The 57,074-nt window shown below is 59.8% G+C and carries 50 protein-coding genes and 2 pseudogenes; 20 read left to right on the top strand and 32 right to left on the bottom strand.

Annotated elements, in window-relative coordinates; translation table 11 throughout:
• Window positions 1-66 precede the first annotated feature (66 nt).
• Window positions 67-1,080, top strand: coding sequence for a hypothetical protein (locus ACO9S2_RS00260; RefSeq protein WP_423719752.1), 1,014 nt, complete (start codon window positions 67-69; stop codon window positions 1,078-1,080).
• 119 nt (window positions 1,081-1,199) lie between these two features.
• On the top strand, window positions 1,200-1,841 hold the full coding sequence (locus tag ACO9S2_RS00255; RefSeq protein ID WP_423719751.1) for a cysteine rich repeat-containing protein: 642 nt from the start codon (window positions 1,200-1,202) through the stop codon (window positions 1,839-1,841).
• 12 nt (window positions 1,842-1,853) lie between these two features.
• Here the strand turns inward: ACO9S2_RS00255 and ACO9S2_RS00250 are convergent, their stop codons facing one another.
• The 5 genes from ACO9S2_RS00250 to folB all read right to left on the bottom strand — a co-directional run bounded on the left by ACO9S2_RS00250 (window position 1,854) and on the right by folB (window position 6,688).
• Window positions 1,854-2,561, bottom strand: coding sequence for an FHA domain-containing protein (locus ACO9S2_RS00250; RefSeq protein ID WP_423719750.1), 708 nt, complete (start codon window positions 2,559-2,561; stop codon window positions 1,854-1,856).
• Between the two features lie 34 nt (window positions 2,562-2,595).
• Window positions 2,596-3,411 carry a Stp1/IreP family PP2C-type Ser/Thr phosphatase gene (locus ACO9S2_RS00245; RefSeq protein WP_423719749.1) on the bottom strand — a complete coding sequence of 272 codons (816 nt, stop codon included), beginning with the start codon at window positions 3,409-3,411 and terminating at the stop codon, window positions 2,596-2,598.
• 12 nt (window positions 3,412-3,423) lie between these two features.
• Complete coding sequence (locus ACO9S2_RS00240) at window positions 3,424-4,824, bottom strand: serine/threonine-protein kinase (protein ID WP_423719748.1); 1,401 nt, start codon at window positions 4,822-4,824, stop codon at window positions 3,424-3,426.
• 77 nt (window positions 4,825-4,901) lie between these two features.
• Window positions 4,902-5,750, bottom strand: coding sequence for a PHP domain-containing protein (locus ACO9S2_RS00235; RefSeq protein WP_423719747.1), 849 nt, complete (start codon window positions 5,748-5,750; stop codon window positions 4,902-4,904).
• Window positions 5,747-6,688 (bottom strand): dihydroneopterin aldolase, encoded by a 942-nt coding sequence (gene folB / locus ACO9S2_RS00230; protein WP_423719746.1) that lies wholly within the window; start codon window positions 6,686-6,688, stop codon window positions 5,747-5,749. Before folB ends, ACO9S2_RS00235 begins: the two co-directional genes overlap by 4 nt.
• A 372-nt stretch (window positions 6,689-7,060) precedes the next feature.
• Between folB and ACO9S2_RS00225 the strand changes: the two genes are divergently transcribed.
• Window positions 7,061-8,998: a PAS domain S-box protein gene (locus ACO9S2_RS00225; protein WP_423719745.1), complete on the top strand. Its 1,938-nt coding sequence runs from the start codon at window positions 7,061-7,063 to the stop codon at window positions 8,996-8,998.
• 248 nt (window positions 8,999-9,246) lie between these two features.
• On the opposite strand, the gene ACO9S2_RS00220 is transcribed toward ACO9S2_RS00225, so the two are convergent.
• From ACO9S2_RS00220 to ACO9S2_RS00190, 7 genes are all read right to left on the bottom strand, one after another.
• On the bottom strand, window positions 9,247-9,642 hold the full coding sequence (locus tag ACO9S2_RS00220; protein ID WP_423719744.1) for a translation initiation factor: 396 nt from the start codon (window positions 9,640-9,642) through the stop codon (window positions 9,247-9,249).
• A gap of 12 nt (window positions 9,643-9,654) precedes the next feature.
• Window positions 9,655-10,215, bottom strand: coding sequence for a YaeQ family protein (locus tag ACO9S2_RS00215; protein WP_423719743.1), 561 nt, complete (start codon window positions 10,213-10,215; stop codon window positions 9,655-9,657).
• Between the two features lie 15 nt (window positions 10,216-10,230).
• Window positions 10,231-10,461 (bottom strand): VF530 family DNA-binding protein, encoded by a 231-nt coding sequence (locus ACO9S2_RS00210; RefSeq protein ID WP_423719742.1) that lies wholly within the window; start codon window positions 10,459-10,461, stop codon window positions 10,231-10,233.
• Window positions 10,462-10,551: 90 nt separating this feature from the next.
• Window positions 10,552-11,568, bottom strand: coding sequence for a hypothetical protein (locus ACO9S2_RS00205; protein WP_423719741.1), 1,017 nt, complete (start codon window positions 11,566-11,568; stop codon window positions 10,552-10,554).
• 90 nt (window positions 11,569-11,658) lie between these two features.
• Window positions 11,659-12,750, bottom strand: a complete 1,092-nt coding sequence (gene ychF / locus ACO9S2_RS00200) for a redox-regulated ATPase YchF (protein ID WP_423719740.1) — start codon at window positions 12,748-12,750, stop codon at window positions 11,659-11,661.
• Window positions 12,751-13,329: 579 nt separating this feature from the next.
• Entirely contained in the window at window positions 13,330-15,402 is a 2,073-nt protein-coding gene (locus ACO9S2_RS00195; protein WP_423719739.1) for a hypothetical protein, read from the bottom strand.
• A gap of 271 nt (window positions 15,403-15,673) precedes the next feature.
• Window positions 15,674-15,859 (bottom strand): hypothetical protein, encoded by a 186-nt coding sequence (locus ACO9S2_RS00190; RefSeq protein ID WP_423719738.1) that lies wholly within the window; start codon window positions 15,857-15,859, stop codon window positions 15,674-15,676.
• 239 nt (window positions 15,860-16,098) lie between these two features.
• On the opposite strand from ACO9S2_RS00190, the gene ACO9S2_RS00185 reads away from it, so the two are divergent.
• Entirely contained in the window at window positions 16,099-16,692 is a 594-nt protein-coding gene (locus tag ACO9S2_RS00185) for a nucleoside deaminase (protein WP_423719737.1), read from the top strand.
• 91 nt (window positions 16,693-16,783) lie between these two features.
• On the opposite strand, the gene ACO9S2_RS00180 is transcribed toward ACO9S2_RS00185, so the two are convergent.
• Window positions 16,784-17,557 (bottom strand): slipin family protein, encoded by a 774-nt coding sequence (locus ACO9S2_RS00180; RefSeq protein ID WP_423719736.1) that lies wholly within the window; start codon window positions 17,555-17,557, stop codon window positions 16,784-16,786.
• 1 nt (window position 17,558) lies between these two features.
• The gene (locus ACO9S2_RS00175) at window positions 17,559-18,893 is read right to left on the bottom strand and encodes an NfeD family protein (protein WP_423719735.1); all 1,335 of its coding nucleotides are present in this window, start codon (window positions 18,891-18,893) and stop codon (window positions 17,559-17,561) included.
• A 600-nt stretch (window positions 18,894-19,493) separates the two neighbouring features.
• Between ACO9S2_RS00175 and ACO9S2_RS00170 the strand changes: the two are divergent.
• A pseudogene (locus tag ACO9S2_RS00170) lies at window positions 19,494-19,814 on the top strand (hypothetical protein); the annotation flags it as partial.
• A 23-nt stretch (window positions 19,815-19,837) separates the two neighbouring features.
• Here the strand turns inward: ACO9S2_RS00170 and ACO9S2_RS00165 are convergent.
• On the bottom strand, window positions 19,838-20,071 hold the full coding sequence (locus ACO9S2_RS00165) for a hypothetical protein (RefSeq protein ID WP_423720710.1): 234 nt from the start codon (window positions 20,069-20,071) through the stop codon (window positions 19,838-19,840).
• Here ACO9S2_RS00165 and ACO9S2_RS00160 point away from each other — a divergent pair.
• Window positions 20,061-20,306 (top strand): fibronectin type III domain-containing protein, encoded by a 246-nt coding sequence (locus ACO9S2_RS00160; RefSeq protein WP_423720709.1) that lies wholly within the window; start codon window positions 20,061-20,063, stop codon window positions 20,304-20,306. The genes ACO9S2_RS00165 and ACO9S2_RS00160 overlap by 11 nt on opposite strands.
• A 569-nt stretch (window positions 20,307-20,875) precedes the next feature.
• Here ACO9S2_RS00160 and ACO9S2_RS00155 read toward each other — a convergent pair.
• Complete coding sequence (locus ACO9S2_RS00155) at window positions 20,876-22,159, bottom strand: DUF4382 domain-containing protein (RefSeq protein ID WP_423719734.1); 1,284 nt, start codon at window positions 22,157-22,159, stop codon at window positions 20,876-20,878.
• A gap of 778 nt (window positions 22,160-22,937) precedes the next feature.
• On the opposite strand from ACO9S2_RS00155, the gene ACO9S2_RS00150 reads away from it, so the two are divergent.
• The 3 genes from ACO9S2_RS00150 to ACO9S2_RS00140 all read left to right on the top strand — a co-directional run bounded on the left by ACO9S2_RS00150 (window position 22,938) and on the right by ACO9S2_RS00140 (window position 26,401).
• Window positions 22,938-23,819 (top strand): acyl-CoA desaturase, encoded by an 882-nt coding sequence (locus ACO9S2_RS00150; RefSeq protein ID WP_423719733.1) that lies wholly within the window; start codon window positions 22,938-22,940, stop codon window positions 23,817-23,819.
• Window positions 23,820-23,942: 123 nt separating this feature from the next.
• The gene (cfa, locus tag ACO9S2_RS00145; RefSeq protein ID WP_423719732.1) at window positions 23,943-25,052 is read left to right on the top strand and encodes a cyclopropane fatty acyl phospholipid synthase; all 1,110 of its coding nucleotides are present in this window, start codon (window positions 23,943-23,945) and stop codon (window positions 25,050-25,052) included.
• A 5-nt stretch (window positions 25,053-25,057) separates the two neighbouring features.
• A complete protein-coding gene (locus ACO9S2_RS00140; RefSeq protein WP_423719731.1) occupies window positions 25,058-26,401 on the top strand; it encodes an FAD-binding oxidoreductase in 1,344 nt (447 codons plus the stop codon).
• A gap of 85 nt (window positions 26,402-26,486) precedes the next feature.
• On the opposite strand, the gene ACO9S2_RS00135 is transcribed toward ACO9S2_RS00140, so the two are convergent.
• From ACO9S2_RS00135 to ACO9S2_RS00125, 3 genes are all read right to left on the bottom strand, one after another.
• Window positions 26,487-27,950, bottom strand: a complete 1,464-nt coding sequence (locus ACO9S2_RS00135; protein ID WP_423719730.1) for an RNB domain-containing ribonuclease — start codon at window positions 27,948-27,950, stop codon at window positions 26,487-26,489.
• A gap of 210 nt (window positions 27,951-28,160) precedes the next feature.
• Window positions 28,161-30,794 (bottom strand): magnesium-translocating P-type ATPase, encoded by a 2,634-nt coding sequence (gene mgtA / locus ACO9S2_RS00130; protein WP_423719729.1) that lies wholly within the window; start codon window positions 30,792-30,794, stop codon window positions 28,161-28,163.
• Between the two features lie 136 nt (window positions 30,795-30,930).
• Entirely contained in the window at window positions 30,931-31,620 is a 690-nt protein-coding gene (locus ACO9S2_RS00125) for a VIT1/CCC1 transporter family protein (RefSeq protein ID WP_423720684.1), read from the bottom strand.
• Between the two features lie 245 nt (window positions 31,621-31,865).
• On the opposite strand from ACO9S2_RS00125, the gene ACO9S2_RS00120 reads away from it, so the two are divergent.
• Window positions 31,866-32,981, top strand: a complete 1,116-nt coding sequence (locus ACO9S2_RS00120; RefSeq protein WP_423719728.1) for an AI-2E family transporter — start codon at window positions 31,866-31,868, stop codon at window positions 32,979-32,981.
• A 114-nt stretch (window positions 32,982-33,095) separates the two neighbouring features.
• Here the strand turns inward: ACO9S2_RS00120 and ACO9S2_RS00115 are convergent, their stop codons facing one another.
• Window positions 33,096-33,242 (bottom strand): lmo0937 family membrane protein, encoded by a 147-nt coding sequence (locus ACO9S2_RS00115; RefSeq protein ID WP_423719727.1) that lies wholly within the window; start codon window positions 33,240-33,242, stop codon window positions 33,096-33,098.
• Window positions 33,243-33,519: 277 nt separating this feature from the next.
• On the opposite strand from ACO9S2_RS00115, the gene ACO9S2_RS00110 reads away from it, so the two are divergent.
• From ACO9S2_RS00110 to ACO9S2_RS00100, 3 genes are all read left to right on the top strand, one after another.
• Window positions 33,520-34,725: a potassium/proton antiporter gene (locus ACO9S2_RS00110; RefSeq protein WP_423719726.1), complete on the top strand. Its 1,206-nt coding sequence runs from the start codon at window positions 33,520-33,522 to the stop codon at window positions 34,723-34,725.
• Window positions 34,726-34,948: 223 nt separating this feature from the next.
• A complete protein-coding gene (locus tag ACO9S2_RS00105) occupies window positions 34,949-35,494 on the top strand; it encodes a hypothetical protein (RefSeq protein WP_423719725.1) in 546 nt (181 codons plus the stop codon).
• 680 nt (window positions 35,495-36,174) lie between these two features.
• Window positions 36,175-36,531, top strand: a complete 357-nt coding sequence (locus tag ACO9S2_RS00100; protein WP_423719724.1) for a hypothetical protein — start codon at window positions 36,175-36,177, stop codon at window positions 36,529-36,531.
• A gap of 444 nt (window positions 36,532-36,975) precedes the next feature.
• Here ACO9S2_RS00100 and ACO9S2_RS00095 read toward each other — a convergent pair whose 3' ends face one another.
• The 5 genes and pseudogenes from ACO9S2_RS00095 to ACO9S2_RS00075 all read right to left on the bottom strand — a co-directional run bounded on the left by ACO9S2_RS00095 (window position 36,976) and on the right by ACO9S2_RS00075 (window position 40,806).
• Window positions 36,976-37,458, bottom strand: a complete 483-nt coding sequence (locus tag ACO9S2_RS00095; protein WP_423720683.1) for a sensor histidine kinase — start codon at window positions 37,456-37,458, stop codon at window positions 36,976-36,978.
• 561 nt (window positions 37,459-38,019) lie between these two features.
• Window positions 38,020-38,298: pseudogene (locus ACO9S2_RS00090) on the bottom strand (antibiotic biosynthesis monooxygenase); the annotation flags it as partial.
• A gap of 228 nt (window positions 38,299-38,526) precedes the next feature.
• The gene (locus ACO9S2_RS00085; protein WP_423719723.1) at window positions 38,527-38,913 is read right to left on the bottom strand and encodes a hypothetical protein; all 387 of its coding nucleotides are present in this window, start codon (window positions 38,911-38,913) and stop codon (window positions 38,527-38,529) included.
• Window positions 38,914-39,090: 177 nt separating this feature from the next.
• On the bottom strand, window positions 39,091-39,600 hold the full coding sequence (locus ACO9S2_RS00080; RefSeq protein ID WP_423719722.1) for a monooxygenase family protein: 510 nt from the start codon (window positions 39,598-39,600) through the stop codon (window positions 39,091-39,093).
• 213 nt (window positions 39,601-39,813) lie between these two features.
• Entirely contained in the window at window positions 39,814-40,806 is a 993-nt protein-coding gene (locus ACO9S2_RS00075) for an AraC family transcriptional regulator (protein ID WP_423719721.1), read from the bottom strand.
• Window positions 40,807-41,008: 202 nt separating this feature from the next.
• Between ACO9S2_RS00075 and ACO9S2_RS00070 the strand changes: the two genes are divergently transcribed.
• Window positions 41,009-41,830, top strand: a complete 822-nt coding sequence (locus ACO9S2_RS00070; RefSeq protein WP_423719720.1) for a class I SAM-dependent methyltransferase — start codon at window positions 41,009-41,011, stop codon at window positions 41,828-41,830.
• A 261-nt stretch (window positions 41,831-42,091) separates the two neighbouring features.
• On the opposite strand, the gene ACO9S2_RS00065 is transcribed toward ACO9S2_RS00070, so the two are convergent.
• Window positions 42,092-42,847, bottom strand: a complete 756-nt coding sequence (locus ACO9S2_RS00065; RefSeq protein WP_423719719.1) for an FRG domain-containing protein — start codon at window positions 42,845-42,847, stop codon at window positions 42,092-42,094.
• Between the two features lie 389 nt (window positions 42,848-43,236).
• Here ACO9S2_RS00065 and ACO9S2_RS00060 point away from each other — a divergent pair, with 389 nt between their 5' ends.
• Window positions 43,237-43,482: a DUF2630 family protein gene (locus ACO9S2_RS00060; RefSeq protein WP_423719718.1), complete on the top strand. Its 246-nt coding sequence runs from the start codon at window positions 43,237-43,239 to the stop codon at window positions 43,480-43,482.
• 81 nt (window positions 43,483-43,563) lie between these two features.
• On the opposite strand, the gene ACO9S2_RS00055 is transcribed toward ACO9S2_RS00060, so the two are convergent.
• Window positions 43,564-44,763, bottom strand: a complete 1,200-nt coding sequence (locus ACO9S2_RS00055; protein WP_423719717.1) for an MFS transporter — start codon at window positions 44,761-44,763, stop codon at window positions 43,564-43,566.
• Window positions 44,764-45,452: 689 nt separating this feature from the next.
• Window positions 45,453-45,791, bottom strand: a complete 339-nt coding sequence (locus ACO9S2_RS00050) for a YajD family HNH nuclease (RefSeq protein ID WP_423719716.1) — start codon at window positions 45,789-45,791, stop codon at window positions 45,453-45,455.
• Between the two features lie 208 nt (window positions 45,792-45,999).
• Here ACO9S2_RS00050 and ACO9S2_RS00045 point away from each other — a divergent pair, with 208 nt between their 5' ends.
• Window positions 46,000-46,596, top strand: a complete 597-nt coding sequence (locus ACO9S2_RS00045) for a Tll0287-like domain-containing protein (RefSeq protein WP_423719715.1) — start codon at window positions 46,000-46,002, stop codon at window positions 46,594-46,596.
• A 159-nt stretch (window positions 46,597-46,755) separates the two neighbouring features.
• Here the strand turns inward: ACO9S2_RS00045 and ACO9S2_RS00040 are convergent, their stop codons facing one another.
• Complete coding sequence (locus ACO9S2_RS00040) at window positions 46,756-47,055, bottom strand: hypothetical protein (protein ID WP_423719714.1); 300 nt, start codon at window positions 47,053-47,055, stop codon at window positions 46,756-46,758.
• Between the two features lie 599 nt (window positions 47,056-47,654).
• Between ACO9S2_RS00040 and ACO9S2_RS00035 the strand changes: the two genes are divergently transcribed.
• Both ACO9S2_RS00035 and ACO9S2_RS00030 read left to right on the top strand, forming a co-directional pair.
• Window positions 47,655-47,906, top strand: coding sequence for a hypothetical protein (locus ACO9S2_RS00035; protein ID WP_423719713.1), 252 nt, complete (start codon window positions 47,655-47,657; stop codon window positions 47,904-47,906).
• Window positions 47,907-48,338: 432 nt separating this feature from the next.
• Window positions 48,339-50,444 carry a PQQ-dependent sugar dehydrogenase gene (locus ACO9S2_RS00030; protein WP_423719712.1) on the top strand — a complete coding sequence of 702 codons (2,106 nt, stop codon included), beginning with the start codon at window positions 48,339-48,341 and terminating at the stop codon, window positions 50,442-50,444.
• Between the two features lie 335 nt (window positions 50,445-50,779).
• Here the strand turns inward: ACO9S2_RS00030 and ACO9S2_RS00025 are convergent, their stop codons facing one another.
• Window positions 50,780-51,745: an alpha/beta fold hydrolase gene (locus tag ACO9S2_RS00025; protein ID WP_423719711.1), complete on the bottom strand. Its 966-nt coding sequence runs from the start codon at window positions 51,743-51,745 to the stop codon at window positions 50,780-50,782.
• A 255-nt stretch (window positions 51,746-52,000) separates the two neighbouring features.
• On the opposite strand from ACO9S2_RS00025, the gene ACO9S2_RS00020 reads away from it, so the two are divergent.
• The gene (locus tag ACO9S2_RS00020; RefSeq protein ID WP_423719710.1) at window positions 52,001-52,477 is read left to right on the top strand and encodes a DUF5069 domain-containing protein; all 477 of its coding nucleotides are present in this window, start codon (window positions 52,001-52,003) and stop codon (window positions 52,475-52,477) included.
• Window positions 52,478-52,590: 113 nt separating this feature from the next.
• On the opposite strand, the gene ACO9S2_RS00015 is transcribed toward ACO9S2_RS00020, so the two are convergent.
• Entirely contained in the window at window positions 52,591-53,088 is a 498-nt protein-coding gene (locus ACO9S2_RS00015; protein ID WP_423719709.1) for a hypothetical protein, read from the bottom strand.
• 131 nt (window positions 53,089-53,219) lie between these two features.
• Entirely contained in the window at window positions 53,220-54,041 is an 822-nt protein-coding gene (locus ACO9S2_RS00010) for a cyclase family protein (protein WP_423719708.1), read from the bottom strand.
• A 1,085-nt stretch (window positions 54,042-55,126) separates the two neighbouring features.
• On the opposite strand from ACO9S2_RS00010, the gene ACO9S2_RS00005 reads away from it, so the two are divergent.
• The coding region (locus ACO9S2_RS00005; protein ID WP_423719707.1) for a beta-propeller fold lactonase family protein at window positions 55,127-57,074 on the top strand (1,948 nt) is incomplete at its 3' end.

Genomic DNA, 57,074 nt, shown 5'->3' with positions numbered 1-57,074 from the left:
TTGGCAACATGGACACTGAATTCGGTCGACGCCGTTCCCCCCGGGTCGACTCTTTAGGAGAGCTTGATGTTAGCCTGGTCTCGTCCTGATCCACTCACGCGCGATCTCATCCATCTGATCAACGCCCGCCGCCACGACCATGGCGACACCGAGGCCGCCATTGACACGCTCCAGGCTTTCCTTGAGCAGGGCCGGGAAGCCGAACTCTTGACGGTTCTGGCGGCCCTGGATGAAGACATGGCGGAGTGGTTGTTCGATCTGCTGGCAGAGGCGAGTTGTACGCTCATGCTGGACGGGCCCGAGGATGAGAAGCCCGCCTATGCAACGATGGCGGCATTGGCGCTTCCGTTGCAGGCGAATCTGACGGCTCCGCTCAATCTCAAGATCGATCCCATCGCCACGGCGGATTTGCTGCACCGCCATCTTCGGCTCCCGGCCGGCACGGTGGTGCGGGTGGAGTCCCGCCTGTTGACGGACGCCACGCTGGAGTTGCTGGACTTGCAGGCGCTGCAGGATCATTTGGCCACGGTGGCCGATTCACAGCGGACGCAGTCGGTGGCGGCGCGGCTCTACCCGCCGGTCGAAAATACGGCGTTCCTGCTGTTTGAAATCATCGGCGCACCGGATCCCGGCCTGCCCGAGTCGTGGGAAGACCGTCATCGGCGGGCGATTCTCGAAGGCCTGGTCGACCAATGTCCGGAATTGGCGTTGGCCCCCGATACCATCGAGGCGCCGGTCTATGCCGCCTATGCGATGTTTGATGCTCAGAATGCCGTGCGGATTCACCGCCTGGCCGACGAAACCGCGGCGGTCTGGCGCGATCTCGATCCGCTCGTGCGGTCACGCACCATCGTGCATCTGCATACCCAATGCGGCAACGGGGTCTATATGCCGGTCTGGACGGATTTGTTCGATCCGGAGTTGCCGGAGGAGCATGGTCCGGTCTGGACGTCTCCCGATGTGTGGGTCTTTACCGCCGACCTGCCGATCGAGTGGCCGGGAGAAATGCTGACCAACCGGTTGCTGGCAGAGGGCTGTACCCGGTTCGAGAACCACATTATCGAGGCCCCTGACAATTAGCCGCTGTTCTGTGCTGCGTCCGTTCTGAACTGCGCTACTCCGGGCCAGTGCGGAGGCCTGCGCACAATTTCAGCTTTTCGTGATTTTTAACCATGACTGTCCTATCCTGGATAGACGTCATGGTTTCACAGCAACCTCCTCAGGTGTCCAGCCGAGTCATCACGATGGTGATTTCTGTCGCCGCCCTGGCCGTGGTGTGGGGTGTGGTTTGGGCGAATATGCCGACAATGGAGGAGATGCAGTCTTCCCGGGTTCCTGTGCAGGCGGCGGACACCGCTTTTCCTTCTCCCGTGCTTGACCTGACGATTCCCGGAGTGCCTGCTGCCGAAGGCAAGGGGAGTGTGCCTTCCGTTCCCGAGGTTGTGGTGAATGGGGCGGAAGGGCCCACGTACGAGACGGCGGCGTCGGACCGTTCAGCGCCGATTGACCATCGGACAAGGCAAATTGTCGAGATGAAATGTGATGCGGCGGTGGAGCCGATCTGCCCGCAGTCGATGCCGGGAGAGGATCGCCGGCAATGCATCGAACGCCGCGTGACACAATTCCCGCGGATGTGCCGGCAGATGCTCCAGCAGCGACTCGTGCGCTGGAAGGAGCGCTCGGGGCATGCGCTGGCCTGTGTCGAAGATGTACAGCGGTTGTGTCGCGAGGTTCAACCGGGTGAGGGGCGGGTCCTGCAATGCCTGCAGAATCATGCGCAGGATGTGTCCGACCAGTGCTATGCGACGCTTCCTAAGGGCTCCCTCACCTATCGGAACTAGCAGGGGCGCTCCCTACGCGGTTGTCTTCCCCTGCATGGTCCACAGCAGCGTCACCTCGGCGACCTCTATCCGGTCTCCTTCTTTGAGTGTCTGTTCGCCTGAGACGGTTTTCCCGTTCACGAGGACCGGTTTCCCGCTCCTGCCTGAACCGATGAGGTAGTGTGCGGTGCGGCGGGTAATCATGGCGGCGGTTTTGGGCGCAAACCAGCTGGTGAGCCGAATTGCGGCTTGCGAATCGGCACCGATGATCGTGACATGTTTGGTGACGGCATAGTCCTGCTGCGCCGTTTTCCCCGAGAGGACGCGCACGCGGGGAGGACGAAGTGGTGTGTCGGCGGGAGACGACAGTTTGGATATGACCATGGTGCGATCGAGACTCCCCGCGTTGTCGGGCGACGGGGCCAGATCCGGCGCGGTATCTCTGAAGATGATCCGGTGGCGTCCGATGGTAATGATGTCGGTGTCGCGCAGTTGATGCCGTTCGATGCGCCTGTCGTTCACCAGAGTGCCATTGGTGCTCTTGAGATCCTCAAGAAAGTACACGGCTTGTACGTGGACGATGCGGGCATGATGTCCCGAGACCGCCGCGTCGTCGATCACGAGATGATTATCGGCTTTCCGGCCGATCGTATACGTGTCTGCTGACAGGAGCCTCTCCTCCGATGCCTTGCCGTGGAGTTTCACCAGCAGTGCTGCCTGCTGTGTTGTCGTGACGTGCACTTGGTGACCTCCCTCTTAAGGGGCTACAGATCAGTTAAATGGCCAATCGCTGGCGTAAACGGTGCCAGAGGCTCTCGTCTCCCGCCTCGCGGACGGCCAGCGCAATCACCGTCGTGTTGTCTTCTCCTCCGGCCTCGTTGGCCATCGTGATCAACCCATCGGTGAGCGAGGACATGTCTTCGATACGGGTGAGCGCGGACAAGATCGCATCGGGCCGCACGCCTTTCGTTAACCCGTCCGAGCATAGCAGCACCCGATCCCCCGGTTGCAGCAGGGTTTCACCGATCGTGACCTCGACCTGCCAGCCTACTCCGAGCGCCCGGGTGACGATATTCCGGCGCGGGGACCGTTCGGCCTCCTCTTCCGTCATGGTTCCGGTTCGTACCTGCTCGGCAACCCAGGAGTGGTCCACGGTAAGTGATTGCAGGGTGTGGTGGCGGACCAGGTAGAGACGGCTGTCCCCGACATGGGCGAAGGACAACAACTCATCCGTGACCAGGGCGGCGACGACGGTGGTGCCCATGCCGGTCCATTCGGACTTCCTGAGGGACTCGCGGTAAATCACCTCGTTGGCCAGTCTGATGGCGCTGGCGAGTCGATTGGTGGCCAGGGAGACGGCGGGATCTGAAGGGCCGATCAGGGGCAGGTCTTGGTCTTGTGATGCGTCGTTGATGTGACGATGGATCATTTCGACCGCCAGTGCGCTGGCCACTTCACCGGCGTTGCTGCCTCCCATGCCGTCGCATACGAGATAGAGTCCCAGCGTGGCATCGAGGCAATATCGGTCTTCGTTATGCAGCCGCTTCCGGCCGATATCCGATTGGGCGGCATGGACAATCTCAAATGCCATAGGTGCCTCGGTCTAGGCGGCGAGTCCGCGGAGGCAGGCCCGAAGGGCCTGGGCGAAGTCCCCGGCCCGTCGAATGCGGAGCGCCGGATCTTTTTCCAGGGCGCGATCCAGGACCTCCAGCACAGCCGGAGGAAGGTCTGGCCTGATCGCGTTCATGGACGGATGCGGATGATGGACGATGGCAAACAGGAGTGCCGAGAGGTTGTCGGCGGTGAAGGGAGGTCTGCCGCTCAAGAGCTCGTAGAACACCACCCCCAATGAGAAAATATCGGATCGGCCGTCGACTGTTTTGCCTGCAATCTGTTCGGGCGACATGTAGGTCGGGGTTCCCAGGACCATGTCGGTTTGGGTTTTCGATGACGACGCCATCTTGGCAATACCGAAATCCATGACCTTCACCATCTGGTCTTTGGTGACCATGATGTTGGCCGGTTTGATATCGCGGTGCACGACCCCCTGTTGATGGGCGTAATCCAGAGCCTCGGCCACAGTCGCCAGGATCAAAATCAGTTTGTCGAGCGGCAACAGGTGCGGTTTGCGCGACCAGTCTTTGAGCGTCCTGCCTTCGAGCACTTCCATGGCAATGTAGCCCAGGTCATGTTCTTCACCGGCATCGTAAATTGTAACGATATTGGGGTGGGACAGGCGGCCGGTCGATTCGGCCTCACGGAAAAACCGTGATTTGACCTCCTGCAGCTTCCCCGCATCGTCGATGTGATCCAGGCGCATGGTCTTGATGGCGACGAACCGTTGAATCGTCGGGTCTTTACCAAGATAGACCACTCCCATGGCACCGCGACCCAGTTCCTTGAGCACCTTGTACCGGCCAAGCGTCGCCGGTGGCGAGCCGTCGCTGTTCACTGTTTGTGCTGTCGATAAGGAGGGGACGGGAGGGTCTGCCTCGTCATCTATCTGAGCTTGTTCGTCGCATGAGGGGTCCGGCTTCTTCCGGCCGGCGGAGCCGGCGGGAGGGCAAAAACACCGGTGCAGCGTCTCAAGATTCAGCAGCCACGTGGCAGTCAACCAGAGCGAGGCGACAAGAAGCGTCGCCGCATAGCCCGCGTAATAGCGGTGAGAGCCGATCCAGTCGATCAGCGACGGTCCGCCGATCCGGAGCGTCTTATCACCCAGCATGATGACGGCGATGGTCACGAGCGGAACGATGACACGCCGGACGAAGGAAAAGCCGCGTCCATTGTCCGGCATGTGCCGGAAGGCATGTATGGACAGGATCCAGAGGGTCAGCAGGCCGGTGGCTTCAACCACGAGGCGGATAGTCTGCGGTCCCGTTAACCCGAAGAGTGTCAGGGGAAAGGTGTGCGCGAAGGGGAGCTTGCTCAGCAGCGGTCCCGCAAACAGGGCCACCAGCGAGACAACGGCGAATTGAATGAGCCAGCCTGATGCGTTTGACATGGATGAGTGTCGGGCACAACTGGTCAAAGTCTAATGGATAGGCGGAGGGAGTCAACGAATAGCGGGAAACACGCAGGCTAGAGGCGGGCTGCGGCGTCCTTGAGTTTCACGAGCAGATGGTCGGGGACGTGGAGTGTGCCTTTGCCGATTCCGACCTCGATGTCCGGCTTGGTCACGCCGTGAAAATCGCTGCCGCCGGTGACGAGCAAGTCAACCTGTTTTGCCAGGCTCAGATATTCACGGGTCTGCCGGGGCGTATGGGTGCTGTAGTGGACTTCGACGCCGTCGAGTCCCGCGGCTTTGAGCCGGCGAACGAGGTCGGTCAATGTGCCTTCCGTCGCTTTCACCCAGGTCGGGTGAGCCAGAACGGCGAGTCCTTTCGCTGCCTTGATCCATTGGATGGCGTCGGCGGGATCCGGCAAATCGCGGGGGACATAGGCGGGTTTGCCGTTGGCGAGGAAGCGGTCGAAGGCTTCTCTGGCAGAGGCGACGACGTTCTTGTCCATCAGCACCCGGGCGATGTGGGGTCTGCCCACCGAGTCGCTGCCGGCGACCGCGCGGACTTCGTCATAGGTGATGTCGATGCCGAGAGATTGCAGTCGCTCGATGATTTGCGGGTTACGGCGGTGACGGCTTTCTCTCAGCGTTGTGAGGCGTGCATTCAGTTCGGGATCGTGCCAGTCGAGAAAGTAGCCCAGGACATGCAATTCCGAGTCGCCGTAGCGGGAGCTGATTTCAATGCCGGGGATGATTTCAATGCCGAGTTCCTGGCCGGCCGCGGTGGCTTCCGGAATGCCCGTGGTAATGTCGTGATCCGTGATGGCAAGCGCCGTCACGCCGGCCTCGCGGGCAAGCCGCACGACCTCAGCCGGCTGGAGGCTGCCGTCGGAATGGGTCGTGTGCAGGTGGAGATCGATGCGGCTCATGCGGGAGTCGCCGATCGTGCGGGCTTTTGCGCTACCAGTTGAGCCGTGTAGGTCGAGCCGGAGCCGTGCACCCCGTCATGGGCCCCTTCATCGTAGTGCAAGACCTGCAGGGGCGAGGTCAGTCTGAGCAGCTCGTTCCGGGTGAGGCAGAATTCCTGTCTCCGCGGATGGCCGTGACGGAGGTGGTTGTCGATCGAGAAGGTTTCGTAGACCACGACGCCGCCCGGCTTCAGTGCTTCGATGAGGAAGGGAAAGAGCGGACGATGGAGATAGAAAAAGACCACGATGCCATCGTAGCGTTCATGGCCGAAGTCCGGATCAAACGGTGCGGGTTGTTCAAGGTCCATGGTTCGGGTCGTGATCGATGACAGGCGCCGCCCAGCCGCCGATTGTGACAATTGGGTCAGGGCCGCGCCGTCGCGGTCGAGGGCATCGACTTGATAGCCGTGAGCTGCGAGAAACAGCGCGTGCCGACCGCCGCCTGCGGCGACATCCAGCACGCGGCCTTTCGGCAGGCGATGCAGTTGTTGCATGAGAAACGGCGCCGGCGCCGGCTCGCTCTGTTGAAGCTGGTGTTGCAGCCTGGTGCGGGTCAGGGAGACGCCGACGGACGTTGTGACCTGCCTGATCGGGGGGTGGAGTTTCCGCAGCCAGAGCGTGGCGCTGTCGATAGGGAATTCGGCAAAGAGCATGGAGAGGAAACGATCGGCCAGGGCCTCCAGCAGACAGGCGTCTTGTGTGGTGCCGATGTCCGCGATGCGCCGGGCGACGGCGGCATAGTCGATGGTTTCTGCCAGATTGTCCGAACGCCCGGCCTGGCCTGTGCGACAGTCCAACTTCAGATCGACAGCCAGCGGTTGCGGTTTGGCCCGCTCCTCCTCCGTGACCCCGCAGCGTCCGCGAAACTCCAGGCGCTCGATGACGATATGCTCCGGCATGGCGGCATTGTGAGGATCGGATATCGGGGTGTCAAGCAATGGTTCAGGAGTACAGAGTCGGGTGTGCCGCCTGGCCGTCTTCGGACAGCTGCGCAGCCCGAGACACACAAGTCTCCTCGATGTGTAGCACGGTTAAATCGGAAGCGGCATACCTTGAATCTGTGTGCGATCTCACCGGAGATCCATGCCCGCCGGGCTCGCTCCGGTCCCCTCCGTGCCCTCAGTATATAAGGCGCACCAATAGCGACGGTATTACGGCTCTCGATCACGGGTTTTCAGGCCGGGCCTATTTCTCATTTACTTTTGTAGGTGTCCGGCGCAAAGTACACAGGCAGCAACTGCTTCTTCTCCTCAACGGGATCCGGTGGTTCCATGGATTCCATCTCGCAACCAGCTCCGCTCTTTTCTGCACTCATCGTGGATGATGAGCCTGATATCTGTGAGGCCTTGAGCGATCTGCTTCAGCATGATGGATTCACGGTCCGGACGGCGCACACGGGTCGCGACGCCCTCCGCGAAGTTGAAGGTGGAGAAATCGGGGCAGTGATCCTGGATCTGGGCCTGCCCGATATGAGCGGCCTGGACGTCCTGCGAGAGGTCAAGGCCATAAAGCCGTCTCTCCCGGTCATTGTCCTGACGGCCTCTACCCTGGAGAAACATACGATTGCGGCACTCCAGGGCGGAGCCTTCACCTACATCGGCAAACCATACAGCCGCCACGAACTCCGGTTCGCGCTCCGTCAAATCATCGATGCGCAACGGTTGGCATCCAAGGCGGCACGAGCCGAAGACGAACTGAGCGTCAGCGAAGAACGGTTCCGGACCGTCATCGGGACCACACCCGATGCGGTGGTATTGGCCGACCGCAATGGAAACATTCTCTTATGGAACCAGGCCGCCACGCGGCTGTTTGGTTATACCGAGGCGGATGTGCTTGGACAATCGCTGACCATGCTGATGCCGCAACGCTATCGTGAGGCCCATCAAACAGGCATGACCCGGGTAGGAGCAACCGGTGAAGCGCATGTCGTAGGCAGGACGGTCGAACTCCACGGATTGAGGAACGATGGCACCGAATTTCCACTGGAACTGTCCCTGGGCGTCGGGCAGAGCCCCCTGGGGACGTTTTACAGCGGGATCATTCGTGACATCACGAGGCGAAAGCAGGTCGAGGAGGCACGACGGCAGGCCGAAGCGCGATACCGGAGCGTCGTCGAAAATACGGTGGAGGGCATCTTCCAGACGACACCTGACGGACGGTTTTTGATGGCCAATCCCAGCCTTGCGCGGATGCTGCGCTATGACTCCACTGAAGCGCTGGTTTCGACCGTTACGGATCTCGCCCGCCAACTCTATGCCGATCCTCAGAAGCGAGCGGAGTTCCAACGGTTGTTGCGCCAGCGTGGGGTTGTTCGGGAGTTTGAAACCGAAGTGCTGTGCCGGGACGGGAGTGTGATCTCGGTCTCGGTGAATGCGCGGGAGGTGCGCGACGAGCGAGGGGCCCTGCTGCACTATGAAGGGACGGTCGAGGATGTGACGGAGCGGAAGCGATTGGCGGCAGAACTTCTTGAGGAAATCAAAGTGGCGGAGGTGACCCGTGCGCTGGGTGATATCGGCCATGACGTGAAGAACATGCTGATGCCGGTCCTTGGCGGAGTCGATCTATTGCGGGAGGAAATCCATGAAATTCTCGTCCGTATGGCTGGCACGGGGGCGCGCGCGCAGGTCGAGGCCCATCGGAATATGAGCGATGAACTGATCGAGATGATCGTCAACAATGCCCGGCGCATCCAGGATCGCGTGAGGGAACTGGCCGATGCCGTGAAGGGGGTGACAACGGCGCCGGAGTTTCAACCCTGCCGGATTGCGGCCTGTGTGGCGGACGTGACGAGGTCCCTCCGCCGGTATGCCGCAGAAAAAGGGGTCGCGCTGCATGCGGAGGGGCTTGAATCGCTCCCGGTCATTCAGGCGGATGAGCGCCGCCTGTTCAATGCGTTCTATAACCTGATCGATAATGCGATTCCAGAAGTCCCGGCCGGCGGTTCCGTCACGGTGCGCGGAACGGTCGATGTCGGCGCGGCCATGCTGGAGATCGCCGTTGCCGACACAGGGAGAGGGATGCCGCCGGAGGTGCGGGACCGGTTGTTCATCACCGGTGCGCCCAGCAAGAAATCAGGCGGAACGGGACTGGGCACGAAAATCGTGAAAGACGTCGTGGCGGCGCACAAGGGCGCCATCACAGTCGAGAGCGAAGTCGGAGTCGGGACCACGGTCCACATTCGCCTGCCTCTAAATCCCCTCCAAACATAAGGAACAAGACCTACCGGGGGATGGTTTGCCCGGAGGGCTGCCTCTTTGCCGTACCATCCCCCCTGCGATATCCATCAGCAGGGTCCTGTGTTGGGGGCTGTGACCGGGTTCCTCGCGTCGCCTTGCCTAGCGTCTCAGTACGGTAAGGCCTGGATCTGTGAAACGACCGGGCGCAGCCGTGCGAATGAATGGCGGCTGCTCCCAGGCGGATGGCAGCGTGCGCAAACCGGGGCGGGCCGATAGCGTTGTCAGCCTCCGGCAAACACCGGGCGAAAACCGGCCTCGGTGAGAATACGCGCGACTGTTTCGCGTTGCTCTCCCTGAATTTCGATCCGTCCTTCTTTCACCGTGCCCCCTGCGCCGCAGGCCTTCTGCATTGCCTTGGCCAGCTGTTCTTTTTCGGCCTGTCCGATCCCGACAAAACCTGTGACCACCGTGACGGTCTTGCCGCCTCGATGCGCGGTTGAGCGGATGATGTCCACCCGTCCGCGGTTGTTCTTGCGCGCGTCCGGTGAAGGGGCGGGTCGGGCGCCAACAGGCCGTTCGGTGTGAGCCGGCGGGAGCGCCGCGTGTTTGAGCGCCGCGAACGGGCTTGTCCAAGCAGCCGGTTCGCCATCTGTGGGGAGACGTGGTTTCCTGCTCATCTCATCCCTCGGTCAGGGTCTGAACCGGGCCGAAGAAACTTTGAGTGGCATCAACTCCAAATGCGCGGTGGAGGCTTCTTTCCCTATCCAAACCTGTCTTTCCTGAATGGTGCAGGACAGCTGCATGCCGGGTTGTGCCAGTTGAGCCAGGGCGCGGCTCCCCTCGAGCGGGAGATTCACCACGGTGAGATTGTGCAACCGTTCGAGGGTGATCCGGTTCTTTTCCCACCACAGATCGGCCCCTCGACCGCCGTAGGAGTAGACGACGACCTGCGTGGCACGGCCGCAGGCCTGGCGAAGGGATTTCTCATCCGGCTGTCCCACTTCGATCCAGAGATTGATGGCGCCCGTGAGATCTTTCTGCCAGAGCGCCGGTTCATCCTCCGTGCTCAGCCCGCGGCCGAAGGACAGGGCCTCGTCCGCGTGCAGGGCGAAGGCCAGCAGCCGCACCATCATGCGCTCGTCGGTTTCAGAGGGATGGCGAGCCAGCGTGATGGCATGGCCCTGATAATAGTGGCGGTCCATGTCGGAGATCTGCAGGGCCGCTTTGTATATTGTCGCGTTTGAAGCCATAGGGTCATTGTTCCGTCATGGAAGTTCTGCGATGTACATGCCTTCCACCCGTTCGCGCGCCCAGGGCGTTTTGCGGAGGAAGGTGAGGCTGGATTTGACACTGGGATTATGAAGAAAACAGCGGACGGGGAGGCGGCGTCCCAACTCGGCCCAACCGTGCCGCTCAACCAGCTCCGTGATGATAGTCTCTAATGTGATGCCGTGCAGCGGATCGCGGGGATGGAGAATGGGTGGCGGCTGGTTCATGTGTGCGGTATGCCTTCAGGCGGAAGAGTACTCGTTGCGGACGGTTTCTACAAGGTGCTTGAAGGAGGGGCGCTGCGGGCGTGACCCGGTCTATCTTCCTTTAAATGAACGGATGAATTGCGTCAACAGCGCCTCTTGGTCGGACTCGAACTGCTGCATTGGAACCGGCGGGACGATCTGGATGCGCTCACGGACCCAGGTGTCGGTCCAGGTGCGGATCTGCCGGTTGCGGACGAGCCTGACCGGCTCGACGAGAAACAAGCCCGATTCGTACAAGACCTTACCCGGACAATCCTCGCCGATGGTCCGCTGGGATATTTCCAGGGACAGCGTCGGTGCGTCCGGTCCATGTGATTCGAGAGAAACGGGAAGGCCGGCGGTCGTGAGTCGGCGAAGCGCTCGGGTTTCGAGCGGGGAGGTCGATCGGCCCGCCAGGACGGAAAGCTGCACCCTGGTGATGTCGAGGCCCTGCAGGCTGACGCCGGCGCGTGTGTTCTGCTCCTCCAATGAGGCTGTGCTTCCTGACGCATTATCAACGGGAGGAAGTGCTGATGCTTTCCCTTCGTTGCCTGTCTCCCGCGCGGGCCGTACAGTCTGTGTCAGTTGGTAGGCTTCGATGAATCGCGAGACGAGCCGGTCCATGTCATGTTCAAGGTCCTCAATGGTGAGCGGCGCTCGCACTCGGAGGGAGGTTTCTGCCGCCCACGTGGTGTCCTGCATGACCTCCCCGTTTCTTGGAACAATGACGGATTCGATGAGGGCAACCGAGGGGGCATATAAGACCTTGCCCGGGCAGGTGTCACCGAGCAGCGTGGCATTCAGGGTGAGCGTCAGCCTGGCGACGGGTGGTGAATGGAGCGCATCCGGAGAAGTCAGGTGAAGGCCGGCTTTTGCAAGAAGGCTCTTGGTCCGCTGGTGGAGCCGCTCTTTGCTCTCCGGTGCCGACTCCACCACGAGTTGCACCTGACGCAAATCGAGATCGTGCATGACCGGCAGATCAAGGTCAGGCGGATTTGCCGTTCCACGGACAGGCAGTGAGAGGACCGACAGCACCGCGAGGAGGCATATCCGGGGGAACGTCGGGATCATCGTGACGAGGCTCACCATGCCCCAGGCGCCCCGCTCATGAGCCACCTGGACGGGAGAAAGACGGTATGTGTGGCGGCAGAGGCCGGGTGCGTAGGTACAGGCATCCTGCTAGACGTTGAAGCGGAAGTGCATCACGTCTCCGTTCTGGACGACGTACTCCTTGCCTTCCAACCGCATTTTTCCTTTTTCCTTGGCGCCGGCTTCGCCCTTGCAGGCGATGAAATCGTCGTAGCTGATGACTTCCGCGCGGATGAAGCCCTTCTCAAAATCGCCATGGATGACACCCGCGGCCTGCGGGGCCGTGTCGCCGACATGAATGGTCCACGCCCGGACTTCTTTGACGCCTGCCGTAAAGTAGGTTTGCAGGCCCAACAGTTGGTACGCGGCGCGAATCAGGCGGTTGAGTCCCGGCTCAGTCATGCCGGTGTCGGCGAGGAATTCTTTCTTTTCTTCATCGGACAGCACCGAGATTTCCGACTCCAGCGCAGCGCAAATCGCCACGACCGGCGCCCCTTCCTGTTTGGCGAACTCTTCCACGCGGGTCAGCAACGGATTATTCGTGAATCCCTTTTCCGATACGTTAGCCACGTACATGACGGGCTTGAGGGTCAGTAGGCAGAGCGGTTTCAGCAAGGCCAGCTGCGCCGCATCCAGTTTCATGGTACGGGCCGGTTTGCCCTGGTTCAAACAGGCGGCGACTTGATCCAGAAGTTCGCCCAGCTTTGCGGCGTCCTTATTACCGGCGCGCACGAGCTTGACGTTCTTCTCCTGTGCTTTTTCCACTGTCGTCAGGTCCGCCAGCGCCAGTTCGGTGACGATGGTGGCGATGTCGGAGAGGGGATCGACCTTGCCCGCGACGTGAATCACGTTGTCGTCTTCGAAGCAGCGCACCACATTCACAATGCCGTCGGTCTCACGAATGTTTGCGAGAAACTGATTGCCCAGGCCTTCGCCCTTGGAAGCCCCGGCGACCAGTCCCGCAATGTCCACAAATTCAGTCGTCGCATACTGAATGCGTTGCGGATTGACGATCTCGGCGAGTGCCTGTAGGCGTGAATCCGGCACTTCGACGATGCCGACATTCGGCTCGATCGTGCAGAAAGGGTAGTTCTCCGCCGCGATGCCTGACTTGGTGAGCGCATTGAATAGGGTAGACTTGCCCACATTGGGCAACCCGACGATTCCACATTTCAAACTCATGACGATCCCTTCATCTAATTAGAACTGCTGGTTGAGAAGTGCTGTTTCCAACGCGCCTTCGCGGAGGCTGAGAGGGGGCAGGAAAAGCAATCCCTCATTCTACGTGGTCAGGGGGGCTCCGGTCCATCCCCGGACGTTCATGTGGCAAGAAGAGCGAATCACTCCTCGGCGCGGGCGGCGATCATGGATCAGCCACGGGGCCGGTGACCTATTCGGCGATCCAGATGCATGTAAGGAGAGGTTGAGTCGAATCCCGCTCACCGGTTCTTTCCTCCTATCCGTAAAGGGGTGAGGGTTTACTGCGCGGGTTTTAGTGAGAATCGCTCTGTGGATTCCATGGCCACGGAAGGCTGGATCGGTGAGCGTGGCAATGATGCCGGCGCCGTGCGGGCCTTCAAGCTCGCACCAGCCGAGCCCGTTCGTAGCGAGGAGGGTTTGCGCTTGTGGAACTTGCGACAGGAATGTGGCGGACCGGGTAAGCCGGAAGCCGCCACGCAGCCTGCGTGGCGGCGTCTTGCTTGTGAGCGAACCGGCGATGTCGCGCTTGCGCCGGCCTTCCGGGTGCCGGGCGCCGTTCGCCTATTGTTGCCAGGGAAATGCAGCAGGACGTTCCAATGCATCCGGGCTATCCGGACGCTCCAGGTCTTCCCGGAAGGCGGTCGCAAATTCGTTGCGGAGATAGTTGTCGTAGACGAGACGGTCGGTGAATGAGAGCCGCAATGGCGTTTGATGGCGGCTCGAAGGCTTGCGGGCGACCTCCACGATTGTGGCATTGGTAAAGCCGATGCGGTCGAAGGCTTGATAGATCTCGTCGCGTTTCCAGAACACCAGATTTCCGACTATGTATTTCAGGGGCACAATCGTGGTGTAGTCGAGGAGCGTCGAGAAGGCCCCGGCGACAAGGCCGACTTTGGAGACGACATCTTCATTGGCCCCCGATCCGGTGTTGAGATAGATCTTGAACGCCTCGGGATATCGAGGGTCAACAAGAGCCTGTCCGATGCTCGGTCCTGCAAGGCCGACGGCTTTGACGACACGGTACTTATGGTGCGTGAGAATTTTCGAGGCGGCGGCGCTTCGCTGCACGCCGCCGCTATGCCCTGCCAGATACAGGCGGTCTTCACGACGGGCATGATCAATCACATACCGGGCTTCACTATACGCCGGGCCATGAGACAGGTTGAACATCGACCAGGTGACATCAATGACGGTGCCATGGCGATAGGGGGGGCTATAAATGTCATAGGCAGGATAACTCTGCTTCGCAAAGAGGGCCCAGAGTCCTGTGTCCTGGCCCCACTTATTCCCGCCGTAAATCCCGCGGGACAGGAACAGCTTACGGGGAGTCTCCGGCGAGGGGACATCCTTCTCCGAGCGGTCGAAGCTGAAGTTATATTGGAAGACTTGTCCGACGAGCGGTATCTCGGTCAGGAGGCGGTAGAGCCCCCATTCGGCGCCTCCGCGGGTTTGGGTGGTGGCTTCAACATACAGTGCGTTATAGGCGGTTTCGAGGTTTTCCAGCGGATAGTTGTACGCGTCACGTCCAAAGGCGAGTCCAGCGATGGTGCTGAATGGTAATTTTGCGATCTCAAACGCGGCGTTCTTCAGCCCGATCACGAGCGAGAAGGGGTATCCGGTGATGGCCCAGGGGTTATCCTGCCATGGCGAGAGGGTCGCCTCCGGACGTGTGGAGGGCGCACCCGCAACAAGTCCGGTCAAGGGCGCCGGGGTTGCTTCATTAGCATAGGCGAGGTCATAGCCTATCAGTTGGACCGGGCTGGTGCTGTCGGATGCCGGTGATCCGTCCTCCGGTGCCGTTTGCCTGAAGTAAAACGTGACCCCATAGCGGACCAGCGTTCGGTCCTTGTCCCAGGGAATCTCATAGCCGAGGACAAAGTAGCGCTGGTTCCGTTGTGTGCCTTTCGCCTCCGCTTGAGTGATTTCTGAGAGGAGTTGTTCATATAGATCAGCCGGAGTGGAGGTGACGTGGTAGAGCGATCTCGCCTTGAGGCAGGAGGGCTCTTCCGCTGATTTCTTTGCGGTTGTTTCCGTGCCTCCCGGAGCCGTCGTTTGCGGGGGCTGTTCCGTTTGCGTGGCGGGCGAGAGGAAGGGCAGCGCGAGCGGTTTCGGGATGAGGGGGGTCAGAGTGCCGCACCACTGGGATTGGCGCATCGAAGTCTGTTCGACGAGGTCGTAGGTGTTGAGCGGATCTTCGTCCGGTAAGAGTTGTCGGTTAGCCAGCTGCTGCACGAGCCGGGCGGAGCGCACGTACTCGCGGAAACGGTCCAGCTCCTGATCAGGGTCGGTTGCATCCAGGGCATAGGAGGTCAACCATTTCTTGGCAACCTCTTCGATGGGAGGGGCGTCCTTGACTCGCACCGGTTGGCCGTTGCTGTCCGTGCAGCGCTCCAACGTCTGCGTGCTTTCGTGAAGCCTGTTCTCGAGATGAATCTGCAGGGAGCGAACCGTCCATTTGGATGAGGGGTACTCTTCGGCGACCTGCTGCACGATCTTGTCGAGTCGAAGGACGCAGTGTTCCCGGCCGACTCCGCTCCCGTCGTTTCTTGGATCACCGATCGCGATCGAGTAGGGCAGGTCGGACGCACAGCCGGTTACTGTGAGGATGCAGATCGTGGTGATGAGTAATTTCATAGAGCTCTCTTTCGTGTTTAACTGCCCGGGTATGACGCGCTCACGGTGTGCTTATGCCACAACTGAATCAATCGGGCAAGGAGGGTGTTCCACAAGATGTTGAATGTAAGCATTGCTACCCATGGATGCGGACTTGCGGTGTGCTGTTTCGCGAATGGAGCGGTCAAGCGTTGTGCCGCATCAATTATCGTTCCGTCGCAGGTCAGGCAGGGCTTCCCTTCTGTGGCGCGTTGTCTTCACATCGCGCCACAGGGCTTGAGCGGGGAACTCGCTATCCCATCGCGGCCCAAATCTTCTGGGCATTCTCGCCGGTGAAGGTCATGTCATCCTGTGCCGTGGAGCTGCGCTCGAAATAGAGGTGCAGCAACCCTCCTCCAAAGTGTGCCTCCCGGACGAGGTCGAGATTGATCGCCACGTCACCGGCACGTTCTTCGTCTTTTACTTTGATAAACCGCATAACTCCTGCCTCCTTGTATGGCTGAGAGAATTAGGTGTCCGGAGAGACCATCGGGTCTCATGTCCGTGAACACGTCGCCGTAAAAGTAGGCGGACTGAAGGATTGAGTCAAGACGGGAGGGAGGCGGTGCTCATGCCGCCCTTCGGCTCCTCTCACGCGTGAATGGAAAAACAATCCTTTGCCCCGGTGTCGGGAATCGCTAGAATGAGAGCGAGCATCATGATGAGGCGTACTCCACGATGACCTCTTTTCCGTCAGCCGCCTCTCCCTTTAATCTCCCCGGCGGGGTTGAACGGTTTCTGCGGGATCGGCAGACGCCGGCCGTGTCCTTGCGCGACCGGATGCAGTTGGTGATCCGGTTAGCTCTGTGGAATGTCGAGCAGGGGCCGGGAGGGCCGTTCGGTGCCGCCGTGTTCGAATCTGACACGGGGGCGCTGGTTTCCGTCGGGGTCAATCTGGTCACCGTCACTAATTGCTCCCATGCCCATGCGGAAATGGTTGCGCTGGCCAATGCGCAACAGCAGGTCCGGAGCTTCGATCTCGGAACCCCCGGCCTGCCGCCTTATGAGTTGGTAACCAGTTGCGAGCCCTGCGCCATGTGTTTCGGAGCGATTCCCCTGTCCGGGGTTCGAAGTCTGGTCTGTGGGGCGCGGTCCGAGGATGCCGAGGCATTCGGATTCGATGAGGGGGCTAAGGCGAAGAACTGGGTAACTGCGTTAGAGGAGCGAGGGATCGCTGTAGCTCGGGACGTGTGCCGGGACGAGGCCATGGTGGTCTTTGAAGAATACCGGAAGCGTGGAGGACTCATTTACAACCCTCGACGGGGAAGATGAGCGCGGCCATTCAGCAGACAAGGGCACCCGTTGGTGAGAGGTGCAGCCCGGATCAGGGGATCTGTATTGTTTCGCCGGTTTCAGGCGAGATCTAGGGTTCTGCCTTCTTGCTCCAGTTTGCGAGGAAGGGGGCAATCGTGTCGATGGGAATCGGGAAAATGGTCGTCGAATTCTTCTCGGCGGCAATTTCGACCAGGGTTTGCAGATAACGGAGCTGCAAGGCAGCCGGGTTGCGGCTGATCACATCGGCGGCGTCGGCCAGGCGCCGCGAGGCTTCGAATTCGCCTTCAGCGTGGATCACTTTCGCGCGCCGTTCGCGCTCCGCTTCCGCCTGACGCGCAATGGCCCGCTGCATTTCCTGCGGCAGGTCCACGTTCTTCACTTCCACAGCGGTGACTTTGACGCCCCAGGGCTCCGTCTGTTGATCGATGATCCGCTGGAGATCGGCGTTGATCTGTTCCCGTTTCGACAGCAGGTCGTCGAGCTGGCTCTGCCCCAGCACGCTCCGGAGCGTCGTCTGCGACATCATGGAGGTCGCATAGAGATAGTCTTCGACCTGAATGATGGCCCGTTCCTGGTCCACCACACGGAAATAGATGACCGCATTCACTTTGACGCTGACGTTGTCTTTGGTGATGACGTCCTGGGGCGGCACATCCATCGCCACGGTCCGCAAGCTGACGCGGACCAGCTTGTCGATGAACGGGATGATGATCACGACACCGGGGCCGTTTCCTCCGACGAGTCCACGGGCCAGCCGGCCCCATCGAAAGATCACGGCCCGTTCGTACTCGCGCAGGACATTAAACCCCATTAGGATGAGGATCACCAGGAGAATCAAGAGCGCAAAGGGACTGAAGAGCATGTCAGGCCTCTTTCTGTTTGGTGCGTGGGGTCACATGCAACCGTAAGCCATCCACCCGGGTCACTTCAGCTTCATCGCCCGGCTGGAGGGGTTTTTCACTGGTGGCCTCCCAGAGTTCGCCGTGGACGGCCAATTGCCCGTGGGGAGTCAGCGCCGTTTTGACAATGCCCACCAGGCCGACCATTTCCTCCCGGCCGGTCACCGGCCGTCGCCGCATCGCGCGTACACCCATGCTGACAATAAAGAGGGAGAACGCCGCGACAAGCGCGACCACCGGCAGGATAACCGACCAGGAAATCTGCAGGAACTCCACCTCGGTCTTGATCAGCATCACCGAGCCGAGAAGCATCGAGACCACCCCGCCGATGGCCAGCAAGCCGTAGCTGGTGACGCTGGCTTCCAGAATAAAGAAGACGATTCCGAGGAGGAACAACAGCACGCCTGCATAGTTTACCGGCAGCGACTGGAAGGAGTAAAAGGCCAGGATGAGGCTAATGGCTCCGACAATCCCCGGCAGAATCGCCCCGGGGTTATACAGCTCGGCAATCAGTCCGATGGTGCCGATGGTCATCAGCAGGTAGGCGATGTTCGGGTCGCTGAGCGTCTTCAGGAGTTCAAGCCGGAGCCCCATCGGGAATTCACGCACGGCGGCGCCCGCCGTATGCAGCACGGTCGGGCCGTTTTGGAGGGGGATCGTGCGGCCGTCCAGTTGCTTCAGCAACGCCGGCAGGTCCTCCACAACCAGATCGACGATCTTCAGCTTCACGGCTTCTCGTTCCGTCACGGACAGGCTCTTTCGGACAGCGTCTTCCGCCCAGGCGACGTTCCGGCCCCGCTGCTCGGCGATCGATTTGATGTAGGCCGCCGAATCGTTCTCGACTTTCTCCTTCATGGACCGGTCCATCTCGCCCCCGCCCATGGCCACGGGGTGGGCTGCGCCGATGCTCGTGCCGGGAGCCATCGCCGCGACGTGGGCGGCCATGGTGATAAACACTCCGGCGGAGGCGGCCCGTCCGCTGGACGGCGACACATAGACGACCACGGGAATGGCGGAGGCGGTCATGTCTTTAATGATGAGCCGCATCGACGTGTCGAGGCCGCCGGGCGTATTGAGGCGGATGATCAATGCCTGAGCCCCGCCCTCTTGCGCGGACAGGAGGGCATCGTGGAGGTATTCGGCGGAGACCGGGTTGATGACGCCATCATAGGTGGCGACCGTCACGAACGATTCGGCTCGAGCGGGAAGCGTTGTCGTAAGCACAGCGGCGATGAGCGCAGCAGTTAAGAGGAGCAGCTGAAGGAGCGGCAGACGGGGACGACTTCTCTGGAGATACATCGAGGTGTCCCTACCAAAATGCCTGAAGAAACGCCTGAAGAATAGTGAGGCAACAGTACTCCGCTCAGCATACGAGCCACCCCCTGCGCTGTCAAGGAACAGGAGAGTAGAGAAATACACTCAGTGCGGATGGGGTCACGGGTATGGCGCAGGGGCAAGACCTCATCGATTTGGGCGGAAACAACCAGCGGGAGACGAGCGATGAATGACAATGACATGTCAGGGGAGTGCGCTCCTTTGTGGGTTCGTGTCGGTTCTTTTCGGTTGGTGAACCCCGCAAGTCAGTTCTCTGTCTGTGCCCGCGAACTACGGTCCTGCACCTGGCGGCTGTGGCCTCACAGCCTCGGTTCCCGCAGGTGCGCAGTTATGTACGTATTAATGGGGGGCTCATACACAACAGTTCATTCCGGAACGCATTCGTCGCTCCGTTGCGCTGGGAAAGTATCCGCAATTCATTGTCATTCAGAGACATCTACCTAAGCCGTGCACCGGCATTGATATTGCTCATCGGGTAAATCGAATCGCAAGGAGGAAGGGCCGATGCCTGCTGCTCCGCAAACGCGGTTCGAGTAACAACTGTCACACAACGATGAGGTATCTATGCGTAACGCTCATCAAGATGTTCTAGCCCGACGAAGTCAGAAGTATGCGCGCTCTCTCCGATCCTGGTATGGCATTGGCCTGACATTGGCGATCGGTATCTGGGCATCCCCTGAAGCGTGGGCGGTGGACGTGAGTCCAACGGCTGTGTCGTTTTATGCGATTGAGGGCGCCCCCAGTCCTTCCAGCCAGGCAGTCTCTGTGTCGAAAGCGAATAAGCGCGAAGCCAGTTTGAGTGTCACGGACAACGCGGCGTGGCTCACGGTCTCCCCTGCGACAGCAACCATCACCAGCACCACTCAGGTCGCAGTGGCCGCAAATACCAGCGGGTTGAGGGCGGGGAGCTATGCCGCCACGGTCACGATCAAACTGTCTAAAGGGGGGAATACGGTGGTTCCCGTGTCGCTCACGGTGCTCCCGGCGACGACTCTGGACACGACCTCGACGACGAGTGCAACGACGACTTCGACGACGGATTCAACTGCCAGTTCAACCACGACTTCGACGACGACTTCGACATCGGATTCAAGTGCCAGTTCAACCACGACATCGACGACGACAACCTCGGTGAGCAGCACCAAGTCGGTGTCGGTCGCCTGGGACCCCGTTACCAGCACCGGTCTGGCCGGATATAAGGTCTATATGGGGACGGCTTCGGGAAACTATGGAACGCCCATTGACGTGGGGAACGTTACGTCTTCTTTGGTGGACAGTCTGTTAGTCGGGACGACCTATTACTTTGTCGTGACTGCCTATAACAGCAGTGGCCTCGAGAGCCCTCCCTCCACTGAGGTGAGCAAGACTATAAATTGATGGGGGGCTGTCCCGCATCCAGCGGGAGGGAAGTAACGTTCAGCTCGATACTAGAGGGTGCAACAGGTGCAGGCCTGCTGGTTGTACCAGCAGGCCTGTTCTTTTTGTCTGAACAGTAAGAGGCCTCACCGCTCTCCTGCACTCGCCGGTATATCCACCCGGAGCCTTGGTCAGTCCAGAAATTCCGGCCGGGTTTCCCGGCCGACCATCGGCAGGCCTGATGGTGGTCGAAACTACCATCAATATCTGTTCAGAAGGATCCATAGGGGCTTCCCTCGTTCGCTCTCTTTCGGAGGTGTGTTCGTGATTGGGAAGGCGAGTGGGGCGAGAACAGATGATTGCTAAAGCGGTTCTCGCGTATGGCGAGAGGTTGGGTCTACGAAAATTGACGGGAAGTAGCCAGCGAGAGATGAGCGAGGGAGAGGTGAACCAGAGGAGTTCTTTTCGTTCTTGATTACGTCCGGAGTGTTTCGTTGGCTGAATCAGGAGAAACCGGGTCTCCACCGGTTTCTCTAAACCGCTGGCTCCTGGCCAGCAGGCGATCGCCTGCTGGCCAGGAAGCCAGCGGTCTATGGGGCCAAGCTCAAGTTGAAGTTCTGTACTGTCCCCGTTGCAAGGTTTGGCACCGATCCAGTGATATAGCCGGTGGACGAAGCTTGAACTGTATAAGTATTTGCAGCTCCGGTCTGTAAAGTAAACACAATCGGCAATGGCGTCACGTAGGGACCAGCCGATGGCGCCTCTGTGGGCAACAAAGTCAAGGTGTACTCGTAGTCGCCGAGGTCCGGCGTGGCTGTTCGCACTGTCGCCACTCGCGATTTGACCGTCACAGTTCGCCCACCGCTCAACACTTGTTTCCCTGCAATAATGACCGATTCTTCATCCGTTCCCGACTGCAAGGTCACAAGACCACCAATGTCTCCGGTCGAGGAGGAAGCCAACGTGATAGGCGGAGCTGGTGGGGCATCGGTGCTTACCCACGTGATGCTGGTAGTGTCGTTGACTGGCACCCCTGTGATAACCCTGGTCCCACGGTTATCTGCTGTGATGACCACATCGAACGTTCCAGGAACCAGGCGTGCGAGGAGAAACCGTCCGGTCACTGGATCAGGCACCGTCGATCGAACAACCACCCCATCCACCTGCGCAGATACAGCCACATGGTTACTATTGACCTGATTGGGGAATACCGACGGACTAATATAACCTGCGATGCCGTTCAGGACATAGGGGATGACTTTGATCACCGGTTTAAGCGCGTACGTCCCATTCCCACGCTGGACAATGGAATGGCAGGCATCGAAGTCCAGCAACAGATCGACCCGTTGTCCGGAAGGCACGTCGAACTCATTGACCAGTTTGATCCCTGACTGGACAGCGCTCGGAGTATCAAGCTCTTGTTCCTGGGGCTGTCCCTCCAAGACAATCGAGTTGTTAAATGGCTGGTTGTTCCCTCTGTTTGGAACGAGCACCAGCCGCACTTGCGTATAGTGGCCTGCCGGAAGCGAAGTTTCTCCCAGGGAATAAAGCGCCAGATTCGGCTGGGTAGGGTCATTCAGATCGAGCAAATTGATCTTTTGGGGAGAGGAGAGGACAATCTCGCTCCAACCGGCGGCGTTGTCGTCCGCGGTTTGGCTTCGATGCACCCGCACTTTACTGACGGTGACATAAACTGCCTGATAGCCGCAGGCCGGCGCATCGGTGAGCGAAACAGCCAGTGTGCCCGGTGCCGAAGTACCGGTGGCGGCACCGCCACCCCCGTCACCGCCGCTGCATCCCGTAACAAGAACCGCCAGGAGGAGACCCATCAGGCAAGTGAGCTTTTTGACGTGGCCAGTAGGTTTGTTCATCATGTGCCACCCTCCTTTCGATTAAAGACGAGACCGAACCGGAAAAAAGATCTTGAGTCAACATAGCCTTAAATGAGCAAAATGATTGATGGATCAAGCGAAATTCATGCCATGGAGTACTTTTCAAATCGATTGCTGTTCCTTCCACGTCAACTGCAATCAATTGTTGCAAAATCCTCAAAAAACACCTGTCCTCATCGTATAAGAGATAGCCATCGCATTAGTTCACATTTCTCACTGTGTGTCGATTTTTCGCAATCCCGCTTTAGGTGGTGCCGCCCTGTAGGCTTTTTCATGCAGGCTCAAAATCATAACATGAGCCGAAATCCCAATAGCGTACCTGTGCAATTTGGGAAATGATCGAGCCGGAAACCATGGGCGATTGATTGGGCTGCTTAGCGGCTATTTGAGGCATCGTCAGATCCATCCTCCGGGGCTTCCAGCTTGTCCGAGGACGCTGGTCGCTCGCTGGGGCACCTGCTTGGACGAATGTTTGTCCGGATTCAATTTCGTGCATGGGAGCCAGTTCGGACATGCCTTCGGGCTTGAGAGTCACGAGTATGGCAGCGTCAGCATTCGAATGCGGCCAAGTTTGCCGGAAAGCCGGATCCGTGTCTGTGATACCTGAGGCATCCTGCCGGAAAGGGCCTCTCAAGCCTCTCTTCCTGTCCGCATGTTTTCCTCTTCTCAGACTCGTGCTGATAACGTAGAATAGCCCGGTTTTGTGTCCCGGTGTCTCTAACCTGCAAGTGCATACAAGGATGGCGGTGAAGGATGAGTCATGAGTATGTATAGTCAATCGTGCGAGACCATCGATCAGCATGTGGGAGCAAAGGCCATCTCATGGAAGGGCGCGATTCCCTTCCTGAGCGTCCATCTGATGTGTCTGTGGGCCTTTCAGACCGGGATCAGCTGGGAGTTGGTGGCATTAGCGGTCGGGAGCTATTACCTGCGGATGTTTGCCATCACGGCAGGGTACCACCGCTACTTTTCACACCGCTCCTATAAGACCAGCCGGGTCTTTCAGTTTCTCCTGGCGGTGCTCGCCATGACGTCCGCCCAGAAGGGCGTCTTATGGTGGGCCTCACACCATCGGCATCACCACAGGCACTCAGACCGGGAAGAAGACCGCCATTCCCCGGTGCAGCGGGGGTTCTGGTACTCCCATGTCGGATGGCTCTTGTCCGACGAGTATGTGCGGACCGAGTTCGCCCTGGTGAGGGACTTGGAGAAATATCCTGAACTGCGCGTCCTGAACCGGTTTCACTACATTCCGCCGTTCCTGTACGCGCTCCTGATATTCATGTTGTGGGGATTTCCCGGACTCATCTGGGGATTCTTCATTTCCACCAGCGTGCTCTATCACTGTACCTTCTTCATCAATTCTCTGACCCACATCATGGGCCGCGTGCGATACAACTCCCGCGACGGAAGCCGGAACAGCTTCATCCTGGCGGTGCTCTGTTGCGGAGAGGGCTGGCACAATAACCACCATTACTACCAGTCGTCCGTCAATCAAGGGTGGCGCTGGTGGGAGGTGGACTTGTCCTATTATGTTCTGACCGTGCTTTCCTGGCTCGGGATCGTGTGGGATCTGAGAACCCCTCCGGCCCACATTAAGGCGAAAGTGCTGGTTCCCGGACACACCGTCAACTTGTCGTGAGACACAGCCGGGCGGTTGCAGGGACGCTGTGTCGGCCATTGCGGCTCGGGCTGCCGGCACGGCACTCTCTTGTGATATGGACGGAACCTCTGTCGAGGCGGTGAGGGGAAAATGAGCATCGAGATGACTTCCCAGCAAACTGTTCAGGAATTGCTCGAGAGAGCCCGGGTGCATATCAACGGGTCTCAATCAGGGGACATCCTTGTACACAACGCGCAATTTTACGATCGGGTCCTGGCTGAGGGGTCGCTCGGGCTCGGCGAGTCCTATATGGATGGCTGGTGGGATGCCAATCAGCTGGACGACTTCTTTTTCAGGATTCATACGGTCGAACTCGACAAAGCGGTGCGGGATAAGGGGCTCATCTGGAATGCGTTCAAGGCGCGCCTGTTCAATATGCAGACGCAGAGCCGCTCAAAACGCGTGGCGCAACTCCACTATGACCTGAACAACGAGTTTTACGAACAGATGCTCGGTCCCCACATGCAATATACCTGCGCCTATTGGAAGCGGGCAAAGACTCTGGCGGAGGCGCAGGAGCAGAAGCTGGATTTGATCTGCCGGAAACTGCAACTCCAGAAAGGCGAACGCGTGCTGGAGCTGGGGTGCGGGTGGGGAGGATTTGCTCATTTCGCTGCCGCCAACTACGGGTGTTCGGTGGTCGCCCACAACATTTCCGAGCGGCAGGTGGCCTACGCGCGTCGCTGGTGTGCCGGACTGCCCGTCGAAATCCGGCTTCAGGATTATCGTGAAGCGACCGGGGAGTTCGACAAGGTTGCCGCCATCGGCATTTGTGAGCACGTGGGGTTCAAGAACTACCGTACGCTCATGGAAGTGGCGCACCGCTCGCTCAAGCCGCATGGGCTGTTCTTGCTTCACAGTATCGGGAACAATGCCTCGGTGACCACCGGCGATCCCTGGTTTGATAAGTACATCTTCCCCGGCGGCATGCTGCCGTCAGTCGCGCAATTGAGCGCGGCGATGGACGGGCTCTTTGTGATGGAAGACTGGCATAATTTCGGGACCGACTATGACCGCACGCTCCTCGCGTGGCAGGAGAATGTCGACCGGCATCGGGCCCAATGGGACAAGACCTTCGACGAGCGTTTCTTCCGCATGTGGCGCTACTATCTGCTGTCTCTCGCGGGGGCCTTCCGCGCCAGAACCATCCATCTCTGGCAGATCGTCATGTCGAAGCATGGCCTGTTGGGCGGCTATGAAGCGGTACGCTGACGGCCATGATTTCCCCTGAAGACTATGCCCGTAAGAGGGCCGCGTTGGTCGCTGCCCTTCGTGCGTCGGGCACGGCCGGATCGCTGGCCCTTGAAAAAACGACGTCAAATCTCTTCCGTCAGCGGGTTCAGGAGCAGCGGCACAGGCTGGATGTCCGCCACTTCAACCATGTCATCCGCGTTGACCAGAACGAACGGTATGCCGAAGTCGAAGGGATGACGACCTACGAAGAGCTGGTTCGTGAAACGCTGTCGTTCCAGCTGATGCCCTGCGTGGTCCCTCAACTGAAGTCGATCACCATCGGCGGGGCGTTGGCGGGAGTGGGTATCGAGTCGTCCTCATTCAAGTACGGCTTCGTCCATGAGACGATCCTGGAAATTGAGATCCTCCTGCCTGACGGCACAGTCGTCGCAGCCACCAAAGACAACGAGCACAAAGATCTGTTCTTCGGCTTTGCGAATTCCTACGGCACGTTGGGCTATGCGCTCAAAGTCAAAGTTGCGCTCATCCCCGTCGGGAAATTTGTCCGCCTCCGGCACGAGCGGTATTCGGATCTGGAGACCTATTTTCATGCGCTGGGGCGCGTCTGCCGGGACCGGCAGGTGGAGTTCGTCGATGGCACGATGTTCGACGACCGGGAACTCTATATCACGACCGGCGAATGGGTCGATCAGGCCGAATGGCTCAGCGATTACACCTATCAGCACATCTATTATCGGTCGATCCGGCAGAAGACGGTCGACTACCTCACGGCGCACGACTATCTCTGGCGATGGGACACTGATTGGTTCTGGTGCTCGAAACATTTCTTCGTCCAGCATCCGCTCGTGCGATGGCTGTGGGGCAGGAAGCGGCTGTGCTCCACCGTGTATTGGCAACTGCGCAGCAAGTTCAATCGTTCGCCTACCGCGCAGCGGGTGGCCAGGGCGCTGGCCGGCCGGCAGGAGGCCGTGATTCAGGATGTCGAAATCCCGCTTGAGCATGCGGCGGAGTTTGCCAGGTTCTTCAATCGGGAGATCGGGATCACACCTGTGTGGATCTGTCCGGTCGCGTCCTATGATCCATCGGCCTCATATCCCTTGTACCCGATGACCCCAGGGACGCTCTATGTCAACTTTGGATTCTGGGACGCCGTCAAAACCGATCATGAGGACGGGTATTTCAACAAGAAAGTCGAAGCCAAAGTGAAGGAGTTGCACGGGAAGAAATCTCTCTATTCGGAGGCGTTCTACTCACGCGAAGAATTCTGGCAGTTATACAACGAACCAGCCTACCGCGCCCTCAAAACGCGATACGATCAGACGGCCAAGCTGAAAGACTTGTACGAAAAATGCGTCCTCAAGCAGTGATGCCCCCGGTCCTTCTGTTCTTGAACCTCCGCCGGTCGCGCCAGACATGTCCGCCACGAGTACACTGGATGGCCTGAGAATGCTCTCAGGCCCCGACTCTGGAAAAATCAATGTATCCGCGTTCGACGTTCGTGCTGATAAGTTCCACGTTCACCGTGTCCCCAACGTCAAGACCTCGTGTAATCCCGCCTAGTTTGCCTTCAACCGGCGGATCGAGGAGCCGCACCCACGTTCCTTTGTCCGAGGCGCCGGTCACGATTGCGTCGAATCGCTGCCCGATCCGTGATTCGAGCAGCAGGGCGGCGGCGGATTTTCGGAGCTGCCGCTCGACTCGTTCCGCATCGTCTTCTTTCTCGGTACAGTGGCCGGCCAGATACTTCAGTTCGTCGGGACGATACGGGGTGGACGTGCCGGCCAGCGCCGCTTTGACCAGTCGTTGGGTGATGAGATCGGGAAAGCGCCGATTGGGAGCCGTCGAGTGGGTATACCCCTTCACGGCCAGCCCGAAATGTTCGGGCGCGCGGTCCTTCGATTGATCCAGCACATATTCGCCCCGGCCGATGAGCTTCACAATCGCCAAGGACAGATCCGGAAATCTGACCGGGTCGGCCTGCCGCCGCTTCACGAGGAAGGTTTCGAGCGCCCGCGCGTCGGGCTCTCCCGGCAAGGGCTCGCCCCAGCGCGCCGCCACCTCGACAATCCGCTGCCAACGTTCGGGTGATCGGAGGATGCGACGAAAGGAAGGCACACCCTTTCCCTTGAGATAGGAGGCGGTGGCCTGATTGGCCGCGATCATAAAATCTTCGATCAGTTCTTTCGCGCGATTCTTCTGGTCGACCCTGACCGCGGTCAGCACCTCTCCATCAAAGACGGCGCGCGGCTCGAGGGTTTCGAGACTCAGGGCACCCTGCTGGTGTCGTCTCGCCTTGAGCCGTTGTGCGACCTGGTCCTGGAGGCGGAGTTGAGCCTCGAGACCGGAGACGGCCGAGATCCGTTCCGGCGCGGGTCCCGTTCCCGAGAGCCATGCTGCGACGCTGTTATAGGCCAGCTTTGCGTGGTTAAGCACCAGCGCCCGAAAGAGGGCGGATCTCAGCACCGCGCCATCTTCCGCAATCACCATCTCCACGACAACGGCGAGGCGGTCCTGCCCTTCCCCCAGTGACGTCAGGTCAGTTGAGAGCTGTTCCGGCAGCATAGGGAACAGCTCGCCGGCCGTATAGACCGACGTCGTATTGTGCCGGGCATGTGCGTCCAGCGCGGAATCTTTTGTGACCAGCGCGTCCACGTCGGCAATCGCAACCAGGATTTTCACGGACCGGTCCGGCTGCAGCTCGGCGACGGTGAGTTGGTCGAGGTCGCGCGAATCGTCGTTGTCGATCGAGGCCCAGAGCAGGCTTGTCAGGTCACGCAGGGGCGACTGCTGGTCCGTGGCGGCGCGTTGAATGTGAGCGAGTTCAGCCATCGCCGCAGCCGAAAAGTCCGGCAAGAGTCCGCGTTCGACCATGGCGCGACGGGCGATGCCTTTGAGATCTGAGCGATGACTGGTCATAGGTTCCTCAGTTTGGAATGAGACCGCAGCGGATCGTGGGTATGAGCGTACCGTATGAGGGCATAGCTACAGCACGAACGAGGAGCCGCTGGTCTATAGCTGATGGTACGAGCATATGGGGATCGGCTGGTTGGTCTTTGATGATCCACACGTGCTGGTCACGACAAGCAGGCCAACAAGGAAACGAGATGGATCACAGTCCCTCTATCATCATTCGCCAAACCGGCGAATAAACCAAGCCTTCACCACCTGTGTCAGTATCGCATAGCCGAGCAGCATGAGGGCCAGAAACAGCCAGTACTGCGGAGGGAGCGGGACAAACCCGAGCGTGTTTGCCAAGGGCGACACCGTCAGCCAGGCGCCGACCGCGACAATGATCATGGAAGTGGCGATGAGCGGCCAACTAGCCCGGCTTTGGATGAACGGGATCTTGTTGGTTCGAATGACATGGATGATCAACGTCTGGGTGAAGAGCGACTCCACAAACCAGCCCGTGTGGAAGAGCGCCGGATTGTCCCAGCAGTTGAACACGTACAGCAGCAAGAAGAACGTCAGGTAATCGAAGATCGAGCTGATTGGCCCGATACACAGAATAAAACGCAAGATCTTATCGATCGTCCACTGGCGCGGCTTGGTCAGCCATTCCGCATCCACCTCGTCGGTGGGGATAGTGGTCTGCGAGAAGTCGTACAGGAGGTTGTTGACCAGCACCTGGATCGGCAGCATGGGGAGGAACGGCAGGAACGCGCTGGCCCCCACGACACTGAACATGTTGCCGAAGTTCGAACTGGCCGCCATTTTGATGTATTTGATGATGTTCCCGAACACCCGCCGGCCTTCCAGCACGCCCTGCTCCAGCACCAGCAGGCTGTTTTTCAGCAGGATGATATCGGATGACTCTTTGGCGATGTCCACGGCGCTGTCCACCGAGATGCCCACATCGGCGGCCTTCAAGGCCGGGGCGTCGTTGATGCCGTCGCCGAGGAACCCCAAGACGTGGCCCTTGCTCTGGAGCGCACGGATGATGCGCTCCTTGTGAGCCGGGACCAGCCTGGCAAAGACGCTGGTGGCGCCGGCGGCTTCGGCCAGTTCCGATTCTGTCATCGTCTCGATCTGAGAGCCGAGCAGGAGATGTTCCACCGGCATGCCGACTTCCTTGCAGATGTGGGCGGTGATGATCTCGTTGTCGCCGGTTAGGACCTTGACGTCCACGTTCAAGCTGTGGAGCCGCTTTAACGCCTCTGTCGCGGTGTCCTTGGGCGGATCGAGGAAGGCGAGGAAACCCAGTAGGATCAGGTCGGATTCATCCTTGACCGAATAGACTGGTTCATCCGGGGCATTCGGCATGGTCTTATACGCCAGGGCGATGACCCGGAACCCCTGACCGTTCAGGTCGTCTGCAATCTGCCGGCGTTTCGCATCGTGCTCGGGCAGTACTTCAATGATCTCCCCTTGGACTTCCACTCGGGTGCAGAGTCCGAGCACTTCATCTACCGCGCCCTTGCAGATCAGCGTGTTCAACCCGGTTGTATCTTCCACCACCACTGACATTCGGCGCCGCACGAAGTCGAACGGGATCTCATCGATCTTGCGGTAGTGCTCTTTGGCTTTCAGGCGTTCCTCGAGCTCCTCATGGGCGAGGATCGCCTCATCGAGGAGGTTCTTCAGCCCGGTATGGTTGTAGCTGTTGAGGTAGCCGTAATGCAGCACTTTTTCGCTGGGATCGCCGTGCGCGTCTAGGTGCTTTTCGAGCACGATCTTGCCCTGGGTGAGGGTGCCGGTCTTGTCGGTGCACAGCACGTCCATCGCTCCGAAGTTCTGAATGGCGTTCAGGCGTTTGACGATCACTTTCTTGCGGGCCATGGCGAGAGCCCCTTTGGACAGGTTTACGGTCACGATCATCGGCAGCATCTCGGGGGTCAGCCCGACGGCCACGGCCATGGCAAACAGGAACGCGTCCAGCCAGTTGTGTTTGCTCAGTCCGTTGATGAGGAACACAGCCGGAACCATCACGGCGATAAAGTAGATCATCAGCCAGGTGAACTTGTTGATGCCCTTGTCGAAGCTGGTTAACTGGCGCCCTCCGACAATACTGGCGGCCAGCGAGCCAAAGTAGGTCCGGTCCCCGGTATGGACGACCACGGCGGTCGCGGCTCCGCTCTCCACGTTGGAGCCCAAGAAGCAGATGTTGGGAAGGTCCAGCGGGTTCTGAACGTCTGCCGATGCCGGGGGGGCCTTTTTTTCCACAGGCAGGGCTTCGCCGGTGAGGGCCGCTTGATTCACGAACAGGTCTTTGGCGGACAGCACCCGCACATCAGCCGGCACCATATCGCCGGCGGCTAGCCGGATGATATCGCCAGGCACGACCATCTTGAGCGAGACTTCTTCCTCCTTGTCGGCGCGCACGACTGTCGCGGTGTTGCTGACCATCGCTTGAAGCTTCTCGGCTGCATGATCGGCTCGCATTTCCTGGAAGAAGCGTAATACCACGCCCAGTACCACCATCACGAAAATGACCACCGTGGCCCGCAGGTCTCCAGTGAGAAAGGACAGCACGCCCAGGGCCAGGAGCAGAAGGACCAAGGGATTTGTGATGTTCCTGAAGAGTCTCATGAAGGCCGATTGAGACTGCTCTCTCGCGATCTCGTTTCTTCCGAACTGCTTCACGCGAGAAGCGGCGTCTGCTGTGCTCAATCCGCTGAGTTGGGAGGCAAGTCCCTTGAGGACGGTATCGGTGTCGGCATACGCCGCTTCCAAGAGTTGCGCGGAATCATGCGCCCCTGTTCCGCCGGAGACAGGATCGGGGGACTGAGCCGTACCCAGGGTTTTCTGGGAGATGGTCATTCGGCCTCTACCGAGTGAGAAGAAACGGCGACGGTGTACGCTCGAAGAAGCAATCTGGTCTATGCCGTTGTTGTCTATTGAACGACGACTGCGGTGTTCTGGGAACCTCGTGCGAGGTCGGGGCGGCGTAGGAATCTCACGCCGCAACCCCAAACAGCGCGCCCACCCCGGCGGTCAGGGCCATGGCGAGGGCACCCCAGAAAGTCACCCGTGCGGCAGCAGTCAGCACAGGTGCGCCGCCGGTACGCGCAGCTATGGCGCCGAGGAGCGCGAGAAAGACGAGCGAGCTGCCGGAAACAGCCCACATAAGGGCAGATACCGGCACCACCAGGACGATCAACAGCGGCAGGACTGCGCCAACTGAAAAGGTGACGGCCGATGCCAATGCGGCTTGAACCGGTCGCGCGGTGGACGTCTCGGATATTCCCAGCTCCTCACGCCCATGTGCGCCGAGGGCATCATGTGCCATCAACTGTGTGGCGACATCGGAGGCGAGTCCTGCATCGAGCCCGCGTCCAACATAGATGTCGGTCAATTCTGTATGCTCTTGCCTGGGGTGAGCCGCTAATTCTTTCCGCTCACGATCCAGATCGGCGCGCTCCGTGTCGGATTGCGAACTCACCGACACATACTCGCCGGCCGCCATCGACATCGCACCGGCCACCAGACCGGCCACGCCTGCGATCAGAATACTCTTTGCGTTCGCGCCAGCGGCTGCCACGCCTAAGATGAGGCTCGCGGTGGACACAATTCCGTCGTTGGCCCCAAGCACCGCCGCACGGAGCCATCCGATGCGGTCTGTTCTGTGGCGTTCCGTATGTCTCATCATGTCCGTTCCGTCTGAGCGATGTCCAAATCGCCGCCTTCCCATTCTGTCTCTTCCGGACAAGTCTACTGCAACCATGCCTCTTTATTCAGTACCTCAATGTTCCGTCTCCTCCTGCGGTTGTGGATTGACTGGTCATGACCAGGGGTGTCCAGTCCTTGGTGGCGTGATGGGGAGGAGAGCCGCCCTGCCATCCGCCACTTCATGTTGCTGAAGCGGCCAGGCTTCGCTATGATCCTTTACACATGCCACATCAACCAGAGCGTCAGACGGTCTCTCAGACCAATCGGTTTGCGCAGGTCGCATTGATGGTCGGGACGCTGGCCCTGGCGGCGCTGCTCTTCAGTCCGTTTTTCTCTCCCATCCTCTGGGCCGTGGTTCTGGTGTATGCGCTGTATCCACTGTATGGCCGAGTCCTCCGCGCCACCGGCGGACGGGAGGCGCTGAGCGCGGTGCTCATGTGCACGGTCACCACCATCGGACTCCTGCTCCCGCTGTTCTATCTGACGCTCCTCGTCGCGCAGGATCTCGCAGGGATGGTTTCCTCCCTGGTGACCTATCTGCAGCAGGGCGAACGGTCCGTAGGGGAGGGCTGGCGGCGGTACCCGGTGATTGCGGGGTTCGTCGCGCAATTTCAGAACCTTGAACGGTTGACGGGGAGCGATCTGCGATCGGGCCTGGTGACGGGAGTGGCCGATCTCGGGAAACTCTTGATTGAGCAATCGACCAACGTGGTCACGAATCTGGTGCAGAGGGGGATCGAGTTCGGAATCGTGCTCTTGTCCGCGTTTTACTTTTTTCGGGACGGGAAACACATCGTCGATTGGACGCAGGAGACTCTTCCGATCACGCCGGAGCGCCGCCTCTTGGTCCTGACACGATTTGACGAGGTGGTCAAAGGGGCCGTGTACGGCAATACGATCGTCGCCTTGCTGGAAGGGTTCATCGGCTGGCTGGCGTTTTGGTCGGTGGGATTACCGTCCCCGATCCTGTGGGGCGCCGTCATGGCCATCACAGCGTATATTCCGTTCGTGGGCGCCGCGCTGGTCTGGTTTCCCGCAGCGATCTATCTGGCGATCCAAGGGGCGTATATGCAGTCGGGAGCGCTCGTCGCGGCGGGGATTGTGTTGTCCGTGGTGATCGACGAACTGGTGCGAAACATGATCGTCGGGAAAGCGTCGAAATTGCACTCGTTGATCATGTTTTTCAGCGTGCTCGGGGGGCTTCGGTTCTTCGGCCTGGTCGGTATCGTGGCCGGTCCATTGGTGGTTGCGATGGCCGTGACGTTTCTGGAGGCATACCGGAATGACCAGGTCGCACCGGTTCAGACCGAGATGGAAAGGCCTGGAGAGAAGAGTTGATGCGTAGAGAACCTGCCGAGTAGCGAATGACGCGTCACGCAGGACAGAACGGGGAGGTCAGCTTGCCACGCGCCGCGACATTGATCCCCACCACCAGTTCGGTCCTCAGGGGCCTTACACGCGCCGACCTTGAATGACACGAATCAGAATGACCACGATCGCGAGTACCAAGAGGGTATGAATGAATCCGCCCATGGTGTACGAACTAACGAGACCCAGAAGCCAGAGGACAATCAAGACGATCGCAATAGTCTCGAGCATGGTGCGCCTCCTTTCGCCGTTACCTGGTCAATCGTAAATCTAGCGGCTCACTCCCGCCTCACTTATCGATCTGCTGCGGCCAGTCTATTCCAAAGCCTGGAGATGAATCTATCTATCCAGAGGCGATGGGGGGCGTGAGGGCCGTGCTGTATGACATGTGACGCGTCTCGCGCAAGCCCGGACCGCCGCGAGCCGGCGGTCCGTTCCTGGCGCGGTATTCTCCTCTTGTGCTATACAACAACTTGTTCGTTTCCCAAGACCGGTTGTACGGAGAGTGATGCCGACTTCGATTGAATTATTGTTCATCCTTTTTTCCGCCCTGGTCATTCTCAGCATTCTCACGATCAAGCTCTCGATCCGGTTCGGGATTCCCTCTCTGGTGCTGTTCATCGCCATCGGCATGCTGGCGGGGTCCGATGGTCCGGGGGGAATCTATTTTGACAATCCGGCTCTCGTGCAGAGCCTGGGTGTCATCGCGCTTGTCTTGATTCTGTTTGCAGGCGGACTGGATACGGAGTGGGAGGGCGTGCGGCCCGTGCTGTGGAACGGACTGGCGTTGTCCACCATCGGGGTCGTGGTCACCGCCGTTCTGGTCGGGCTGTTCGTGTCATGGCTACAGGGATTTTCGTTTCTGGAGGGGCTGCTGCTCGGCGCCATCGTCTCGTCCACCGATGCTGCCGCCGTCTTCATGGTTTTGCGAGCGCGGAACGCCCGGCTTCCTCGGTCACTCACCCAACTGCTCGAATTGGAATCCGGCAGCAACGATCCGATGGCGGTGGTGCTGACGGTCGCCCTCATCCAACTGCTGACCAATCCCGCCACCTCGTTCTGGGATCTCGCCGGATTCTTTCTGATGCAGATGACGGTTGGAGCAGTGCTCGGGATTGTGATGGGAGAGATCATGCGGCGGACGCTGAACGCTCTCAAGCTGGAATTGGAGGGGATCTATCCGGTGTTGTCGGTTGCCTTTGCGCTGCTGACCTACGGTCTCACGGCTGAATTGCAGGGCAGCGGGTTTCTGGCCGTCTACCTGGCGGGCCTCGTCATGCGGCGAAGGCCGTTCACGCATCAGCAGAACCTTTTGCAGTTTCACGATGGGCTGGCCTGGCTGATGCAGATTACGATGTTCTTGATCCTGGGATTGCAGGTCTTTCCGGCTCGCCTGGCCCCCATCGCCGGGGTTGGCCTGCTCACTGCGCTTTTTCTCATCCTCATCGCGCGCCCGATCAGCGTGTACGCAGCGCTCGCCTTGTCCCGCATGTCATGGCGAGAGCAAACCCTGGTGGCTTGGGTGGGACTGCGCGGAGCTGTGCCGATTGTCCTGGCCACCTTTCCGGTATTGGCCGGGGTCAAGCAGGCCGACACGATTTTCCATCTCGTATTTTTCATTGCGTTGACGTCCGTGCTGCTGCAGGGACCGCCGATTCCGTTGATCACCAGGATGTTAAAGCTCGATGTCTTGCCGGAGAAAGGCAGGGTCTGATTCAGTGCTCGATCCCCGGTGGACACTCACGAGATTGCTGTCATGACCACATTGGTGCCAGGTCCGGCGTGATCCGATTGCGAACCTTGTTCGAACTGACTACGATGGACGGGGCGTCGTTACCGGATGTGGCGGAGATTGACGCATCGAATTCTTGTGAGTTCGCATGTTGGCGGCAGGATTGCGAATTTTCTGTGTAGCGACGCAGAGAAGGGGGATAGCGATGCGTAGCCATGTGTGGGCGTGCTGTCTGGGGGGTATCTTGTCGGCCGGGGTCGGACTCGAGGGGGTGTCGTTCGCAGCCGAACCGGGAGCGGGGACGAGCACGACGTCATTCACCGAGCTGACGCAGATCAAGAAATTCGTGTCGGTTGAGGTGCAGACGCTGGGGACCGCTGAAAAGTTGAGACTCAAGGGCGATGAGCTGACGGATGCGATACGAGCGGCCTTTCTCAAGAATTTTCCCGGCATCGCACTCGAAATGTCCGGTGGTCCCGCTCCCGAAGGGACAGAACGATTGCGCGAAGTCGGGTTTTTCACCTGCGAAGTATGGACTGTCGGCGAAGCCTATACCGTGGCCTATCATCTGGACTGCAACGCAGGATCCTATGTGATGCCTCGAACCCCCGGTACGCTCTGGAACCGCGCCATTCTCGGATACGGACCGAAAGACGACATCTCCGAGACGATCCAGAAGGGCTTGCACAGCATGATCGAACAGTTCGCGACGACGTTTTTCACAATGCGAGGCGGGAATCTGCCTCAGTAGCGTAGGGCGGAGCTGAAGGGTGCGCGGTACGACCCGACCCCCCTTGTCAGACTCCCAGGGGACAGACCATGCCGGGATCCGGGGGGGCCGTGATTCTCCATCAACCAATCCGGTGCTCGTGATCTTTCCCGCCGGCTGACGCTTTTATTGTTCTGTGAGTCTCCTGTTTCAACTGAACGGGGAGCCGCCGCAGCCGTAAGGTGAGCAGATCAGGAGAATGGATGAGTGCAGGTCAGGCGATGATTCTTCCCGAGTCTCCCCATCGCCGCGCTGCGCAAGCCATCAGCGGCGGAAGCTGAAGAGGCCCGTTCGCATCGGGCAGTGGACGAGCCGTCTATGTCAAAGGAACGACGGCAGACCTGATGCCCCTGTGCGCGCCGCGAAGGTCTGATCGAACGATCTGCCGCTCGATCTCCATCCGGGGGCCCGGTCATTTCCGCACTGTGCGGATTGAGCGGAAACACTCGCTGAAATGAGGGGGCAGACTTCGTTTTTGCACAGGAGAAAAGAATCGGCGCGAGGCCCGTACGTGAGAATAACTCCACGAACCCTGCCATCCTTCCCCTCCTACGGGGCATAAGGTTTGCTGTGTTATGTAAAGGGGAGATCGATAGCCGGTTTGCAACCGGCGAGTGAGCCGGTAGGAGCGGGTGCGGGTTATGCCGTGGGGAGGGGGAAGAATGAAACTCAACGTGATGTTGCTGATCGTCACGATAATCCTGTTACCCTCGTGGAGCGACGCCCGTTGCCGGACCGTGGGTGAGAGTGCCAGTCTGGGTAGCGAATATGGCACCTTTCCGCTCTATCCGGCGGAGCGCATAGTCGAGGCTGGTCAGCAGCGCGAGAGTGTTGCGTTGCAATGGGTCGGTTACGGCATCGGAGTGCCGCTCTTTGTCGTGGCGATGCCGGTTGCCATGGTCGGGGCAGTTGCCGGCGCCGCGCTGCATCCGTGGACGAAGTGCACAGAGATGGAAGGACGATTACCGATGACGGAGGCCCAGCACGCACAGGCTCAGCGGCCAGCGCCTCAGGAGTAGCCCGGCCACTTGATCTCTTCTGTCGGTGACGTCGGACCGGTCTGATGAGCAGCATTCCCTCGCCGCCCTGCTGGAACTCGTATGAGAGACACTTGATCTCAATCCTGTTGCCGTTGCGTGCGAGGCTCTGGGCGACAATATTCACATGAGGCACAGGGGCCCCTTCCAGCGTCACCAAGGGAAAGATTCGCACTTCGCGAGCAACGCGCAACAATTCCTGCAGCGCCTGCAGGTGAAACTCAGCGGGCAAGTGGGCACTGCACAAGAATAGGAAATGCGAGGATGCCGCGAGGTCGAATTGCCTCTATGTAAACGGCCGCGAGGGTAACTGTCCCGCGATGTAGCGGCCCTGTTTCTTGCCGGCCGGTCCCCGGTGAAGGCGATGTGTCTTTATCGGTCCTGAGGCGAGGAGGGGAGGACTGTGTGCGGGGAGGCCAGGCGAGTTTATAGAGCCGGTTTTGGCAAGCGCTCAGCCGGCCCATGAACCTCTTCCTGGTAGCGGGGCAAGCGAAACAAGAAGCAGGCCCCCTTCCCCAAGACGCTTTCACACCAGATCATGCCCCCCACCCGTTCGATCAACTCCTTGGCCACCGCCAATCCGTACCCTGTGGAAAGCTCGCCGCCTGTGGGCTTGGGGGTGAGTCGCGCTCCGGGCCGGAACAGTTTGGCCTGATCTTCTTCGCTCAGGCCCGGGCCTTCATCGCGGACACCGCAGACTACCCCGTCCCGATCGGTGGATACCTGGACCCGGATTTGTGTTCCGGGTGGCGAGTATTTCACCGCGTTCGAGATCAGGTTATCCAACACCGCGGCGGTCGCCACCCGGTCCGTCCACGCCGGGGGAACATCGACGGCGGACTCGGAGAGAAAGCGAATCTGTTTCCGGGCCGCAATGCGCTCATAATACGCGCAGAAGCGTTTCACCATGACCGGCAGATCGACCTGTTCAAACCGCAGCTTCGCGTCCCGATCCGTCGAGGCATGCATCAGTTGGCTCACGGTGTGCGTCATTAAGTTGGTGGCCTGCTGCAGCGCCTCAAGCCCGATGTGAACTTGCGGGTCGGGATGGTTCGCCAGCGACAGCGAGAGAAGTTCGACTGTTCCGCCTGTCACGGTGAGAAAGTTGTTGAGCGCGTGAGCCGCAAAGAAGACGGAACTCTGGCTGATCGCCGGCAGCTTCTCGAGTTCAAACAGCGCGTCCTCCAGCTCCGCACGAGCTTTGACGATGGCTGCCACAATTTGATCCTTCGGTTCCGGCATTGCCCCCCCTTTTTGCGGCGTGACGGGTGAAACGCCCGGCGCCAATCGAGACCGCTTTCCGGACAATCCGGTTCCGTGGAAATTCCCGACTGTCTTGCGATGGCGGATATCCTGCCAGGATCGGCGACGAAGTCCAAGGGGTTTTTTGCGCACATTTGTCCGCCCCCTCCGCCCGGCGCAAAATGGTGTCAGGCCCGGCTGTATAGCACGGAGGTTTGGATCCGGCCAGAGCATGCCGCGCTCGATCTCTTCCAGGTAGATAAATTCAGGCGATTTCACGCCCGCACGTCTCCTGACCTCTACCAACTCCGGGGACTCGAAGAACCGACGGGCATTGTCGAGAGAGGACCATTCTGAGAAATGGACGATGGCGTTGGCACCGTGTTCGTCCCGCAGAAGCCGGTAGCTGATTTCTCCGGCAGTCTTTCTAATGCCCGCCGCGTGGCCGAACAGGGCTTTCCATGCCGGATAGGCCTCGACTTCATGAATGATCAACACGTGTGGCATGCGAACTCCGGTGCTGGTGTGCCGGATCAGGAGGAACGATTCAATTTTCTGCGGCGAGTCTACCGCACATCCGGATATGTATGCATCATTCTGCAAGCGCTGAGGACGCGGTGACGGAGGGGAAGGCAAGCGGGGCGTCCGGCGCCACGCGTCGGGACAGAATTCCTGGCATGCTGGTTCAACGCGGTGAGATGGATGCTTGGGGCCGTTCATGTCCCGGCTGTGGATTCAATGCCCGGCGGTTCGAGTCGATCGAAAGGCCAGGAGAAAGAGGGCGGCGAGCACGAGGTCGATGAGGCCGAACCCGACGACGATGAGCGCCACTCGCCCTTGCGCGTACAACACGAGCACGGCGATGCCGAAGGACAGCTTCTCCAGCAGGGCGGGCAGCATGAAAAGGCGATAGCGTTGCACATCGCGGGCAATCAGCAGAAATGCGATCTGCCAGGCCAGTGCCACACCGATGAATCCATAAAACTGCTCGGGATGATTGGGCGGCGGAGGAAAATCCCGGCCGAGTTGCCCTTCCATGAAGTATTGCGGAAGCAACAGGAGAAGGCCGTAGATCCCGGCGAGCAGGAAGACGCGTTTGGCAAAGGTGTGCTGCGTGGACATTTAACGAGCAAGTGTACAGCAAACGCGGAGGCGTCTTCATCACTTTTGAGGGGAATGGGAAGGGCCGATAGCTGATGGCTTGGAGTGTATCGGGGAAGACAGCAGAGCCAGGAATCTGACAAGCTGGAGCCCGGGTTCCACAGGCTCCCCCAGAGGGGCTGGCAAGTGGTCGCTTCCTCAAGAATAGAATTCCTCCTCGGAAACCGGAACCGGGGTCGATGGTTCCCCGGGCTGTCGTCCACGACTGCGAGCGGAGAACATTTTTCCCCGGGCCTGCTGTGCCGGGGCAAAGCGCAGAAAGCCGATGTCTTCGCCCATGTCGTCATAGACCGCTTCCATGCCCCCGCCCATGAAGTAGGCTTCGTGCCAGAAGCCGGTTCCCCCCGAGTCCCGCAAAAACCCCTGCCACCACGCACGGTGGGGCTCGGAGCGCGCCCAGGATTCCAGGGATTCGAAGTCGCGCCAATACTGGCGCATCCCGACGTGCGGAGGAAACAGCGACCACAACATACTCTCGTGCAGGAGCAATCCGTCGGGCTTGGCTTCAACCGATTGCGCGATCTGCGGGCCAAAGCCGAACAGGGTTTTCAATCCTGTCAGCCTGGTGACCCGCATGCCCAGATAAATGACCACTAAGTTCGGATAACCGGACAAATCGACTGTGCGGCGATCAACTGTTGGTTTCATGTTTCATGCCCTCCGGCGGCGGCTGTCAAATGGATCAGTCCGTTGAGAAAGCGTCTACTGTAAGGCGGCGTCGTATTCATTACGCCAGGGGGATGGGGGGCTAAATCCGCATCTCGTGAGTGTGGGTGAGCACTGGCACGAGCGACGCTTCACGAATTTGTGACCGCCCCGTCCCGCGAACAATCGTCCGGGAACCATCGCATCATCAAAAACTCAGAAAGTCCCCGGTTTGTCCTTGCCGCGGGCGGCTTTCGATTGACTGCGGAATCGGGCCGGGGGGAAGCCGAACTCCCGCTTGAAGGCTCGGTTGAAGGATGGCTCCGATTCATAGCCGACGTCGGCGGCGATCTCCGCCACGCTCTTGTTCGTGGTGGTGAGCCGTTGCGCGCCGAGGTGAAGCCGCCAGCGGGTGAGGTAGGCGATAGGAGTCTCCGAGAGGTAGTGGCGAAACCGTTCAGCCAGGACGGAGCGCGAAATGCCGACTTCGTTCGCAATCGCGGCAATCGTCCAGGGATCGGCCGGCTTCCGATGCAGCAGGGCCAAGGCTTGCCCGACTTCCGGATCGCGGACACCGGCCAGCCATCCAGTATGCTTCGGCGGGAGCAGGCCGATGTAGCGTCGCAGCGTTTCAATAAACAGGACTTCCGATAACTTGGCGCGCACGGCTTCAGCCCCGGGCCTGCAGGCATCCGCACGATCGACCGAATGACGGATGGACTGTTCCAGCCATTGGCCGGATTCGTCGTTGCGGATGTTGACCTTGAGAATGGGGGGCAATCCCCCGAGGAAGACCTGGCTGAGGTGCGGGTCGCAGGTCATATAGCCACAAATGATTCTGGTGAGCGCGCCCCCGCCGCCATGGCGCGAGACCGTGAGTCCCTCCGAGAGCACACGTTTCAATTCACTGGCGCCTTCCATGGGGGTAACCGGCGACCCGTTTCCCATGATGTGCGAATCGCCGCGGGGAAAGACCACGATGTCCCCGGCATTGAGCGGAACCGGCCGGTCGATTCCCTCCACCCGGGCGTAGCCGCATCCCTCGGTGATGAGGTGGAAAATAATCACGTGCTTGGAGTCGACTGATAGGCACGAAGCCATCGTGCGTGAGTCTGGTTCGCGCGCACACCAGGGCGCAGAGAACTCGCCGTTGTAGAACACGGCACCGTCGAGCGTGACGGCCTTGAGGACTTCGGACAGGACATCCATGCGGGTCACTCGCTGCAGAGACCGCGTGCCGGCAAAAGAAGCCGGACGCCTGATCAAGAGAAGCGCAGCCTAGCACGCTCCGGCTAAGAGAACCAGACTCCCGGATAAGGGCATTTTCGCCGTGTCGTACTACAGTGCGCCATGTGGTTCAGCGGCGTGCTGAATCGTACTGTAATCCGGGAACACACAAAGGAGGAGACCCATGTCTATTATCGGCCTCTCACCGGAAGTGGAGAGTTTGAAAACCCGTCTGAAAAAGATCTGGATGGCCGGCGACTACGATCGCTTTTCGCGATACATGGAAGGCGGCGCGCGAGAGTTCTATGAGCGCCTCCAGGTCGCTCCGGGATGCCGGTTGCTGGACGTGGGCTGTGGCTCCGGCCAGCTGGCGTTGATGGCCGCGAAGGATGGTCTGGAGGTGACCGGCGTGGACATTGCGAGCAATTGGTTGGAGCGGGCACGGGCGCGCGCACAGGCGGAAGGGGTACAGGCGCGCTTCGAAGAAGCCGACGCCGAGGCGCTCCCCTTTGAAGATGCGAGCTTCGATACGGTGGTGAGTTTGATCGGAGCGATGTTCGCACCACGGCCGGACCTTGTGGCCAAGGAACTGCTGCGAGTGTGCGTGCCCGGGGGAACCATTGCCATGGGAAATTGGACGCCACAGGGCTTCATCGGACAGATGTTTAAGACCGTCTCGAAATTCATTGCGCCGTCCGGGATGCCCTCGCCGGTTCTGTGGGGGGACGAAACTACGGTCCGTGAAAGGCTCGGCCGGGGGCTCTCCGATCTTTACCTGGTCAGGCGGCACTATACGTTCAGTTATCCCTTTCCTCCCTCGGAGGTCGTGGAGCTCTTCCGTCTCTACTACGGACCGACCAATCAGGCGTTCGCGTCCATTGATGTCGATGGTCAGGAACGTCTTCGCCGGGAACTCGAAGCGCTCTGGTCTTCTCACAATCGAGCGGGAACGGATTGTACGACAGTCCAAGCCGAATATCTGGAAGTGATTGGCCTGCGAGCGTGACCGATTCAGATTCAGGGACCGACCGTCCTGCTGGGACCGGCGGTACGATATGACAATCTGACCGAACTGAAGCGTCTACAAACTCAGGCCCCGGAGGCGATGGGGGAGCGGGTTGTCGGGGGATTGTGTCGGATATTCAGTGATGAATGTTGAGCGGTTCGGACGAGCGGGGAGAGACAGGGAGGCGGAAGGGTGCGGACTATGAAGTGTCCGGTTGGAACATTCTCCGCTCCCTTTGCCGGTCCTCTTTGTCTTTCAGGATCAGTATTGGGGAATTTCCATCGCCATATTGCAGAACCGGGACGAGCCATTGATGTCCGGGAAAAGGCTGGCGCTATTGATGTTCATTCGGTTCAGTGCCTTCAGGCAATGCACCCGATCAGAGTTGGGTACATGGATCTTGATGAAAATCGCCTCGTCTACGTTCTCGAACTGACGTTCGACCCACCACTGAATGTCCGTGAACGGTGGACTTTTCGTGAAAAGGCCGTTTTGATGAACGAGGCGCTGATTGAATCCGCTTGAGGGTCTGATGAACTCGATCTTCCCCGACTTCATCGACCGCGATTCAGCCGAAACAAATGATTCGTGCAGCGCATAGACCGCGCGGTAGGCGCTCTGCTTGGGATGATCCGGATGCTCATACGTGAAGAAGAGTGCGACGTAGGGTGAGGTCGTCCAATCTAGGAGCGGTGTGGCAAGACCATTGTGCTGACCGATGGCCAGAAGTTCGTTATCGTTTAACGTGGAGAGGAGATGATCATCCAGACGCCCCCGCAGCGATAGCCGAAACCGCGACAGATACTCTTTTCCAACCGTTTTCGTTCTCGATTTCGTCCCGAGCAAACGTGTAAGGCTTGGCTCGACCTGCCATTGGGCATCTTGCTGCCCCCGGAATATGTACTCCGGGTGGTTAAGAAGAGTTCCGACGACGTCGTGAAACTGATCCCATGATTTCAGGTACGTCTCCGACACTCCGTCCTCATGGTCAACCTTGGGAAAGTAGGGTTTTGCCATCGTGTCCTCTAGGAGCCTTACTAAGCCTGCAGCGGGTGGATCCGCGCAGCGGAGCAAGCGAAGCCCGGAAAGCTGAAACCTTTAAGGGGCCAGTGTACTGCAAAGTCAGAGGCGATTCCATTACTCCGGCGGCGAGGGGGGGGGAAGCTGGGAGCTGATGGCGTATCGCATATGGGGAGAAAGCGGAAGAGCGGGATCTGACGATCGCCTCGTGAGAAAGACATCCGGATGGCCCTACGACGGTAAATGGTTCCGGGCGTATGTGCTCTCTACTGGCAACCGCAGCCGGAGGCATCATGATGGCCAGAGCGTCGGTTGACCGGGGTTCCCGGTGGGCGTAGCATCAAAGCCTGACCGCTCCCATCACATCCTCGCCTGAGGAGGCTCCCGTGGAGAATCCTAACGAAGATCAGCCGGTCCTCAACTACATTCAGCGCCTGGTCGCAGAGGAACACCGATTACACGGGACAGGACTTCTCCACAAAGCCGACCGTAAGCGGCTCGCGCAAGTCCAGGTCGAACTGGATCAGTGCTGGGACCTCTTGCGCCAGCGACGTGCACTTCGCGACGTCGGTCTTGATCCGGATGAAGCGGAAGTGCGCCCGCCCCAGGTCGTCGAGAACTATGAGCAGTAGGGATTCAGGTGAGAGAGGAAGGTGCTGAACCGCCACGCGCCGCCCGAAGGATCCCGGCACCGTTGTTCTCTTGTCCGATGCTCATTCCTTGTTCTGTACTTGGTAAAGGGTGAGTCCCATGACAGCGATCCCGCAAAATACGGCCCCTGCGTAGAATGTAAATGATGGGCCAAGCTGATCCCACAGGAATCCTGCGAGCACGCTGGCAATGAGCATCGCCAGGCCGCTAGCGAGGTTGAAGAAGCCATAGGCCGTTCCGCGCAGATCGGCAGGTGCCGTGTCGGCGACCATGGTGGCGAGCAAACCTTGCGTCATGCCTATATGAAGCCCCCACAACCCGACGCCCAATACGACCACGCCCCAGTGATCGTTCACCGCCAAGACCATGTCGGCCGCAATCAGAACCAGAAGGCCAAGCGAGAGCAACCTCATGTGACTCATCCGGTCGGAAAGCTTGCCGAACGGATAGGCCGAGAGGGCATAGATCAGATTCATCGCGACCATGACGAGGGGGACCAGAACGATGGGAATTCCCCCACGCTGAGCGCGGAGAACCAAAAAAGCTTCGCTGAACCGGGCCAGTGTGAAAATGGCTCCGATCCCCACTACCCACCAATAGGCTGACCCTAAACGGGTCAGATTGTCCCACCGGATGGGATTCGTGTTGTTGGATGTCTGCCGATGTTCGGGCTCATGGATACCGAATAGCAAGAGCGCCACGGCCATCAGTCCAGGCAAGACCGCCACCCAAAACACGGCCCGAAAATCATTGGCCCAAATCCACATCAATCCGACCGCGAGCAAGGGGCCAAGGAACGCTCCAACCGTATCGAGAGACTGGCGTAAGCCGAAGGCGGCACCACGGAGCTGCGGCGGGGCAAGATCCGCAACCAAGGCATCTCGTGGTGCGCCCCGCACTCCTTTTCCCAGTCGATCCAGCAGACGAGCGCTCAAGACGAGGTCAATGCCGGAGGCGACGGCAAAGAGAGGCTTGGTGAAGGCACCCAAGGCATAGCCAAACAAGGCGAGCCCCTTCCGTTTGCCCAGGTAGTCACTCAGCGTGCCTGAAAAGACTTTGACGACCAGCGCCAGCGACTCGGCGAGGCCTTCAACCAGGCCGACCGCCATCGTGCTGGCTCCCAGGATCGTGACCATGAACAAGGGGAGCAGGCTATGGATCATTTCAGACGAGATATCCATCAGCAAGCTGACAAACCCTAACACCCAGATTCCCGAGGGAATGTCGCGCAGGGAGCGGTCCACTTGTGGCACACGCATCATCGTGCAGACCCTTTCTGAGGCCGCTGTGCAACCTAAGAGGCGACGCAGGCAAAGAAAGCGGGTTATTCTACTTGGTATGAGGCGCCCTGAGCATAGCACCCCCGTGTATTGAACGGCGAAGGTTGTGTTCGATCAACATGATACGGATGGAAGGGGAGGCGAGGGAAGGCACGCGTCGCTAAATAGTTCAGAGTCCTAGTGTTGTTCCACCGGTTCAGAAGAGCTGGAAGATCAAGCAACGGCTCCGTGCGGGGTTCCTGCAAGCTGGCTACGTTGCACTATCCGGTTGGCAGCAGCATCCACGGCATCAGGAGGGAGGGTTGCAGGTTCATAGTCTAGAACGTGTAGAAGTGTCTTGTCATTGTGAACCCGCACATCTCGCTTTTGTTTCGACGCCAGACTCTCTATCCACCATCCGGGAAAGAGCACAACGGGTTGAACGGTATATCTCGTTGTCCGGCCAAGATTTAGGAGATCTGGGAGCCAGTTGGCTTGCGCGCGCGCTTGAGCCGGATGTTCATTCATGCCCCTGCCGTCCTCTTCCGAAAGGTTCTCGCCGTCGTAGATGATTTTGGGATTGCGAGGTTGGGTATTATGCCGGGGCCTTGGAGGTGAACGGCGAATGACGCGTCACGAATGACGAGTGGGCTGCCGCACCGCCGCGCGCCGCGAAGGCGCCTGGCGCTGTTTCATGAGGCTGCCTGTTTGCGCTTGAGCAAGTCCGCGAGGTGGGCGAAGGGCGTGAAGGTCGAAGGTGGATCATGCTCGCGGCTCGGTGGCGCGTCACCAGAGGCGTCAGCCAGCAGATACCGCTGGTGCTCATTGTCATGACAGTAGAGACAGAGCAACTCCCAGTTGCTCCCGTCGGGCGGATTGTTGTGGTGGTTGTGGTCCTTGTGATGGACTGTGAGCTGGCTCAGCTTCCTGCCGTCAAATTCCCGTCCACAGTGCGCGCAAATCCATGGCAGTATTCTGAGCGCGCGCTCACGATACGTCTGTCCCCGCTGAGGCTGGTTGCTCCGTGCCATGCGAGCCTCCGTGAAGAGGGCGACTTCTTACTGACTGATTCTACAACAAGTCTGACACGAAATCCCGTTCCACGCCGCGGAATGGTTTCCGGCGGCGCTCATCGTTCAAAGCCCTCACCGCTCCTCTCGATTTATCAAGTTCTTCAGCGTATGGTTTTGAGGGGGGAGTGACGGAAATGACCAGTGAAAGGGGAAAGGAGAACCCATCATGAACGGTAAAGGGTTTTGGATAGGTCTCGCTGTTGGAATAATCGCGACGTCCCTGTTCGGCCAGTGGGTTCTCGCGGCCGCAGGTAGGGCGGCAGCGCCGTCCACGTGTATACCAGCCGAAACGGTCGCCGGTTATGTGCATAGTGTGATCCAGGCAGACCGAACGTTTTACACCACGGACATAGTGGAGCGGATGCAGATGCGGGGTATCGTCTTCGCCTCGGAAAACTGGAGAGAGACCGCCCGACTCCCGCTACCGGCCCAATTCTTGATCGAAACAGGGCGGCTTATGGCTGCAGAACGGGGTGGGCTGCGGTATCGGCTGATCAGCAATTGGCCGATCAACAAAAAGAATAGGCCATCCACCGATTTCGAGCGAGCCGGCTTGACGGAGATCCTCGTGAATTCTGATCAACCGTACACAGCCGTGACGACGGAGGGTGGAGCTCCGGTCTTCCAAGCACTCTATGCCGATAAAGCGGTATCGCAGTCGTGTGTGGGGTGTCACAATGCGCACCCTGACAGCCCGAAGAAGGATTTCAAGCCGCAAGATGTGATGGGCGGGATTCTGCTGACAATTCCACTCCCCCGATAGGCAAGGCCGAGTGTAGAGGGACCTACCCTCAGAAATCGTGAGAAGGGCGACTGAGAAGAGCGCAAGACCGTCATGCGACGGGAATCGGGTGCGTGCAAACCCTGACGCCTCCTGCTGCATTGTATGGAGCGGATCCGGATGTTCCTGCCCTCTTCCGCATCAATAGACGATAGGCGGCCGCTTGTCAGCGATGACCAGCATCAATCGGCGGTGTTTCAGCGGCCGGTCAGGATCCCGGGTGTAATGGGAGAGATCTTCCGAAACCTCAGTACGGCGCAGGGCCACGGAGATGCGTTGTTTGAAGTGCGGTACGCGGGTTTCGATTGAGAGGTCCACTAACTCGGCGTTGCAGCCGGTCACTTCCGCATTCAAGTCCGACTCGTCGAGGAAATGCACGGTCACCCGTTCTTCCGGGTTAATCCACGGACCGATCGCCTTCACCTTTTCTTCATTGGTCATACGTGCCTCCTTTCCGCTCCCAACGATTCCGACCGAGAACCATGCTTCCATCAAACGCCTGTTTGATGAGTTCGTCAATCGGGGGGCCGAGAGGGAAGGGTTTCAGCTGAGGGTCGGCCAGCTCGATCCCTGCGTGAAGGGAGGACGATTCAGAGGCGGTCTATCTGGTGCAAGGGTCGGTCTTGGCGCTTTCGTTCGGCGAACCACACACGACACAGACTGAAGAGGTTCGATAGGCCGGCTCCCCCCGCAGGCCGAGAAATTCAGAAGGCCTCCTTTGTATCCTCCTCTTGCCTTTGCAGGCACCCCAGCCAGACGCGAGCCCTGCGCCCTGGTCGGTCCTCTGCTCCTGTCTTTTTGTCGCACAAACCACGACATCAGAACCAAGCCAGTTCGATAGCCCAGCTTCCCCCTGTCGTGCAGAACTCGCACCTCATGAGGATGATATGGTGAGTGATCACGCTGCCCATGCGTGAAGATCCTGCAACGGGCACGAAGTATCACGCACAGACCATCAATCATTCCGGTCCGGACTCAGGACCGTTCGTGGAGGCCTAGGTGGGGAGACGGGGAGATTCAACCGCCGGATGGAGGCATGGGTGAAACCGATATTGCCCATTTGCTGCATCTGCGAGAAAGCCCGTGACGACGAAGGAACCGGGGCCGGCGAGGGGTTGTGGCAGGAGATGAAGCCCGACATGGTGTTGCGCGGGCTGAGGACGCAAACCACCATCTTTGCTTACGGCTGCTGTCCTGATTGCCTGACGGATGACCCCCAAGCGAGCGCCTTTCGGGCAAGAGGGAGCCAGTCAGGCTCATCCATCTGCGACAACCGGGAATTATCGAGATGATTGATGATCTCGTCTTCGAGCGGTCGCCGGCAAAGCGCTGGATAGAACAGGCAGAACACGGACAGGGATACGGACAAGTGACTTCCTGCTACCAAAGCAGCCGCGCTAAGAGGCTGCGATACACCGGAAGAGAAATCACTAACCGTATGAAGAGAGAGTATATCGGGGCGGTGTGAGGCGGTGGCGACGGAGGAGCCGCACCACCCTGCTATGGGGTTATAGCGCGACCTGTTGTAATAACGTACATTAATCGGAATTCTCACACAGGGAGCGGTAGCTATGGATTTGCGACTTGCGACCGGTACACTCGGACCTGCAGTCCTTCTGGCTTTTCTGCTCGCCTGTAGCGGCGGGGGAGGCGGCGACAGTCCCCCTCCACCGGTTTCGTTAGCCGGCTCGGGGCTGGATCAGCGTCCCAGTAACACGGCCTGCGTGGCGCCGGCACGCTCGACCGGCACATCGACGGTGTCGGTGGAGCGGGTCTTTCCCAACTTGAGCTTCACCAGGCCGGTGGCGATGCTGCAGGCGCCGGGGGACAACAGTCGCTGGTTCGTGCTCGAACAGGACGGCATCATCCGCGTGTTCCCCAACCGCCCCACCGTGACCATGGCGGAGATGCAAGTGTTCCTCGACATCCGGGATCTGGTGCTGCAGCTTGGCCAGTCCGAGGCGGGTCTGCTGGGCCTCGCGTTCCACCCGAATTTTGCCGGTAACAGGCGCACCTACGTCAACTACATCGACCGTTCCACCCCCTTGCGCTCGGTCACTTCCGAATTCACGAGTTCCGACGGGGGGCTCACGCTGGCGCCGAATTCCGAGCGAGCCCTGTTCACGGTCAACAAACCGGCCGACAACCACAACGGCGGCCAGCTCAATTTCGGCTCGGACGGGTTCCTTTACCTCGGGCTAGGCGACGGCGGCGGCGGTGGCGATCCGCAGGAAAACGCGGAGAACCCGATGCGGCTGCTCGGCAAGATGCTGCGCATCGACGTTAATTCGCAGCCCGGCGGACAGCCCTACGGGATTCCCGCCGATAATCCCTTCGCCGGGAATCCGCGCTGTAACGCCGACGGCACCGGCACCCAGAACTGCCCGGAGATCTACGCGCTCGGCCTGCGCAACCCCTGGCGCTGGAGCTTCGACCGCCAGACCGGGACGCAATGGGTCGCCGATGTAGGCCAGGGAGCGTGGGAAGAAATCGACATCCTCACGCGCGGCGGCAACTATGGCTGGGACCACCGCGAGGGCGCGCACTGCTACGAGCCGGCAACCGGCTGCCAGACCGCGGGGCTGATCGATCCCGTGGCCGAATACAGCCATACTTTGGGCGAAGCGATTACGGGCGGCTACGTCTACCGAGGCTCACAGACCACGGAACTGTTTGGTCGCTATATCTTCGCTGACTTTGGCAGCGGCATGATCGCGTCGCTGACACCGGGTGCCGGCGGTACGTACACGATGACGCAGCACGTCCAGCCGGGCACGGTGCCACCGGGCGCGCCGGGACCGCTTGCGATCTCGGCCTTCGGGGAGTCGAACGCTGGCGAGCTCTATGTCCTGGATTATGTCGGTGGGCGCATCTACCGGCTGGTTTTCACGGCGGGCGGCGGTGGTGGCGGCAACGACAATGTGCCGCAGCAACTCTCGGCCACCGGCTGCCTCAATACCTCATCCCCCGGCGCGCCGCCGCTGCTGTCGCTCATCCCCTACCGCCCGAACGCCGCCTTCTGGTCAGACGGCGTGAGCAAAGACCGCTGGATCGGCCTGCCGAACGGACGGAACATTGCAGTGCAGGCGAACGGCGACTGGAACCTGCCGAACGGCACTGTGCTGGTCAAGCATTTCCGGACCGGCAACCAGCTCATCGAGACGCGCCTCTTCATGCGCCACCCCGACGGCGTCTGGGTGGGATACACGTACCAATGGAACCAGGCCCAAACCGATGCCACGCGCGTGACGGGCGGCGGAGTGGTCAACATCGGCAACCAGACCTGGACTTTTCCGAGCGAAGCGCAGTGCATGCAGTGCCACACGCAGGCCGCGGGCTTCAGCCTCGGCCTCGAAACCGCGCAGCAGAACGGTGAGCACCTGTACCCGCAGACGGGCCGCACGGCGAACCAGATCACGACGCTGAACGCCGTGAACGTCCTGTCACCGCCGGTCGGGGCGAATCCGCCGGCCTATGCCGACCCCGCGGACACGAGCCGGAGTCAGACCGAACGCGCCCGCAGCTACCTGCACACCAACTGCGCGAACTGCCACCGGCCGCAAGGTGGCACGCCGGTCGCCATAGATTTGCGCTATAGCACGCCGCTGGCGCAGACCGGCGCCTGCAACGTCGCGCCGACGGCCGGAGACCTCGGCATCGTGGATGCGCGGATCATCGCGCCGGGAGCTTCCGCCCGCTCGGTGCTCCTTGCACGCATGGCGCGCCGCGGCGACGCGTACCAGATGCCGCCGATCGCGAGCACTGTCCGAGACGCGGCCGGCGAGCAGGTGATAGCCGCCTGGATCGACTCGCTGACGGCCTGCCAGTGAGCGGACGGAAAGAGGTCCCCGCTGGCGCGGCCCCTGGGCGGAGGACTTGTCAGACGCGGGTGGCGTCTAGGAGTCCCATTGCAGGTTGGCCGAGGAGGAGTCTACATACGCATCCGAACGTTCGAACAGCGTATGTTTGACCCTGATGGCGAACCGGTCACTGAAATCCACGCCGGAACTGGCGCCGCAGGTCGTATCGTCACCGCTATCCCCTTTTCCTGTCCTGCAAATTCGACGGTGTATCGATCACACCGGAGGATCTGGGGTAAATGGGTGAGGGGAGCGGAGCAGACCTGATCTCTTCCTCAGCCGGTTGAATCTGCCCTGGTAGTCGTCTACTTCTTCAAGAACCGCACGATCTCGTCCACCGCCTCGTGCTGGTGCCCGACCAACAGATGGCCCCCGGTGGGATAGCCGACAAAGCCGGCGCCCGGAACATGCTCGGCGGTGTACCGGGCGACGTCGTAGGTTCCAAATAAGTCGTCGGCACAGCTGATGGTCAGGGTTGGAACACGGATCCGTTCGAGTTCATAGCGCGGGATTCCTGGAATCACGGCGGCCTCATTCAGCAATCCGAGCCGTCGCTGAGAGATCGGCAGGAGGTGGTCTAGCATCTTCTGGACGCGGGCCTGTTCGTCGGCGGAGGCATTGAGTACCGCGTCCGGCGGCGTCGCCAGAATCGTGCGGATGGCTGTCTCACGGGCGAACGTACTCACAGCCCAAAGGAGAAAATCGGATCGCAGCGCTGTGTCGAGCAAAAACTGCGTACCTGATGGGGTGTGTACCGCCGGCGCACCCTCTGGACGAGGCACGTAGGCCGCCGGGACAAGCAACACGAGTGCGGTAATGCGTCCTGGATGCCGCAGGGCAAACTGCAACGAGGATGGCGCGCCAGCCGACGCTCCGACGATCGCGACGTGGTCGACCCCGAGTGTACCCAACAGACAGGCATGCGCCTCGGCCTGCGCGGCCGGTGAGGCATCGTGAGGCAGTGGCGTTCGGAGATACCCGAAGCGGGACATTGCGATCACGCGAAAGCCCCGCTCGACCAGGGGCGCGCCGAGATCCATACCCTGATCGAATCCTCCGCCGGCGCCATGGACCACCAGCACTGGTGGACCGTCGCCGGCAACCGCGTACTCAATCGGACCGCAGGATGTGTGGGCGATCCGGCTCCCGCCCGCTACGCGGTCGCGAGCTTGTTGAATAGCTCCCTGATAGGAGTACGTTACCGCCCCCAGCCCGGCAATGGCAGCGCCCAAAGCTACGAGTGCGGTAGCGCGAACCCCTGTCGTTATCATGTGAACCGCCCCTATCGGCTACTCTGGTGGCAAACTCCAAGCCCTCGATAATAGGCTCCGGCCTGGTATTCAAGCAAAAAACGAGGCTGGCTCATTTGACCTCGTATGTTGGCTTGGCCCTCGCGATCCCTTTTCTTTCCCCCCGGGCGTTTCTACAATCGTCCTGACCCGCGCTGAAGGCGTGGCAAGGCTGAACCACGGAGCGCCAAATCGCAACAAGGTCCTATCAGTTGGCTTTCAGGAGAGTGCGATCCTATGGGGACAGAGAACTGGATGCCGCGTTCGTGGAATGCGGAACTGATGGGATGCATCTGGTTGCCTCGCATGTTGGACAAAGGACGGCAAGCCCTGGAAAGCAAGCGCCAAGGCCGGAACCTGATGAATAGTTACCTCTTTGGTGACTTCGATTATGCCGATGGCAAGCTCCTGAAGTTCCTGCGCACGAACGATGGTCATGTTCTTGACCTCCTCCGCGGATTGGAGAATGACGAGGCGGTGGCAAAAACACTCATCCGCGAGAGCGGGCGGTCAGCCGATGAAATTCAGGCATGGGGCAAACGTTTTCGCAGATTCAATGCCCCGTTCATCGCCATGTGGAACGCGGATGAGGGACGAAGAGAGCCGGGTGTCGGAACCTCTTTGTTGAAGCTGTTCTATAACGGTCTGATGATGCCGCCTGTCTATCTGGGCTTTTGGATTGTGGAAAGGCTGCGGCAGCGCAAGCGCGGCTGAGCACCCAATCCGTTCATCAAGCCACACAATCCCCTTACGCCAGATGAACCGGAGTGACCAAATGAGCGAGGTCCCCGCTACATGCCGGGAAATGGTTCCCGGATTTGTTCTGCCTACTGTTTCGATCTACAGGGTTGCGATAAGTACCAAGCATAGAGAACCGACAGCAGCACAAAGTTGGGAATGAGAATGTGCGGTGTTGTCCATTGCCAGCCGTTGAACTTCCAATCGAAGAGGGGCCACAGGACGGGCGTCGGGAAGAAGGCATACGAATGAGTGGGGACGTCAACCAGCACATGCAGACCCCAGGCGGAAAGTTCCCACACCGCTCGTTTCAGGAGAAACCACATCAGGAGAAACATGGCGAGGAACACGATGAAGCTATGGGTGAAATTGTACAAATGGTGCACATAGTGAGGGATCGAAGATTCCGGGGGTGGTCCGAAACTGAAATCCGGTTCCTCTGCAAGACCGAGCAGGACTGCCATCCACAGAACCCCGAACGAGAGGAGATCCGGAGCTAGGCCGATCACGAACGCCAGCCAAAAACTCGATCGACTCTTGCGACCGAAGGCAATCGCGCCCCAGAGCCCGTGGGAAACAATATCCAATCTGCCTCTCCTTAATCGGATGGCTTCGCTAGCCTGCAGCCATTAACATAACAAATTGCGTCTATGGCCACTTCACCATTTTTGCGAAACAAGGCTCCCGCCGCGAAATGTTGGTTTGCAAGGCATGATGTTTACTGCGCAGGAGGGAGCACCGCGATGATCCGGAGCGGGCCGCCGGTTCCGCCGGCAATCTTCATCGGCAGGGCGATCACCTCGAATCCCAGAGCCGGAAGATCGCGGAGGTCCCCGAGATTTTCGAACACCGGAACATTTCGGGAGAGCAGCGCGACATGCGTCTCAAAGCCGGTGGATTGACCATAGTCGATTGACGCGGTATCGATCCCGATGGCCTTGATCTGTCGTTCCCGAACCAGCCACGCGGCTGCCTCGGGATGTACACCGGGGAAATGGAGCGCACGCACACCCTCCGGCCCGTTCAGCTCCGTGCCCAGATAGTCCTGCCGCGACGGCCAGAACCGGGCGAACCCCGTGTCGAGCAACACGATCGTCCCGTTCGGAATGCGTCCATGCGCCGCCTCCCATCCTTCAAAATCCCGGATCGTGACGCGGTAATCCCGATCGCGGGCGCATTGAGCCGAGACGTCAATGCGGACGCCGGCTCCCAGCAGGCGTTCGACCGGAATCTCATCCAGCTTCTGCCCGCCTCTGGCAAAATGAACGGGGGCATCGATATGGGTCCCGCCGTGTTCGGGCATCTCCAGGCGGTTTGACGCGTAGTAGTAGCCGGTAGGCGTCTCCCCCTCCTGCTGGACGACGAGCCGGAAGTCATGTTCAGTCGGCCACACAATCGTGTCTGCTCCGAATGCATGAGTGAGATCGATGAGCCGCGATTGCTCCAAGGCAAGGGGATCGAATCGAGGATGACCGGCGAGGCATCCCGCACCAGCCAGCAGCCCCAGCACCACGAGCCCATTTATCAACCCCTTCACCATGGCATTGTCCCTCGTTGCTCAGATCTCTGGCGGCAGTCTCATCAAGCGAGTTGCCGCGAGTGTACTGCAAGAGCGGAGGCGGATTCATTACTCCGGAGACGATGGTCCCTCGACTAAGCTCGGAGCAGGGGAGCGGGGTGTGAGGCGAAGGGGGGAAGAGCCCTTCGACCGGGCTCAGGCCAGGGGGACGGCGAGGAATTCCTCGGCAAGCCAGCCTGCGGTGAACTCAGTCGAACCGACCGCCACGCGGTGCGCAATGGCTCTTCACACATTATTCTTCTCCTAAAGTGCTGCCCATCATCCTGACCCTGAATTTCCGCTGTTCTTCTTGTCGTACAAACCACGACAGCAGAATCGACGCTTTACCGATAGCACGGCTCAGGCCGGTCGGATAGAACTCGCTCTGAAGTGGCTGAAAGTGCGTGGGTACACCGCTCATGCGCGGAGATTTCGCCGTAAGCCGGAACTATCACGCGCGGGGCATCAATCCTTCCTGTCCGAATGCATGACCCTTCGCGGATACTTAAGGAGGACACGGGGAAATTCACCAATGAACTGCAGGATGGAGGTGTAGATGAAAGAGATACTGCCGATTTGCTGCTTCTGCGAGAAGGTCCGTCAGGATGAAGGGACCGGGGTTGGCGAGGGACTGTGGCAGGAGATGACGAGCCACATGGTTTCGCGCGGGCTGAGGCCGCTGGACACCGTCTTCGCCTACAGCTGCTGTCCTGACTGTCTGACGGAAGACCCCCGTGCGAGCGCCTTCCGAACAAGAATGAGCCATTCAAGCTTACCCATCCGTCACAACCGGGAATTATCGAGATGATCGATGATCTCGTTTGGGGTCGGTCGCCGTCAAATTGCCGCGATAAGACAACTGAGCCGGTTGAAGGGAATCGTTGCAGGAGGGGTTTGCACCATCACTTCCTGCTTCCAACGCATCCGCGCTGTGAGATTGCGATATGCCGGGACAGAGGGTTGCTCAATGTCACCGGCTTATTCGCTGCGTAGTGCAGAGGGACCTGCTGAAGGAGGGCTCCATGGAGGCCAGGGAGTGTTTGTTCCTAAGGTATCATGACCGTACTATGCATCGGCTGGTCTGGTACGGCGTCGTGTCATGCCTGATGCTCGCGGCGGTGGGCATCCTGTGTCTTTCACTGGCAGCTTGTGTGCCCGGTGCAACGGACGGGACCAGTGGGGCAGGCGGAGGCCCCGGCAGCCCTACTGCGGAGTCGGAGATCGGCACGGAGCCGCGGTTTGCGTATGCCCTGAACGAAGGCGACAACACGATTTCGATTTATGCCGTCGAGGCTTCCAGCGGGCAATTGCGCTCGATGGGGTACAGCCTGGGGCCCACGTCCCCCACCTTCGTGACGGTAGATCCGAGGGGGCGGTTTGCCTATGTAACGGCCGGCAACGGCGTCTCGGCCTACACAATTGATAGCACGACGGGAGCGCTGACGGCGGTGGGCAGTCCAGTGGGGGCTGGCGCTCTCACCACCTCCGTGACCGTGGGTCCGGGGGGGCGGTTCGTGTATGTGACCGCTGGCAACGGGGTCTCTGCCTACACGATTGATAGCACCACGGGAGCGCTGGCGGTGGTGAACGGGAGTCCGTTTGCGACCGGGGCAAGCCCAACGTTCATCACGGTGGAGCCGAGAGGGCGGTTCGCCTATGTGACGACTGGCAATGGGGTCTCGGCCTACACGATTAATGGTACGACGGGAGCGCTGACGGCGGTGAACGGGAGTCCGTTTGCGAGCGGGACAAATCCTACCGTTATTGCGATGGACTCGAAGGGCCAGTTCGCCTATGCGGCGAACAGCGGTTCCAACAACGTGTCGATGTTTGCGATCAATGGAACCACGGGGGCGCTCACGGCCATCGGAACTGGAACTGTGTCGGCGGGGAGTGATCCGCGGGGGGTGACGGTGCATCCGAGCGGGCACTTCGCGTATGTGGTGAACTATGGCGACAATACTGTGTCGGTGTTTCCGATCGCCAGTCCCACCGGGATTTTGAGGGAGGTCGCGAGCAGCACGGTGGCGACGGGCACGAACCCCCTCTTTGTCAGCGTGGACCGCGGTGGGGCGTTTGCGTATGTGGTGAACCATGGCGCCAACACCCTGTCGGCATACTCGATCAATCGGGACACGGGGGCACTCACCCCCCTGGCGAGTTTGGCAACGGTTGCGACGCGGAGTCGTCCCGGCGGGCTTGCGATCGTGCACGGTACGGCACCGGTGCAGTTCACATCAACGTTTGCCTATGTGGCGAATCAGAACACCAACAACATCTCAGCGTATACGATCAACGGCACGACGGGGGCGCTGTCCGCCGTGGCGGGCAGTCCGTTTGCAGCGGGGACGATTCCCCTGAGTGTGACGGTGGATCTGAAGGGGCGGTTTGCCTATGTGGCGAATGCCGGCGACGACAGCGTGTCGGCATACACGATCGACGGCACGACGGGAGCGCTGACGGCTGTGGGCAGTCAGGTGGCGGCGGGGACGACGCCGCGGAGTGTCACGGTGGACCCAAGCGGACGGTTTGTCTTTGTGACCGCTGGCAATGCCGTGTCGGCGTACACGATCAATAGTGCGACGGGAGCGCTGACGGCAATGGGTAGTCCGGTGGCGGCGGGGACAACGCCGCGGAGTGTCACGGTGGACCCGAGCGGACGGTTTGCCTATGTGGCGAATGAGCTCTCCAACAATGTGTCGGTCTTTAGCATTAATCCGATCAATGGGGCGTTGACGGCGGTGGGCAGTCCGGTGGCGGCGGGGACGGCGCCGAGTTCGGTCACGGTGGACCCCACCGGGCGGTGGGCCTATGTGGCAAACCAAAGCTCCAACGACGTTTTGGCGTACACGATCAATAGTACGACGGGGGTGTTGACGGCGGTGGGTAGTCCGGTGGCGGCGGGGACGGCGCCGAGTTCGGTCACGGTGGACCCCACCGGGCGGTGGGCCTATGTGGCGAACCAAAGCTCCAACGACGTTTCGGCGTACACGATCAATAGCGCAACGGGGGCGC

Source organism: Nitrospira sp. NS4, assembly GCF_049546785.1.
GTDB lineage: Bacteria > Nitrospirota > Nitrospiria > Nitrospirales > Nitrospiraceae > Nitrospira_D.
Note: the sequence above shows the minus strand (reverse complement) of the source record. Positions and strands in the feature narration are given on the sequence as shown.

Coding starts and splice junctions, on each gene's coding strand:
- ACO9S2_RS00260 (WP_423719752.1), top strand. CDS start 67: ATGTTAGCCTGGTCTCGTCCTGATCCACTCACGCGCGATCTCATCCAT.
- ACO9S2_RS00255 (WP_423719751.1), top strand. CDS start 1,200: ATGGTTTCACAGCAACCTCCTCAGGTGTCCAGCCGAGTCATCACGATG.
- ACO9S2_RS00245 (WP_423719749.1), bottom strand. CDS start 3,411: ATGGCATTTGAGATTGTCCATGCCGCCCAATCGGATATCGGCCGGAAG.
- ACO9S2_RS00240 (WP_423719748.1), bottom strand. CDS start 4,824: ATGTCAAACGCATCAGGCTGGCTCATTCAATTCGCCGTTGTCTCGCTG.
- ACO9S2_RS00235 (WP_423719747.1), bottom strand. CDS start 5,750: ATGAGCCGCATCGATCTCCACCTGCACACGACCCATTCCGACGGCAGC.
- folB (WP_423719746.1), bottom strand. CDS start 6,688: ATGCCGGAGCATATCGTCATCGAGCGCCTGGAGTTTCGCGGACGCTGC.
- ACO9S2_RS00225 (WP_423719745.1), top strand. CDS start 7,061: ATGGATTCCATCTCGCAACCAGCTCCGCTCTTTTCTGCACTCATCGTG.
- ACO9S2_RS00220 (WP_423719744.1), bottom strand. CDS start 9,642: ATGAGCAGGAAACCACGTCTCCCCACAGATGGCGAACCGGCTGCTTGG.
- ACO9S2_RS00215 (WP_423719743.1), bottom strand. CDS start 10,215: ATGGCTTCAAACGCGACAATATACAAAGCGGCCCTGCAGATCTCCGAC.
- ACO9S2_RS00210 (WP_423719742.1), bottom strand. CDS start 10,461: ATGAACCAGCCGCCACCCATTCTCCATCCCCGCGATCCGCTGCACGGC.
- ACO9S2_RS00205 (WP_423719741.1), bottom strand. CDS start 11,568: ATGGTGAGCCTCGTCACGATGATCCCGACGTTCCCCCGGATATGCCTC.
- ychF (WP_423719740.1), bottom strand. CDS start 12,750: ATGAGTTTGAAATGTGGAATCGTCGGGTTGCCCAATGTGGGCAAGTCT.
- ACO9S2_RS00195 (WP_423719739.1), bottom strand. CDS start 15,402: ATGAAATTACTCATCACCACGATCTGCATCCTCACAGTAACCGGCTGT.
- ACO9S2_RS00190 (WP_423719738.1), bottom strand. CDS start 15,859: ATGCGGTTTATCAAAGTAAAAGACGAAGAACGTGCCGGTGACGTGGCG.
- ACO9S2_RS00185 (WP_423719737.1), top strand. CDS start 16,099: ATGACCTCTTTTCCGTCAGCCGCCTCTCCCTTTAATCTCCCCGGCGGG.
- ACO9S2_RS00180 (WP_423719736.1), bottom strand. CDS start 17,557: ATGCTCTTCAGTCCCTTTGCGCTCTTGATTCTCCTGGTGATCCTCATC.
- ACO9S2_RS00175 (WP_423719735.1), bottom strand. CDS start 18,893: ATGTATCTCCAGAGAAGTCGTCCCCGTCTGCCGCTCCTTCAGCTGCTC.
- ACO9S2_RS00155 (WP_423719734.1), bottom strand. CDS start 22,159: ATGATGAACAAACCTACTGGCCACGTCAAAAAGCTCACTTGCCTGATG.
- ACO9S2_RS00150 (WP_423719733.1), top strand. CDS start 22,938: ATGAGTATGTATAGTCAATCGTGCGAGACCATCGATCAGCATGTGGGA.
- cfa (WP_423719732.1), top strand. CDS start 23,943: ATGACTTCCCAGCAAACTGTTCAGGAATTGCTCGAGAGAGCCCGGGTG.
- ACO9S2_RS00140 (WP_423719731.1), top strand. CDS start 25,058: ATGATTTCCCCTGAAGACTATGCCCGTAAGAGGGCCGCGTTGGTCGCT.
- ACO9S2_RS00135 (WP_423719730.1), bottom strand. CDS start 27,950: ATGACCAGTCATCGCTCAGATCTCAAAGGCATCGCCCGTCGCGCCATG.
- mgtA (WP_423719729.1), bottom strand. CDS start 30,794: ATGACCATCTCCCAGAAAACCCTGGGTACGGCTCAGTCCCCCGATCCT.
- ACO9S2_RS00125 (WP_423720684.1), bottom strand. CDS start 31,620: ATGAGACATACGGAACGCCACAGAACAGACCGCATCGGATGGCTCCGT.
- ACO9S2_RS00120 (WP_423719728.1), top strand. CDS start 31,866: ATGCCACATCAACCAGAGCGTCAGACGGTCTCTCAGACCAATCGGTTT.
- ACO9S2_RS00115 (WP_423719727.1), bottom strand. CDS start 33,242: ATGCTCGAGACTATTGCGATCGTCTTGATTGTCCTCTGGCTTCTGGGT.
- ACO9S2_RS00110 (WP_423719726.1), top strand. CDS start 33,520: ATGCCGACTTCGATTGAATTATTGTTCATCCTTTTTTCCGCCCTGGTC.
- ACO9S2_RS00105 (WP_423719725.1), top strand. CDS start 34,949: ATGCGTAGCCATGTGTGGGCGTGCTGTCTGGGGGGTATCTTGTCGGCC.
- ACO9S2_RS00100 (WP_423719724.1), top strand. CDS start 36,175: ATGAAACTCAACGTGATGTTGCTGATCGTCACGATAATCCTGTTACCC.
- ACO9S2_RS00095 (WP_423720683.1), bottom strand. CDS start 37,458: ATGGTGAAACGCTTCTGCGCGTATTATGAGCGCATTGCGGCCCGGAAA.
- ACO9S2_RS00085 (WP_423719723.1), bottom strand. CDS start 38,913: ATGTCCACGCAGCACACCTTTGCCAAACGCGTCTTCCTGCTCGCCGGG.
- ACO9S2_RS00080 (WP_423719722.1), bottom strand. CDS start 39,600: ATGAAACCAACAGTTGATCGCCGCACAGTCGATTTGTCCGGTTATCCG.
- ACO9S2_RS00075 (WP_423719721.1), bottom strand. CDS start 40,806: ATGGATGTCCTGTCCGAAGTCCTCAAGGCCGTCACGCTCGACGGTGCC.
- ACO9S2_RS00070 (WP_423719720.1), top strand. CDS start 41,009: ATGTCTATTATCGGCCTCTCACCGGAAGTGGAGAGTTTGAAAACCCGT.
- ACO9S2_RS00065 (WP_423719719.1), bottom strand. CDS start 42,847: ATGGCAAAACCCTACTTTCCCAAGGTTGACCATGAGGACGGAGTGTCG.
- ACO9S2_RS00055 (WP_423719717.1), bottom strand. CDS start 44,763: ATGATGCGTGTGCCACAAGTGGACCGCTCCCTGCGCGACATTCCCTCG.
- ACO9S2_RS00050 (WP_423719716.1), bottom strand. CDS start 45,791: ATGGCACGGAGCAACCAGCCTCAGCGGGGACAGACGTATCGTGAGCGC.
- ACO9S2_RS00045 (WP_423719715.1), top strand. CDS start 46,000: ATGAACGGTAAAGGGTTTTGGATAGGTCTCGCTGTTGGAATAATCGCG.
- ACO9S2_RS00040 (WP_423719714.1), bottom strand. CDS start 47,055: ATGACCAATGAAGAAAAGGTGAAGGCGATCGGTCCGTGGATTAACCCG.
- ACO9S2_RS00025 (WP_423719711.1), bottom strand. CDS start 51,745: ATGATAACGACAGGGGTTCGCGCTACCGCACTCGTAGCTTTGGGCGCT.
- ACO9S2_RS00020 (WP_423719710.1), top strand. CDS start 52,001: ATGGGGACAGAGAACTGGATGCCGCGTTCGTGGAATGCGGAACTGATG.
- ACO9S2_RS00010 (WP_423719708.1), bottom strand. CDS start 54,041: ATGGTGAAGGGGTTGATAAATGGGCTCGTGGTGCTGGGGCTGCTGGCT.